This window comes from Streptomyces sp. NPDC051567, from assembly GCF_044454165.1.
Classification (GTDB): Bacteria; Actinomycetota; Actinomycetes; order Streptomycetales; family Streptomycetaceae; genus Streptomyces.
Window position 1 is genome coordinate 227,427 of record NZ_JBITDK010000006.1, and the last position, 57,671, is coordinate 285,097.

The 57,671-nt window shown below is 71.1% G+C and carries 50 protein-coding genes and 3 pseudogenes (2 of these 53 cut by a window edge); 26 read left to right on the forward strand and 27 right to left on the reverse strand.

From position 1 onward, the window contains the following. On the forward strand, positions 1–156 hold the end of the coding sequence (locus ACIA5F_RS10145) for a hypothetical protein (RefSeq protein WP_399351190.1). The gene continues 342 nt to the left of window position 1, outside the view; 156 of the gene's 498 nt are visible here — the last part of the coding sequence; its start codon lies beyond the left edge, outside the window; its stop codon occupies positions 154–156. Between the two features lie 752 nt (positions 157–908). Further along, entirely contained in the window at positions 909–1,403 is a 495-nt protein-coding gene (locus ACIA5F_RS10150; protein WP_399351192.1) for a phage terminase small subunit P27 family, read from the forward strand. 221 nt (positions 1,404–1,624) lie between these two features. Here ACIA5F_RS10150 and ACIA5F_RS10155 read toward each other — a convergent pair whose 3' ends face one another. The 3 genes from ACIA5F_RS10155 to ACIA5F_RS10165 form a co-directional block, all read right to left on the reverse strand. Further along, positions 1,625–2,791, reverse strand: coding sequence for a tetratricopeptide repeat protein (locus ACIA5F_RS10155; RefSeq protein WP_399351194.1), 1,167 nt, complete (start codon positions 2,789–2,791; stop codon positions 1,625–1,627). Positions 2,792–2,826: 35 nt separating this feature from the next. Then, complete coding sequence (locus ACIA5F_RS10160; RefSeq protein WP_399351196.1) at positions 2,827–3,753, reverse strand: hypothetical protein; 927 nt, start codon at positions 3,751–3,753, stop codon at positions 2,827–2,829. A 107-nt stretch (positions 3,754–3,860) separates the two neighbouring features. Further along, on the reverse strand, positions 3,861–4,016 hold the full coding sequence (locus tag ACIA5F_RS10165) for a hypothetical protein (protein ID WP_399351198.1): 156 nt from the start codon (positions 4,014–4,016) through the stop codon (positions 3,861–3,863). A 243-nt stretch (positions 4,017–4,259) separates the two neighbouring features. Between ACIA5F_RS10165 and ACIA5F_RS10170 the strand changes: the two genes are divergently transcribed. Beyond that, positions 4,260–5,615 carry a tetratricopeptide repeat protein gene (locus tag ACIA5F_RS10170; RefSeq protein ID WP_399351199.1) on the forward strand — a complete coding sequence of 452 codons (1,356 nt, stop codon included), beginning with the start codon at positions 4,260–4,262 and terminating at the stop codon, positions 5,613–5,615. 49 nt (positions 5,616–5,664) lie between these two features. On the opposite strand, the gene ACIA5F_RS10175 is transcribed toward ACIA5F_RS10170, so the two are convergent. Together ACIA5F_RS10175 and ACIA5F_RS10180 are read right to left on the reverse strand one after the other, a co-directional pair. After that, positions 5,665–5,931 carry a winged helix-turn-helix domain-containing protein gene (locus ACIA5F_RS10175; protein WP_399351201.1) on the reverse strand — a complete coding sequence of 89 codons (267 nt, stop codon included), beginning with the start codon at positions 5,929–5,931 and terminating at the stop codon, positions 5,665–5,667. 617 nt (positions 5,932–6,548) lie between these two features. After that, positions 6,549–6,929, reverse strand: coding sequence for a VOC family protein (locus ACIA5F_RS10180; RefSeq protein ID WP_399351203.1), 381 nt, complete (start codon positions 6,927–6,929; stop codon positions 6,549–6,551). 491 nt (positions 6,930–7,420) lie between these two features. Between ACIA5F_RS10180 and ACIA5F_RS10185 the strand changes: the two genes are divergently transcribed. Next, complete coding sequence (locus ACIA5F_RS10185; protein WP_399351205.1) at positions 7,421–8,038, forward strand: peptidase inhibitor family I36 protein; 618 nt, start codon at positions 7,421–7,423, stop codon at positions 8,036–8,038. A gap of 262 nt (positions 8,039–8,300) precedes the next feature. Here the strand turns inward: ACIA5F_RS10185 and ACIA5F_RS10190 are convergent, their stop codons facing one another. Further along, positions 8,301–8,729 (reverse strand): hypothetical protein, encoded by a 429-nt coding sequence (locus tag ACIA5F_RS10190; protein ID WP_399351207.1) that lies wholly within the window; start codon positions 8,727–8,729, stop codon positions 8,301–8,303. Positions 8,730–8,785: 56 nt separating this feature from the next. On the opposite strand from ACIA5F_RS10190, the gene ACIA5F_RS10195 reads away from it, so the two are divergent. Continuing rightward, entirely contained in the window at positions 8,786–9,556 is a 771-nt protein-coding gene (locus ACIA5F_RS10195; RefSeq protein WP_399351209.1) for an ATP-binding protein, read from the forward strand. Between the two features lie 108 nt (positions 9,557–9,664). Here the strand turns inward: ACIA5F_RS10195 and ACIA5F_RS10200 are convergent, their stop codons facing one another. Continuing rightward, positions 9,665–10,456: an aminotransferase class IV gene (locus ACIA5F_RS10200; RefSeq protein ID WP_399351211.1), complete on the reverse strand. Its 792-nt coding sequence runs from the start codon at positions 10,454–10,456 to the stop codon at positions 9,665–9,667. 122 nt (positions 10,457–10,578) lie between these two features. On the opposite strand from ACIA5F_RS10200, the gene ACIA5F_RS10205 reads away from it, so the two are divergent. Beyond that, a complete protein-coding gene (locus ACIA5F_RS10205; protein ID WP_399351213.1) occupies positions 10,579–11,367 on the forward strand; it encodes an alpha/beta fold hydrolase in 789 nt (262 codons plus the stop codon). A 350-nt stretch (positions 11,368–11,717) separates the two neighbouring features. Here ACIA5F_RS10205 and ACIA5F_RS10210 read toward each other — a convergent pair whose 3' ends face one another. Next, entirely contained in the window at positions 11,718–13,697 is a 1,980-nt protein-coding gene (locus ACIA5F_RS10210) for a hypothetical protein (RefSeq protein WP_399351215.1), read from the reverse strand. A 227-nt stretch (positions 13,698–13,924) separates the two neighbouring features. Here ACIA5F_RS10210 and ACIA5F_RS10215 point away from each other — a divergent pair, with 227 nt between their 5' ends. Then, positions 13,925–14,281, forward strand: coding sequence for a hypothetical protein (locus ACIA5F_RS10215; RefSeq protein ID WP_399351217.1), 357 nt, complete (start codon positions 13,925–13,927; stop codon positions 14,279–14,281). Positions 14,282–14,397: 116 nt separating this feature from the next. On the opposite strand, the gene ACIA5F_RS10220 is transcribed toward ACIA5F_RS10215, so the two are convergent. The 3 genes from ACIA5F_RS10220 to ACIA5F_RS10230 all read right to left on the reverse strand — a co-directional run bounded on the left by ACIA5F_RS10220 (position 14,398) and on the right by ACIA5F_RS10230 (position 17,274). After that, complete coding sequence (locus ACIA5F_RS10220; RefSeq protein WP_399351219.1) at positions 14,398–14,655, reverse strand: esterase-like activity of phytase family protein; 258 nt, start codon at positions 14,653–14,655, stop codon at positions 14,398–14,400. Between the two features lie 226 nt (positions 14,656–14,881). Further along, a complete protein-coding gene (locus ACIA5F_RS10225) occupies positions 14,882–15,715 on the reverse strand; it encodes a DUF1259 domain-containing protein (RefSeq protein WP_399351221.1) in 834 nt (277 codons plus the stop codon). Between the two features lie 368 nt (positions 15,716–16,083). Beyond that, positions 16,084–17,274, reverse strand: coding sequence for an agmatine deiminase family protein (locus ACIA5F_RS10230; RefSeq protein WP_399351223.1), 1,191 nt, complete (start codon positions 17,272–17,274; stop codon positions 16,084–16,086). A 420-nt stretch (positions 17,275–17,694) separates the two neighbouring features. On the opposite strand from ACIA5F_RS10230, the gene ACIA5F_RS10235 reads away from it, so the two are divergent. Then, positions 17,695–18,291, forward strand: coding sequence for a TetR/AcrR family transcriptional regulator (locus tag ACIA5F_RS10235; RefSeq protein WP_399351224.1), 597 nt, complete (start codon positions 17,695–17,697; stop codon positions 18,289–18,291). 356 nt (positions 18,292–18,647) lie between these two features. Here the strand turns inward: ACIA5F_RS10235 and ACIA5F_RS10240 are convergent, their stop codons facing one another. Continuing rightward, positions 18,648–18,959, reverse strand: a complete 312-nt coding sequence (locus tag ACIA5F_RS10240; protein ID WP_399351226.1) for a hypothetical protein — start codon at positions 18,957–18,959, stop codon at positions 18,648–18,650. On the opposite strand from ACIA5F_RS10240, the gene ACIA5F_RS10245 reads away from it, so the two are divergent. The 4 genes from ACIA5F_RS10245 (at position 18,928) to ACIA5F_RS10260 (ending at position 22,113) form a co-directional block, all read left to right on the forward strand. Continuing rightward, positions 18,928–19,389, forward strand: a complete 462-nt coding sequence (locus ACIA5F_RS10245) for a hypothetical protein (protein ID WP_399351228.1) — start codon at positions 18,928–18,930, stop codon at positions 19,387–19,389. The two genes, ACIA5F_RS10240 and ACIA5F_RS10245, sit on opposite strands and share 32 nt — an antisense overlap. Positions 19,390–19,684: 295 nt before the next feature. Further along, a complete protein-coding gene (locus ACIA5F_RS10250) occupies positions 19,685–20,632 on the forward strand; it encodes an ABC transporter ATP-binding protein (protein ID WP_399351230.1) in 948 nt (315 codons plus the stop codon). After that, positions 20,629–21,621, forward strand: coding sequence for an ABC transporter permease (locus ACIA5F_RS10255; protein WP_399351232.1), 993 nt, complete (start codon positions 20,629–20,631; stop codon positions 21,619–21,621). The genes ACIA5F_RS10250 and ACIA5F_RS10255 overlap by 4 nt, the downstream gene beginning before the upstream one ends. Positions 21,622–21,696: 75 nt before the next feature. After that, the gene (locus ACIA5F_RS10260; RefSeq protein ID WP_399351234.1) at positions 21,697–22,113 is read left to right on the forward strand and encodes a GntR family transcriptional regulator; all 417 of its coding nucleotides are present in this window, start codon (positions 21,697–21,699) and stop codon (positions 22,111–22,113) included. Positions 22,114–22,177: 64 nt separating this feature from the next. On the opposite strand, the gene ACIA5F_RS10265 is transcribed toward ACIA5F_RS10260, so the two are convergent. Continuing rightward, positions 22,178–22,576 carry a DUF3052 domain-containing protein gene (locus tag ACIA5F_RS10265; protein ID WP_399351236.1) on the reverse strand — a complete coding sequence of 133 codons (399 nt, stop codon included), beginning with the start codon at positions 22,574–22,576 and terminating at the stop codon, positions 22,178–22,180. Between the two features lie 569 nt (positions 22,577–23,145). Between ACIA5F_RS10265 and ACIA5F_RS10270 the strand changes: the two genes are divergently transcribed. Together ACIA5F_RS10270 and ACIA5F_RS10275 are read left to right on the forward strand one after the other, a co-directional pair. Next, entirely contained in the window at positions 23,146–24,492 is a 1,347-nt protein-coding gene (locus tag ACIA5F_RS10270) for an MFS transporter (protein WP_399351238.1), read from the forward strand. Positions 24,493–24,523: 31 nt separating this feature from the next. After that, positions 24,524–25,123 carry a hypothetical protein gene (locus ACIA5F_RS10275; protein ID WP_399351240.1) on the forward strand — a complete coding sequence of 200 codons (600 nt, stop codon included), beginning with the start codon at positions 24,524–24,526 and terminating at the stop codon, positions 25,121–25,123. 193 nt (positions 25,124–25,316) lie between these two features. Here the strand turns inward: ACIA5F_RS10275 and ACIA5F_RS10280 are convergent, their stop codons facing one another. The 6 genes and pseudogenes from ACIA5F_RS10280 to ACIA5F_RS10305 form a co-directional block, all read right to left on the reverse strand. Beyond that, positions 25,317–25,502, reverse strand: a complete 186-nt coding sequence (locus ACIA5F_RS10280; RefSeq protein WP_399351242.1) for a hypothetical protein — start codon at positions 25,500–25,502, stop codon at positions 25,317–25,319. 415 nt (positions 25,503–25,917) lie between these two features. After that, positions 25,918–26,376 (reverse strand): RICIN domain-containing protein, encoded by a 459-nt coding sequence (locus ACIA5F_RS10285; protein ID WP_399351244.1) that lies wholly within the window; start codon positions 26,374–26,376, stop codon positions 25,918–25,920. 573 nt (positions 26,377–26,949) lie between these two features. Continuing rightward, positions 26,950–28,710, reverse strand: a complete 1,761-nt coding sequence (locus tag ACIA5F_RS10290; RefSeq protein ID WP_399351246.1) for an SMI1/KNR4 family protein — start codon at positions 28,708–28,710, stop codon at positions 26,950–26,952. A 425-nt stretch (positions 28,711–29,135) separates the two neighbouring features. Beyond that, positions 29,136–30,320 carry an ALF repeat-containing protein gene (locus ACIA5F_RS10295; protein ID WP_399351248.1) on the reverse strand — a complete coding sequence of 395 codons (1,185 nt, stop codon included), beginning with the start codon at positions 30,318–30,320 and terminating at the stop codon, positions 29,136–29,138. A 406-nt stretch (positions 30,321–30,726) separates the two neighbouring features. Next, positions 30,727–31,458 (reverse strand): peptidase inhibitor family I36 protein, encoded by a 732-nt coding sequence (locus ACIA5F_RS10300; RefSeq protein ID WP_399351251.1) that lies wholly within the window; start codon positions 31,456–31,458, stop codon positions 30,727–30,729. Positions 31,459–31,814: 356 nt separating this feature from the next. Beyond that, positions 31,815–32,522, reverse strand: a pseudogene (locus tag ACIA5F_RS10305) (MarR family transcriptional regulator); the annotation flags it as partial. A 13-nt stretch (positions 32,523–32,535) separates the two neighbouring features. On the opposite strand from ACIA5F_RS10305, the pseudogene ACIA5F_RS10310 reads away from it, so the two are divergent. Then, positions 32,536–33,222: pseudogene (locus ACIA5F_RS10310) on the forward strand (alpha/beta fold hydrolase); the annotation flags it as partial. A gap of 173 nt (positions 33,223–33,395) precedes the next feature. Here the strand turns inward: ACIA5F_RS10310 and ACIA5F_RS10315 are convergent. From ACIA5F_RS10315 to ACIA5F_RS10325, 3 genes are all read right to left on the reverse strand, one after another. Further along, on the reverse strand, positions 33,396–34,067 hold the full coding sequence (locus tag ACIA5F_RS10315) for a VOC family protein (protein ID WP_399351252.1): 672 nt from the start codon (positions 34,065–34,067) through the stop codon (positions 33,396–33,398). Between the two features lie 137 nt (positions 34,068–34,204). Further along, positions 34,205–34,585 carry an FKBP-type peptidyl-prolyl cis-trans isomerase gene (locus tag ACIA5F_RS10320; RefSeq protein WP_399351254.1) on the reverse strand — a complete coding sequence of 127 codons (381 nt, stop codon included), beginning with the start codon at positions 34,583–34,585 and terminating at the stop codon, positions 34,205–34,207. Between the two features lie 272 nt (positions 34,586–34,857). Continuing rightward, positions 34,858–35,229 (reverse strand): hypothetical protein, encoded by a 372-nt coding sequence (locus ACIA5F_RS10325; RefSeq protein WP_399351256.1) that lies wholly within the window; start codon positions 35,227–35,229, stop codon positions 34,858–34,860. Positions 35,230–36,674: 1,445 nt separating this feature from the next. Between ACIA5F_RS10325 and ACIA5F_RS10330 the strand changes: the two genes are divergently transcribed. From ACIA5F_RS10330 to ACIA5F_RS10355, 6 genes are all read left to right on the forward strand, one after another. Next, positions 36,675–37,220, forward strand: coding sequence for a hypothetical protein (locus ACIA5F_RS10330; RefSeq protein WP_399351258.1), 546 nt, complete (start codon positions 36,675–36,677; stop codon positions 37,218–37,220). Positions 37,221–37,454: 234 nt separating this feature from the next. Then, the gene (locus tag ACIA5F_RS10335; protein WP_399351260.1) at positions 37,455–37,694 is read left to right on the forward strand and encodes a hypothetical protein; all 240 of its coding nucleotides are present in this window, start codon (positions 37,455–37,457) and stop codon (positions 37,692–37,694) included. Positions 37,695–37,907: 213 nt separating this feature from the next. Continuing rightward, positions 37,908–38,087 (forward strand): hypothetical protein, encoded by a 180-nt coding sequence (locus ACIA5F_RS10340; RefSeq protein ID WP_399351262.1) that lies wholly within the window; start codon positions 37,908–37,910, stop codon positions 38,085–38,087. Position 38,088: 1 nt separating this feature from the next. After that, positions 38,089–38,574, forward strand: coding sequence for an ATP-binding protein (locus ACIA5F_RS10345; protein WP_399351265.1), 486 nt, complete (start codon positions 38,089–38,091; stop codon positions 38,572–38,574). A gap of 109 nt (positions 38,575–38,683) precedes the next feature. Beyond that, positions 38,684–38,842, forward strand: coding sequence for a DUF6126 family protein (locus tag ACIA5F_RS10350; protein WP_399351267.1), 159 nt, complete (start codon positions 38,684–38,686; stop codon positions 38,840–38,842). Between the two features lie 222 nt (positions 38,843–39,064). Continuing rightward, a complete protein-coding gene (locus ACIA5F_RS10355; protein ID WP_399351269.1) occupies positions 39,065–39,913 on the forward strand; it encodes an alpha/beta fold hydrolase in 849 nt (282 codons plus the stop codon). 186 nt (positions 39,914–40,099) lie between these two features. Here ACIA5F_RS10355 and ACIA5F_RS10360 read toward each other — a convergent pair whose 3' ends face one another. The 3 genes and pseudogenes from ACIA5F_RS10360 to ACIA5F_RS10370 all read right to left on the reverse strand — a co-directional run. Continuing rightward, the gene (locus ACIA5F_RS10360; protein WP_399351322.1) at positions 40,100–40,438 is read right to left on the reverse strand and encodes an ArsR/SmtB family transcription factor; all 339 of its coding nucleotides are present in this window, start codon (positions 40,436–40,438) and stop codon (positions 40,100–40,102) included. Between the two features lie 214 nt (positions 40,439–40,652). Further along, on the reverse strand, positions 40,653–40,874 hold the full coding sequence (locus ACIA5F_RS10365) for an alkylphosphonate utilization protein (RefSeq protein WP_399351271.1): 222 nt from the start codon (positions 40,872–40,874) through the stop codon (positions 40,653–40,655). Between the two features lie 168 nt (positions 40,875–41,042). Next, positions 41,043–41,600, reverse strand: a pseudogene (locus ACIA5F_RS10370) (SulP family inorganic anion transporter); the annotation flags it as partial. Between the two features lie 1,489 nt (positions 41,601–43,089). On the opposite strand from ACIA5F_RS10370, the gene ACIA5F_RS10375 reads away from it, so the two are divergent. From ACIA5F_RS10375 to ACIA5F_RS10385, 3 genes are all read left to right on the forward strand, one after another. Further along, positions 43,090–43,458, forward strand: a complete 369-nt coding sequence (locus ACIA5F_RS10375) for a hypothetical protein (protein WP_399351273.1) — start codon at positions 43,090–43,092, stop codon at positions 43,456–43,458. Positions 43,459–43,726: 268 nt separating this feature from the next. Further along, positions 43,727–44,119 carry a hypothetical protein gene (locus tag ACIA5F_RS10380; protein WP_399351275.1) on the forward strand — a complete coding sequence of 131 codons (393 nt, stop codon included), beginning with the start codon at positions 43,727–43,729 and terminating at the stop codon, positions 44,117–44,119. 894 nt (positions 44,120–45,013) lie between these two features. Further along, a complete protein-coding gene (locus tag ACIA5F_RS10385; protein WP_399351277.1) occupies positions 45,014–46,048 on the forward strand; it encodes a helix-turn-helix transcriptional regulator in 1,035 nt (344 codons plus the stop codon). 34 nt (positions 46,049–46,082) lie between these two features. Here ACIA5F_RS10385 and ACIA5F_RS10390 read toward each other — a convergent pair whose 3' ends face one another. Continuing rightward, positions 46,083–47,060, reverse strand: a complete 978-nt coding sequence (locus ACIA5F_RS10390) for an SDR family oxidoreductase (RefSeq protein WP_399351279.1) — start codon at positions 47,058–47,060, stop codon at positions 46,083–46,085. Positions 47,061–48,025: 965 nt separating this feature from the next. Here ACIA5F_RS10390 and ACIA5F_RS10395 point away from each other — a divergent pair. Further along, positions 48,026–55,375, forward strand: coding sequence for a LamG-like jellyroll fold domain-containing protein (locus tag ACIA5F_RS10395; RefSeq protein ID WP_399351281.1), 7,350 nt, complete (start codon positions 48,026–48,028; stop codon positions 55,373–55,375). Between the two features lie 438 nt (positions 55,376–55,813). On the opposite strand, the gene ACIA5F_RS10400 is transcribed toward ACIA5F_RS10395, so the two are convergent. Then, positions 55,814–56,152, reverse strand: coding sequence for a hypothetical protein (locus ACIA5F_RS10400; RefSeq protein WP_399351284.1), 339 nt, complete (start codon positions 56,150–56,152; stop codon positions 55,814–55,816). Between the two features lie 865 nt (positions 56,153–57,017). Between ACIA5F_RS10400 and ACIA5F_RS10405 the strand changes: the two genes are divergently transcribed. Next, positions 57,018–57,671 carry the 5' end (the start) of a DUF4157 domain-containing protein gene (locus ACIA5F_RS10405; RefSeq protein ID WP_399351286.1) on the forward strand. Its footprint extends 993 nt past the window's final position, so only the first 654 of its 1,647 coding nucleotides appear in the window; the start codon lies at positions 57,018–57,020; its stop codon lies off the right edge, out of view.

Here is a 57,671-nt window from a genome sequence, read left to right on the forward strand (position 1 = left end):
GGCGAGGACCGCACTGTTCCTGACCAGCGCTGGTACGACCTGCCCATCGTTGACGACATGGCCAGGGCCGTCGATACGGCTGCCGGACTAATCGCTTCCGACTTTGCCGAACAGCTCGACGCCAACCGTCAGACGTACATAGAAGCGACGGACTGACATGGCCGTTGACGAACTCGACCCCGGGCCGGACGGGACCTATCCGCACTTTCCTCGGGACACGCAGGGTCGGCCCGTCTGGTCGGACACCCCAACTGGGATGCCAGTAGCCAACAGTGGGGCGCCGATGCCGCGCGGAGTCCAGCGGATGCGCGACCCGAGATCCGGTCGCGTGCTGATGGTGGACGTGACGCCGAGACAGCCGGACGGAACTCCGATCAATCCGCCGGCTATCCCGCCGAAGGGGCCCGATGCCGCGTAAGCCCCGCACCTCATGCCCGGTTCCCGGTTGCCCTGAACTGACAACTGGCGGGAGCTGTAAAGAACATGAGCGAGAAGCAACCAGGAACCGAGCCACGCCGGGCACCAGCGCGTACGGTCCGGGCTGGCCCCGTGCCCGCCGACCTACCTGTACGCGAACCCCTGGTGCGTGCTGTGCGGCCAGGCCGCCAAGGTGGCTGACCACTTCCCCAAGTCCCGCAAGCAACTCGCGGCCGAGGGAATCCCTAATCCGGACGCGCCGAAATATCTGCGGCCATTGTGTACGTCGTGCCATAACGGCGAAACAGCGAGGAATCAGCCGGGCGGATGGGCTGCGGCGAACGCAAAGCCAGTTCGACGCTGACCATGCCCAGGCGATGACTCCCTTTCCGGCGAGAGATTGCACGGCAGGGAGGCCAGAAACTCGCGCCGGGGCTGTGGTCATTCTTGGGCGCCCCGCGTGCCGTTACAGCGAGCAAGAAAGGAGACCGATGGCCGATCGGTATCGACCCAAGCCAGCGGCAATACGGGCCCGCGAGGGGAACCCGTCCAAGGCCGAGATCAGAGAGGGGGTGATTGTCCCTCGCGCTGTTCTCACCGAGCCCGATTGGCGAGACGTTTTCAAGGACTCGCCGGCCGCCGAGATCCAAGCAGCAAATATCCGCTGTCGGGAAATGGCTTCGAGTGAATGGCAGCGCGTTGTGCCGATTCTCGAAGTAGCTGCGGGGCTCGGCGAGGTAGACCACTCGACCGTCAAGGATCTGTGCGTCTGCGTGGCCCGCATCGACCAGGCGGAGCGCGACCTTTCCGAACGCGGACTCATGGTTACGGCCGAGCGCGGCACGGTGAAGAACGGCGCCGCCACCATCGCGGCACAGTACCGCTCCCAACTTGCGCGCTATATTCGAGAGTTGGGATTGTCGCCGAGTGCTCGCGTGGCCATCGCGCAGCCCGAACCGGACGACGACTCCGATATCTGGGATTGATCGCCCCAGCAATCCATGCGACTTGATCAATTGTCGGAATCGCAAGGGCCCCGTCCTGTCCCCTCTCTGCGGGGTCAGGGCGGGGCCTTTCTGCGTTTGGCGAATCGCGTCGCAGTCAGCGCGAAGCGCGGGTGCCCGCTGTGCTCAGTGCGGGGCCGCCGGGAGGTGAGCGGCTGAACGCTTGGCCGCATCACGGGCACGGAATCCGAAGCTGATGAGGGTCACGCGTTCTCCGGCGCCGAGAGGCGTCCTTCCGTGCGGGGTGATCGCACCATCGAACACGACGCATTCGCCCGCCGCGAGATCACATGCCGGTAGCCGTCGGCGCCGATGAAGACGGTAGCGCTCACAGTGGGAGCTGCGGCGGAACGCTCGTGCTTGAGACAGAGGATCAGGTTGGCTTCGCCGAACCCGAACTCGTCAACGTGGAAGTCGAGGAACTGCCCCTCCTCCAGATACCCGATATAGACGCCGTTGTGCGGCTGCTCGACTTCCAGCCCCGTGGACTCCGTGACGACTGCTGCGAGATCGACTTGCCCGGCGAACCGGTTCGCGGCGTCGCCCACGGCCGCGTTCCACTTGCCGTTGTGAAGGTAGCCGTTGGTGGTCAGGGCCTCCTCCGCCTCCTGCGCCATCGCGGTGATCAGCTCAGCCGGGAACGGCTGGTCGCGCAGGTGTCGCGGGTGGACTCGCTGATGCGCGGTCAGCCCGCGCACGGCGCCCCGGATGGCGGGGAAGTCCTCCGCCCACCGGTCCGGGCTGCGGGCGGTGGTGTGGGCCTGGAGCCACGCGGTCCACCGGCCGTTCCACTGGCGAGGCGCGGTGTCGTCCGATCCCGGTGCGGCGGCGCGGTCGATCAGCAGTTCCACCCGCGAGAGTGCTGCCTGTGTGGAGCCGATCAGCTCGGTGTCGCCCGTGGCGATCCGCAGCCGCAGCGCTTCCCGGAGATGAGCCTCAGCACCCGCGAGGTCACCGCGCTCCATCAGGTACTTACCGGTGTGCTGGAGCGCGAAGTCCACCAGCTCCGGGTTGTGGCTCCGCGCGGTCCCCAGGGCGCTGCGGTAGAGCGCGTCCGCTGCCCTCATGTCACCGGCGTAGCGGTGGGCGTCGCCGAGGTTGAGGCTGGTGGCGACGACCGCTCGGGTGTTGCCGCTCGCTGCGGCCAAGTCGAGCGACTGCCGCAGGAACGTAAGGGCCTCCTGATGGCGGCCCAAGCACATCTGCCCGATGCCGATCCACCTGGACAGGGTCCGGGTGCGAGCGGGGTCGGCTTCCTCGGGCAAAGCCCTTAGATCGTCCTGGAGTTGGCCAATCGCCGTGGTCAACTTGTCCCGGTCGGTCGGGATCATCCGCAGGCCGGCGTCTTGTGTGATGAGGTGCTGGAGCACCGGACCCTCCTCGTTCGGTTCTGCTCAGGGTGGCACTACAGGCGGTCGGTCTGCTGGCGCAGGTCGGCCAGCAGCTCCACCCCGTGCGGGGTGAAGTTCTCACTCAGGAGTTCGAGTTCGCGCATGAGGTAGCGGACGGCGGGCAGGCCCTCGTCATAAGCGGCCTGGAAGCACGCGCGCTCGTTGGCGGTCAGGTCGTTCCGGTCCAGCTCGGTGCGGCGGAACCTCAACAGCTGGTTGTAGACACAGGTCGCGTGGAAGGCCCGGTCCACCTCCCAGTACTGGTTGCGCGCGACGCCCTGCCCCGCTCGCCACCGGATCTCGATCTTCGGGGACTCCTTGGACGAGTACCCGTCCGCGAAGACCTGGTGCTGAAGGATGTGGAAGCTGATCGACTGGTGCGTCCCCTCGTGCAGCAGGTTCTCCGCCAGGAAGCGGGGAGACGGCTCCGGGCCGACTGTGTTCGGGGGGATGTGGTGCCGGGCCTTGTCGGAGAACACGACGACGTACGGGAGCGCCGGGTCACTGGAACTGGTCAGCGAAGAAGCGCGGACGCCGGGCGTGAGCCCGACCCACAGCAGGCCACGGACGAACTCGCGCACGCGGGCGAATCCCTCGGGGTGGACCAGCGACAGCCGGTCCAACGCCTCGGACAGTGCCTCGCGGCGTTCGTCGGTGTGCTCGGCGATCTCGTAGTTCGTCAGGCTGATCTCGTCGGCGATCTCGCCGGGAAGCTGGGCGTCGAACCAGCCGAAGGACACACCGGCCACGGTCACGTTCTCGCTGCGCAGGGAACGGGCGTGCTGCGCGTAGGGGGTGCCGGACTTGATGAGGCGTTCCATCAAGGCGAACGGCATGGCGCTTTCGGCGCCCTCCTCCCGCAGGCGGAGAAGCTCCGGGTCCTTCCGGCTGAGGTCGAAGAAGGAGCCTGCCGGGACGCTGGTGGCGATGGTGGTGTTCACTGCGGACTCTCCTTGCTCGGGACTGTGAGGCGATGCGGGCCGGCCCGGTGGCTTCCCGAGCCGACCCGCCATGCCGTCAACTACTCGGCATCAACTGCTAGTTGCTGTCAGACCTCGACGGCCACGGGCGCGAAGTCGCCGTCCGGGACCATGTGGTCCAGGTTCCGCGTCAGGGACGCGACGGCCACGGGCGCGAAGTCGCCGTCCGGCACCGAGTGGTCCAGACGGCGCGTCAGGTTGCTGACCTCGATCTTGGCGGGCATAGTCCTGCTCCTTCCATGGGAACTACTGCGGGTTGGTGCTCCCCTCCGAGGTTCGGGGAGGAGTCTGCGAACCGCTGGCGGGTCCACCGCACGGCTTGCGGCCGGTGTTGCCTTGCCGTACCGGCCGGGCGGGTGCCCCTGACCTGTCGGTGCAATCAGTGAACAGTCAGTCACGCTCCGGGGGTACGGTGGGAGCACACCGATCCCGTTCAACCCGTTCAAGATCGCAATTAGGGGCGACAGTTGACGGACACTAAGGCACCAAACGAGGCACTGACCCGTGTCATCGCCGAGGCCGGATGCACGTACCAAGCACTGGCGACGACAGTGCGCGCGGTCGCTTCCGAGGCGGGGGAGTACCTGGCAACGGCACCCTCGGCCGTCGCTCACTGGGTGGCCGGCGGAACCCCCACTGGCCGCACACCGCTGTACCTCGCCGAGGCCCTTACCCGGAAGACGCGCCGCAAGGTGACCGTGGCGGAGATCGGATTAGGGTCGGAAGCGATCGGGGAGGTTATGAGTGCCGACCCGCTGGCCACCGCCGCCGACCTCGGGAGAGCCGTGATGCAGTCCCGCCGTGACTTCCTCGCCAGTGTGTTCGCCACCGCAGCTGTGGCGCTGCCGCTGACTTACGACCACCAAGCGGTCGCCGCCACCTTGCGAGCGGGAAGGACCGGCGGCCGGGTGGGCGTCGGCGAGGTGGCCACCGTCCGGCACATCACCAGCGTGTTCACCGCCGCTGACGAGCGTCTTGGCGGTGGGCACGGGCTGAGTGCGGTGACCACCTACCTGACCGACACGGTGGTGCCGATGCTCCAGGCCGTGTACCCCTCCGAGGCGATTCGCCGGGACGCTTACGGCGTGGCGGCCGAACTGTCGTACCTCGCCGCCTGGAAGTACCACGACCTGGGCCGGGAGGGCGCCGCACAGCGGTACTACCTCCTCGGCTACCAACTCGCCTGCGAGAGCGATCCGACAGGACACGGAGCCTGGATGATGCGCGCTCTCGCCCATCAGGCTCTCAACCTCAAGCAGCCGGAGTTCTGCGTCGAACTGGCGGAGGAGTCCCTACGTCGAGCACGCGGGAAGGTGGACCCGCAGACCGAGGCCCTGTTGCTGATCACGAGCGCCAGGGCGTACGGAGCCGTGGGAAGCGGGAAGAGGGCTGCGGCGGCGCTTCTCGCAGCCGAGGACGCCATGCTCGACACCGCGACGCCGCCCGCGTCTTTCACGGCGGCTACCGGGCCGGTAGCGGCAACCGTCGCCTCTCACACCGCCAAGACGCTGGCCGAGCTGAAAGACCACCAGGCGGCCGAGCGCCACCACCGGGCCGCCCTCGCCGGTCGTGACCCCGAGGCGTTCCGGCGCATTCACGCCCTGACGCTCGGGAATCTGGCCCGGTCCGTCGCTGCCCAGCGGCGTCACGACGAAGCTGTGGGGATCTGGGGCCAGTCGCTGGATTTCATGGACGGAGTCGTCTCGGACCGGCACAAGAAGGACCTTCACAAAGTCCGTACCACAATGACGAGTTGGGCCCGTCGCGGAATCCCCGGCGCCGCAGACCTGGGGCAGCGCGCTGCCGAACTCGTCCGAGCCTGACCCGCACCCACCCGGCTCCGCCCTACCGGTCAAGTCCGGTGGGCGGGGTCTACTGGTCTCCGGCGGTCTGGCCGGTCCGGTCCGCCACGAATGTGCCGCGCTGCGGAAGGGTCCGGACCCACCCTTCGGAGCGCAGGTACTCGACCGCATGGCGGGTGGTGTTCCGGGCAACGCCGTATGCCTGGATCAACGTGCTCTCGGACGGCACGCGGGCCCCGACTCGCAGTTCCCCGGACTGAATGGCCCGGATGATGTCCGCCGCAATCTGCTGATACGGGTGCGCCTCGGCGTCCGGGTCGATCGGGGTTACGTCCATTCTCGGCCTTCCGGCACGCAGCCGATACCGCTCCGCAACCGGTTCCGCCCCTACTCCGATACCGATATCCGGGGCTGTTCGGCCCCACCTGCGCGGACCGTGGGACGAGTCGCACGAGCTGTACACGGGCACAGTGGTTCGCCCGTACATAGACCACGGTGCATGGCTCGCCGAGTTGGACGAGATGCAACGCGAGTACGACGAGAGGCAGCGCCAGTGGGAGCGGCGAGAAGCGCTCCGCGCGGTGGTGCTGGGCCTCCCCGACCCCGGATACACCTATCCCGGCGCACACGCTCTCGCTGGGCCGGTGGCGTGATGGCTCGGGTGTTCATCAGGCGGCTTCCGGACGGCACCTGCCGAGGCAACACGAGGGGCCTACGGCAGTGCGCGCGGGACGGGTGGCAGATCCTCGCCGGAGCCCGATATGCGGTCCGCTACGAGCCCCGCACGCCGAACGACTGCCGACCGTGGACAGACGGGGTTACCCGGTTCTGGTCGCGTGACTGCTGGGCGGTTCCGCACCACGACGTTCGCTCCTCCGGGTGAGTCCAGCCCGATAGCAAGATGCCCCGTTCGGCCAAGTGCCGGGCGGGGCTTCTTTGTTACCTGACCTGCGGCTATGCTGCACAGAACTGGTAGTCACGTGTGTTGGGGTCGGCCATGACCACCCAGCTCCGGCCGGGGCCCTGACGCACGTCCGCCCTGGTGGCGCCGAGGCCGAGCAGCCGGGTCACTTCCTCGTCCGTGCCGACGTCGATCGGGCTGACGTCGAGGTGGAGCCGGTTCTTCACGGCCCTGCCCTCGGGCACTCGGATGAACTGCGAGGTGGGCGGCATCTGGCGGGCCCGGACCTCCTCGACGGTCGGCTCCCAGGAGCCGATCTCGACCTTGCCCTCGCTCCGGTCGATCACCCTGAAGTCCAGCACCACGCACCAGAAGGCCGCGAGCCGCTCCGGATCGTGGCAGTCGACGGTCAACTCGGTGAACCTACCGGTCATCCGCCCCCCTGGCAGTACAGAACAAGACTCGATCTTCCTGACCACCGGCGGACGAACTCAAGAAGGGTGCTGCGGCTCGCAGGTGACCGACTGGCAGAGGAGATCCCATGCCCCCCTCCAGTACGGACGCCCGCGGAAAACCCTGCCCGGAGCGCGAGATACGAGTACGAGCGCGAGCGGGAGGGCGGGCTCGCAGGCCGCCGAGGTCTCCCGCATCTCCCGCCGGTCGTCGGCACGGCACGGCAGCCACCGGCACCGGCATACGCACCGGAATGGGCGCCGCCACGGCCCGCGGCCCACCGCCGTCCGGCCATGAGGGCGCCCCGCGGTACCTCGTTCCGGTGAAGGAGGCGTGGCCTTCGCCATGCGCAGGGCGCGGCCCTGCGAGCATCCCGCCAGAAACAGTCAAGGCGTCATCGGAAGGCATGTGCCGAGCAGGGGGCGGGCCTTCAGCCGCCTCCGGCGCGGGCAGGCCGGCAAGGAGTGGACTCATGACCAGTCGGACAGGCCGCAGGCTCGGGACGATCGCGCTCGGACTCGCCACGGTAGCGGGAACGGCCCTGGTGGCCGGAGCGTCCGCGGCAGCCGGGGACGCGTGCGAGACCGGGCAGTTCTGTATGTACGAGAACAGCGACGGTACGGGGCAGGATCAGCGGGTCGGCAATCAGTACGAGGGCAACTGCCTCCGGGCCACCATGATCCTGGCCGACCACTCCCTCCACCAGGCCAGGAAGATCTTCAACAACACACCGTGGCGGGCAGCCGCCTTCAAGAGCAACGACTGCTCGGGAACACCGGCCGGCATCTTGCCGTCCACCGCAACGGTCACCACAGACGGTGGGCCGCTGTCGTTCCGGCTCTTCGACTGCGAGGACGGCAAGGTCTGCTTCTGGGAGGGCGTGGGCTTCAGCGGGACGAAGAGCACCAAGGACTGGGCGCACTCCTGCGCGCCCACCGGGGTCGAAGCCAGGTCGGTGTGGAACCGCTCCAGCAAGGGGATCGGCATCTACGTCGGCTGGGCGTGCGTGGGCGCGGGCTGGAAGGGCGACGTGGCCCCAGGCGCGTACACGTTCCCGAACGAAGGCGTCTCCAAGTTCAGCCGCGTCTGACAGAAGGACCCCGCCCGTCGAGGACCGGGCTCGTCGGCGTCAGATCCCCGGGCCGGTCGTGAGCGGCACAACGGCCGGCCCGGGGGAGGGAAGGCGCGCCCGGGACACCCGCACGCACGGCGGGGCCCCGGGCGCTCCGTCGCGCGTCGGTTGTCGGCTGTCGCAGAGCGACCGCGCCCACAGCGCCGACCGGCTCCGTCCGGGAGAAGGCCACGGTCCGGGCCGTGGCCCCCGGGGAAGAGGGGGTGCCGGCTGCGAGGGGTCAGTGCCCGGGGCGGCCGGTTCCGGTCTTCCGCCCCAGGGAGGCGATCAAGAGCGAGAGGAGGGCGGTCACGACCAGGCTCCCGACCATGACCAGACCTACGCCGATCACGAAGAGTCCGCTCGCGTCGTCCGACCAGTCGTAGGCGGCGGCAACGGTCAGCCCGGTGGTGGTGCCGAGCACCGCAGCCGCGACGTACTTCCGGGAAGCCGCCCAGTACACCGGTGCCAGCAGGGTCAGCCCGAGCCCGATCACCTGCCACGCCTCGTAGGGGCCGGTCGTCGAACCGTCAGGGTGTGCGTCACGGTGCTGGTCCCAGCCCAGCCAGGCGGCCCACACCGTCATCGTCACCCCGGCCAGCACCAGGGCCGCCAACAGGTGGTGAACAGGTTTCCGCGGTCCTTCACGTTCCTCGTGTCCTTTGCTCATGGCTCCAGTGTTCCCGCCAACCAGGTGATGCGGGGCAGGACGAGGGGAGTTGGACCGTGAAACTGGTGCTCTCCCTCCTCGGTGATCCGACACTCGCCAGGGTCGGGCGCGGCCTTGACGACTTCCTGGCGCCGTTGTCCCTGGCGCCGTTGTCCCTGGCGCCGGAGGTCCGGTCCGCCGTCCACCTCGCGGTGCACGAGGCAGCCCTGAACGCGTTGCGGCACGCGGGTGGTGAAGGCGGGACCACCGCGACGCTGGAACTCGCGGTCGACGACGGCTGCATCGTGGCGACGGTCACCGACGACGGCCCCGGGTTCGATCCTGTGGCCGTTCCCGACCCCCGCACCACCGACCGTCTGCGCCGTCCCCATGGCCGGGGCATCTTCCTGATGCGCCACCTGATGGACCGCGTCGACTTCGACTTCCCCGTCGGCGGGGGCACCCGTGTCACCCTCCGCCGGTCCTTCACCCACGCGGCCCGGCACCGGGCGCGTCACTCCAGAGAACGGGAAACCACCATGTCCGTAACCTCGACGATCACTCCCGACGGCAGCAAACTCATCATCACGGTCAAGGGACGTTTCGACTTCAGCACCCACCAGGAGTTCCGCGAGTCGTACGAAAAGTTCCACGGGCAGCAGCCGGAGACGGTCGTCGTCGACCTGGCGGAGTCCACCTACATCGACTCCGCGGCGCTCGGCATGCTCCTGCTGCTCCGGGACCACATGGGTGGCGACGCATCCCGGATCAGCATCGTCAACAGCGGCCCGGACACCCGGAAGCTCCTCGCGATCGCCAACTTCGACAAGCTCTTCGACATCAGCTGACACGGGCCCGGCCGCGTCGCCACCCCGGCCGCGTCGCCACCCCGGCCGGGGGCCGCCCCCCGCCCGGCCCCCCGCCCCATACCCCCCGCCTCATGCTCGTTCCCGCCCCTACAGCCGTTCCGGTGCCACGCCCGCGTACGCCTCCCGCAGTGCGGTGACCACCGGGTCGTCGGTGCGGAAGGCGATCTCGTCCACCGAGCCCACCGACCGCACACCGATGGCCGTGTTCGTCGCGAACGCGGCCCGCATCGACCGCAGCAGGCCGTCCGTCACCGGCGCGCTGACCTGCCCGCCGGGGGCCGCCGAGCGGAGCAGCCGCATGGTGACCCCCGGCAGGACGTCGGCCTTGGGCCACACCACGGTCCCGGCCGCGTCCACGAAGCCGATGTTCCAGGTGCAGCCTTCCGAGACCAGCCCGTCGGCGCCGGTGAACAGCACGTCGTCGAACCCGGCGAGCCGGGCCGCGCGCCGCAGCCGCAACTGCCCGAAGAGCGCGACGTGCTTCACCGTCGGCGCGTCACGGTGGTAGGTGAGCCGCTGCACCCGCAGCGCGGGCAGCGGGCCCGCGCCGTCGCCCGCCGGCCGCGTCGTCACCAGTACACCGGGCCGGGCCGCCCGGTCGGGGGCCGCCAGCTCCAGCCCCGGGTCGAACACCGTGACGCGCACGGTGCGCCTCCCGGCGCGCCCGCCCACCTCCCGCCGGACACACTCCCGCACCCACTCGGGGTCCAGCTCCGCGCCGAACACCGTCCGGCAGTCACCGACCAGCCGGTCGAGGTGGAGCGCGAGCCCCCGTACCGCGCCGTCCTCCACGACCATGCTGGTGAAGTGCCCGTAGTTGGTGAGCGCGAGGGCCTGTAGGTCGGCGACAGCGACGGGCGATCCGTTCAAGGTGGTCATGTCCCCAGTCTGCCCCCAGTCCGCCCTCGGCCCGTCGCCACGGTCGACGGGGAAGGCACGAGGGGACGGACGGTGTGATATTCGTAAGGCGGTTCGAGCGCCCGCTGGGTAGGGTCTGCCGGATGACGCTCTCTCATGACGTGGCCGGAAACGGTCCCGCGCTGGTACTGCTGCATTCCGGGGTGTGCGACCGGCGGATGTGGGACGCACAGTGGCCGGCCCTGATCGATGCCGGTTACCAGGTGGTCCGCTGCGACTTCCGCGGCTTCGGCTCCACTCCGGCGGCGGACCGGCCGTACAGCGACGCCGAGGACGTACGGGAACTCCTGGACACCCTCGGCATCGCGCGGGCGGCGCTGGTGGGAGCCTCGTACGGCGGGCAGGTCGCCCTGGAGATCGCCGCGCGCCGGGCGGAGCGGGTGAGCGCCGTGGCGCTGCTCTGCTCCGCCCGGCCCGGGCACGAACCCTCCGGCGAGCTGCGTGCGCTCGGTGAGCGGGAGGAAGCGCTGATCGAGGCGGGTGACCTCACCGGGGCGGTGGAGCTGATGGTCGACACCTGGCTGGGCCCGGACGCCGCGGAGACCGCCCGGGAGGCGGTGCGCCGGATGCAGCGGCGCGCCTACGAGGTGCAGCTGGCCGCCGCGGGGGAGTTCGAGCCGATCGAGGCCGAGCCCGACCTGGGCGCGGTCCGGGCCCCCTGCCTCGTGGTGTCGGGCGGGCACGACCTGGCGGACTTCCGGGAGATCGCCGCCCAGCTGCCGGCCCTGCTCACGACCACGACCGCCCACCACGTCGACCTGCCCTGGGCAGGCCACCTCCCCAACCTGGAACGGCCTTCCGCCGTCACCGGTCTCCTGGTCGGCTTTCTGCGCGAGAAGGTCCTCGCCCAGAGCCCCGGTGAACGCCGCTGAGCGCATCCGGCGCGTTCCGTCCAGGGGGCCGGGCACCCCCTGGGGCGGGGGCCGGCCCCCTGGTCGCGCGGTCGGCCGCTCGGCAGCGTGGGCGTCATGAACACCCCTGCGAAGAAGGCCCGGCCGAGGGCGGCCGTCACCGCCAGCGGCAAGACCGCCACCCCGCCCAGTTGATGCGGGCGGAGCGCGCCGTCCAGCGGCTCGTGGAGCGCACCCTGTGCGGCTGAGCCGCAGGTCAGCCACGGTCACCGTCTTCCGGCACGAGGAAGTGCCGGAAGACGGCTGCCAGGGCGGACATTCCTGTCGGGCCGGGTGGCGGCGGGGTGCCCGGGGCTCGCCCCGTCCGGCGGTCAGGTGGTCCGGTAGGCGATGTGGAGGGTGTCGCCCGTGCCGCCCGCGAGGGCCGGTTCCGACATCGTGGACGCGCCGGGGACCTGCTGGTGGAAGCCGCTCCAGGCGGTGCCGTTGAACGAGTTGAGGTAGATCGTGGAGTCCAGAGCGCGTACCGCGCAGTACAGGACGCCGCCCCGGACGGTCAGGGCCGGGGCGCTGTCGGTCCTGCCGCCGAGGTTCGCCGCCGCGGACCAGGAGCTTCCGTCGTGGCTCAGGACGTACGTCGCGCCGTCGAAGCCGACGCAGGCCAGGTAGAGCTTGGTGTCCAAGGTGGTGAGCGCGGGGGCGTGGAAGGTCTGCAAGGAGCCCACCTTGGTGAAGCCGCCCCAGGTGGAACCGCTCAGCCAGGAGAGGTAGACGTGCGCGTCGGTCGCCCAGCCCCGCACGGCGCAGTGGAGCGTACCGCCCCGGCCGGCGAGGGCCGCGCCCGCGGAGCTGCTCCCGGGGAGCCTGGCGGGCGCGCCCCAGGTGGTTCCGTCGAGGCGCGAGACGTACAGCTCCCCCTTCTCCCCGCCGCTGGACACGTACAGGGAACCCGCGTTCACCGCCAGCGCGGGCGGGGTCCAGCTGGTGAGGCCGGGAACGTACCCGTAGCCCTGCCACGCGCCGCCGCTGACCCTGCCGATGTGGACGCCGCCGTTGAGCCCGCGCGAGGCGACGTGGAGATCACCGTTGTGGACGGCCAGCGAGGGACCCCGGTCGGTGTGCCCGGGAAGCCGGAGGGTCGTACCCCACTGGCTGTTCGCGGGGGAGACCAGCTTGATGTCGCCGGGCGCGTCGGCGGGGGGCGGGCTGCCGATCCACTTGAGCTGGAGGCGGTGGCGGCCCTCGGCGTCGCCGCCGTTGAAGACCCAGCCGGTCGACCCGGCGCCGCCGCTGGTCACCAGCTGGCGCAGCGCGGACTGGGTGAAGACGAGCGTGCGTTCCTGGACGAGGTCGTCGTTGTTGCGGAACAGGTCGATCAGCCAGGCGATGATGCGGGCGACGATCGCGGTGATCTGCACGTAGTCGAGGAAGTCGCCGTACTGGGGCGCCAGGTAGCCGTAGATCTCCATGGTGTCGACGAACTTCTGCAGCTCGACGCTGATGGCCCTCAGCTTGTCCCGGAGCTGGTTGCGCCACGGCTCGCCGCCGTCGTCCTCCTCCCAGCAGGAGATGTTGCACACCAGCGTGGTGTCCACGCGGCCGTTGTAGAGCGTGGTGTTCGCCCCGAAGTCGTGCCACTCGCCCTTGTCGACGTTGGTGAACACCCGGCTGAGGAGTTCCTGGCGGGAGCTGAACGCGCCCACCGAACTCGCTCCCCAGTAGATCTCGTCGGACGCGGACCATTCGTTGGACTCGTCCTCGCACAGGAACGAGTACATGTCCACCCGCGCCACGAACGAGGCGTTCACACCGGGCTCCGGCGCGGGCGGCGGCGCGGACGCGGTCACCAGCGTCGCCCCGTAGCCGTAGGCGGCCTGGCCGGTGATGAACTCCGCGGTGTCGAAGGTGTCGCCCTCCTGGGGGGAGGTGCTCAGGTCGACGACGCTGACGTTGGCCTGGGCGAGGATCTCCTCCCGCAGCGAGGGAAGGTCCTTGACCAGGTCCTCCATCGAGTAACCGTCGTCCACGGTACGGCGGGTGAGCACCTCCGGCAGCACCGCGGCCGTCGTGCGCGCCGTGCTCTCCTCCCGGTACAGGCGCCCGAAGCCGTGCACCTCCTCCTCGGGCAGGAGCAGCCGCAGCGGAGCGACCATCCGCGCCTCCAGGTCCGTCAGCTCCAGCCCGGCCTCCAGCCGGGCCGCCGCGTGCAGCATCACCCCGAGCAGCAGGTTCGACCCGGGCGACGGCTGGGTGCGCTGGGCGGCGCGCGGGCCCACCGGCCTGCCCCGCAACTGCCCCCGCAGCCGCTCCAACCGTTCCGCCGCCGTCGTCCCGAACTCGACTGACGTCATGAGCGACTCCCCCAGATACGACGACCACGGCCCGGACGACCGCGTGCGCCGATCCTCGCACCGCCATCACCCAGGGCGACAGGTTGTTTGCGGCCAGTAAAAGCCCTCTCCGTCGGGCGATGCGGCCGGGTGGTCCAGCCGGGTGATTCAGCTGGATGGTCCATCCGGACGGTTCCCGCCGGGGCAGGGGAGCGTTACCCTTCCCGGCCCCGGCCGTTGAGCCGACCATGATGACCCGACGCATGACCGCCGCCCTGGGCGTCTTCGCCACGGCCGCCCTGCTCGCACTCTCCGTACCCACCACCGCCCATGCCGCCGAGTGCGGGGTCCGCTCCGACGGCCGCCTGTACTGCGGCAACACCGTCGGGGCGAAGGGGTACGCGGACCGCTCCTACCGTTCGGCGACCCGCGGCACCCTCACCACCGGCTTCAACTGGTTCGTGTGCTGGGGCCACGGCGACCCCCACCAGGGCCAGAACGACATCTGGTACTGGACCCAGCTCGACAACGGTCAGTGGGGCAACGTCCCCGCCGTCTCCCTCCACACCGGCCAGGACCCGGCCCCCGGCCTGCGCCAGTGCTGAACCCGTAGCGGCCCCTGTTCCCGGGAACAGGACCCGGGAACAGGACCCGGGAACAGGGAACAGGCGCCACGCCCGGCCCTCGTGGCCGGCCGTGGCGCCCGGCTCGTCACCCCAGGTCATGCCCTCGGTGCTGCCGACCGTGGACAGGCCCAGGTCGTGGAAGTCCGCCACCAACTGCTTGCGCATCGGTACCGGCAGCTCCACGGGTCCACCCGTAGCTCCTCCGGGTCCACGGCCTTGCCGTCACCGGTGCTCGGCGGCGGGTAGGCCGAGCCGTCCGGTTGCAGGAACGGGTGGGTGCCGGTGAAGTCGACGGAGTGCACCCCGGCGCCGTCCACCGTGATCCTGGCGGTGTAGAAGCGGGCGGGCTGCAAGGGCCGAGCGGTCGTCGCCGATCATGACGTACTCGCCCGTGCACGGGTCCCGGTCGATCCCGGACAGCCCGCCGACCGTGGTGTTCCGGAAGGACAGCCGGTGCGGGACGGTCTTCTCGCCCAGCAGCCGGGCCGAACCGGTGAACCGCTGAACCGGTCGTGGCGGTGGGCTCGTTCAGGTGCTCAGGTGCTCAGGTGCTCAGGTGCTCAGGTGCTCAGGTCGCCGTCAGGTGGCGGGTCCGACGTTGGTGGCGGCCACCGCGGGGCGAAGTGCCCGGGCGAGGGTGACGGCGTCGCCCACGGCCCAGAGGTGGACGAAGAACAGGCGGGGTTCGTCCGTCAGGCCGTGGTTGTGCAGCTCGACGAGATCGATCCCGCCGCGCCGCAGCGCCGTGAGGGCCTCCTGGACCTCGCCCGCGACCATGGCGAGGTCGCCGTTGAGCGCGGCCCGGCCGCGTCCCAGCGGCTGGAAGTTGAAGGCGGTGGTCGCCCCCAGCCCCGGGGGCAGGATGTGCCCCTCGTCGACGACGGTCTCGCGGCGGACGAAGACGGAGGTGTAGACATCGCCGTTGTTCGTTCCCCTGACGCCCAGCGCGGCGTCGATCCCGGCGGTGTCCAGATCGAGGGGCCGGAGCGGGACCGGCGGTGCCGGGGGCGGGGTGGCGGTGTGATCGAGCGCCACGCGCAGACGGCGGGCGAGCGCCACCGCGTCGTGGCCGTGTGCGCAGATGTGGGTCCACCAGACGTCAGGGGTCTGTGAGAGCAGGTGCTTGTGCAGGGCGGTCTGCGGGATTGCCTGGGCCTGCAGGGCATCGGTCACCCGCTGCAACTCGGTTTCGGCGACCACCAGGTCGCCCATCAGCAGGTTGCTGCCGTTGTCGTACCGGACGAAGGAGACGTGCGAGCCCAGCGAGAGCCCCGGTGTGACGGTGACACCGCGGGTGACCACGCGCAGGTCCCCACGGGGGAAAGCGGTGTGATAGTGCGTCCCGCGGATCAGGTTGCCCGGCCGGCCCAGCGCCTGCGCGACCCCCTTCCAGTCCGCCTCCGTGGTGGGCACCGGCCTGCCCGGTTCCCCACCATTCGTCTCACCCCTCTCACCCCTCTCAGCTGCTCCGCCTGTTCCACTCGTTCCGCCGGCCGGGGCCGGCTCGGCGTGAGCGATGGATGCTCCCGTCCCGGCCAGTACCGGCGTCAGCGCGGCCGAGGCCAGCAGCTGCCGTCGCGGAACACCGGCTCGCGCCCGCACACCCTGACGATGGTCTTCGCTCATCGCGTGCACACCTTCATGAAAGGGATGCAAACACACGAATACCCTCTTCCCCCGCCGCCACAGCGAAGCGGCGCGCACCGATGATCCATCGAACGGGTGGGTGGTGCGCGACGGTGCGGTGTGTGCGGTGTGCGAGGCGTGCGCGGGGCGTGCGGTCAGGCGGCGGGTTTGCCGGGCTGGTCGTGGGTCGCGCAGTGGATGCCGCCGCCGCCCGAGGCGATCGTGTCGATCTCGACCGGCACGATGTCCCGCCGGGGGAAGTGCTCCCGCAGGATGGAGCGGGCGCGGTCGTCGGCCTTGCCGTCGCCGAACCTGGGCATGAAGACGGCGCCGTTGGCGATGTAGAAGTTGGCGTACGTCGAGACGAAGTCGTCGCCCTCGCCGGTGATCCGGTTCAGGTCGGGCTGGGGCAGGTCGATGACCTGGAAGCGCCGGCCACGGGCGTCCGTCGCCTTCGACAGGACGGACTTCGCCTGGTCGGCCGAGCGCGACCAGGAGTCCTGCGGGGTGCCGGGGTGCGCGCGGTCCAGCAGGACCACCCCGGGCGCGGTGAAGCGTACGAGGCTGTCCACGTGGGCGTCGGTGATGTCCTGCCCGCGCACACCCGCCAGCCAGACCACCTTCTCGACGCCCAGGGTCTGCTTCAGCTCCGCCTCGATCGTGTCCCGGCTCTTGCCCGGGTTGCGGTTGTCGTTGACGATCGAGCTCTCCGTGATCAGCAGGGTGCCCTCACCGTCGGGTTCGAAGGAGCCGCCCTCCGAGACCAGCGGGGCCTGGACCCGGGGAATGCCGTACTTCCGCAGCAGGGTGCGGCCGACCAGGGCGTCGTTCGCGTGCTCCTGCTTCTTGCCCCAGCCGTCGAAGTTGAAGTCGACGCCCACCACCTGGTGGCCCTCCTCGACGAACACGGGGACGGTGTCACGCGCCCACAGGTCGTCGACGGCCAGCGGGATGACCTCGACCTGGGAGCCGCAGGCCCGCTGGGCCGCGCTCACCTGGGCGGGCCGGGCCATCATGACGACCGCCTCGTACTCGCCGACGGCCCGCGCGATCCGCGCGATGTCCTCGCGTACGTAGGGCAGGTCCCCCTCCCACACCGAGGACAGCGCCGGCCAGGACATGAACGTACGGGTGTGGCTCTCCCACTCGGCGCCGAGGCGGCGCCCCGGGCCCGTCGAGGTCTGCGGGGAGGAGCCGACGGGGGTGCTGGGCCGTGGAGCGGTGCCGGGCGCGCTCGGCCCGGGGGCGGTGCCGGAGGTGCCGCAGGCCGAGGCGCCGAAGGCTGCGGCGCCGAGCGCGGCGAGGGTGCGCAGGGTGGTCCGGCGCGTGGGCGAAGGGTTCGGCACGGGGAACTCCGATCGTGGGGCTTGCGGAACGAGCGCATCCGGACAGGGCGGGGCGGGCGCGCGGGGCACGGCACGAGCCGCGACGGCCCGGACCCCTGGGCACCCGGACTCCTGAGGTGCCCGGGGCCCGGGGCCCGGGACCCTGAGACCTGGGGGCGTCCGAGCCCTTGGGGCAAGGGTGCGCGCTCGACCCGCGAAGGGCCGGTGCGCAGGAGGAAAGAGGACGGCCACGTGTCGCCACTCTGACACTGACTGAAATTTCAGTCAAACCGTCGGCAGGTCGACGGGTGGGCCCGGGCCCACCCCCCACCAGGGCGGTCAGTCGCTGGTCAGCCGCTGGTCAGCCGCTGGTCAGCGGCCTGCGCGTCCGCTGAAGGGCCGCATCCGACCGCCCCGGAACACCCCGGTAAGGTGTGGGCCATGGCACCTCGCAGCACCCAGATCCTCGAAGCCGCCGCACGGGTGATCGCCCGGCGCGGGGTCCGAGGGCTGCGCGTGGAGGAACTCGCGGCCGAGGCCGGCGTCTCCACCGCGCTGATCTACTACCACTTCAAGGACCGCACGGGCGTCCTGCGCCAGACCCTCGAATTCATCAGCGACCGTGCCGGGCGCTACACCGCCGACCGCGATCCGGACGACCCGCCGCTCACCCCCCGGCAGGAGCTGGAGGAGTCCCTCCTGCTGGAACTCCAGGACATCGTGGAGGTACGGGAGAACAGCTCGGCCTGGGGCGAGCTGCGGGCCAGCGCCGTCTTCGACGAGGTGCTGCGCGAGGACCTCGCCAGGGCCACCCGGGTCTGGGTGCGGGAGGTCGCCGCGCTGCTGGGCGAGGTCCGGCCGACGGCGTCGGCCCTGTCCCTCACCGCCGCCGCCGAACGGCTCACCGCCCTGCTGGAGGGGCTCAGCATGCGCTGGCTCAGCGGTGGCATCGAGATCCTTCACGCGCGGGAACTGATGCGCGGCGCCATCGACGCCGAACTCGCCGGACTCACCGGGGCCGGACTCCGGCAGGACTGACCGGCGACAGCGGGCGGGGCCCGTCCCGGCTCGCCGGGAGACGTGCCCGGGGCAATCCCGTCCGCGGCCCGTCTCGCGGGGGCGCCGTTCCGCGTGGGGGACGTGCGGCGGGGGAGCGTTCAGTCGGTGTGGACGAGCGCCACGACCGTGACCGTCAGCACCCCCCCGCGAAACCCAGTAGTCGGTGAGCACCCCGGCGAGGACCACCCGGCGCTTGTCCCGCCCGGTCACCGGGTTGCCGTGACCGTAGGGGTCCTGGGCGACCCTGCCGATCTCCCGGCCGAAGTCGACGCGGCGCCGGGAAGCCATCTTCTTGAGCGAGTCGAGGGCCTGGTCGGTGTACTGCACCCGGTAGGTCACGCGCTCTCCGCGGCCGGGCCGAAGAACGCGGCGACCTCTTCGGCGGACACGGTCCCGGTGAAATCGCCCCGCTCGATCCGTGCGAACGCGGCTTCCTTGTCCGCGATCAGGTCCGGCCGGGTCCGCTCCGCCCAGGTGGCGAGCAGCTCGAACAGCTCCTCGGCGCCCGCGTTCTCCACCGCCTCGCCGAAGGCCCGCCGCTGGTCGGCGGGAAGGGCCTCCCTGATGCCCTTGACGGTCGCCGGAAGGACGACCAGGTCCCCTCCGCTCAGGTAGGTGCTGAAGGTCTTCCCGGCGGTCTCGGACACCGTTGCCCTCTTTCCTCGTCACCACCACCACCAGCGGCCGGGCAGCCATGCTAGTGGCGGCGCTCCGGCCGCAGGTGAGGTCGACAACGCCGCGAGACAGCGCGTCGACGCATCGGGGGAGCGTACCCATGGCCCCCGCGCTCCCCACCTGGCGGACGTACCGCGCCGGTGTTACGCGGCGCCGGACCGGCGGGAGGCGCTGCGACAGCTCGCCGAGGCCGTCCAGGTGCTGCGGCCCCACCTGCGGGACGAGGATCTGCCGGTCGTCGACGCGGGCATCGGCGTCCTGGAGAGCGGGGAGCCGGGGCGGTGGCGTCAGGCGCCGGCAGGCATCGCGGGTGTCGCGGGTGTCGCGATGGTGATCGGTGACGTCGGGGTCCCTGTGGTGCAGGCGGTACGCGCAGTACGGAACACCCTGGGTGTTCAGTGACGGCCCCGAAACCGTCGGGGCACTGACCGGAGACGTCCGCCGGGCAGGGCGGGCCGCGCCCGGAGCGGGAGCGAGTGCTCCCGCTCCGGGTCCCGGTGAGCGACCGGCCCGGCAGTCGATCCGGCCGGAGGAGGGCGGGACGACGCTCGGGCGGAGCCGCTCGCCCTCGCACGGGTGGGCAGGGGTTCCCGGGCAGGTTTGGCGGAGCGGGTTTGACAGAGCAGGTTTGACAGGGCTTCAGCATGAGTCCATCATTCCATTAGTCATCTAGTGGATTAAGGGAAGGGGGCGAGCTGTGCGAGGCACGAATACTTCCGGCGCGGCCGATGTCCGGTGGGCCGTCGAGGCGCGTGGACTGGGGAAGAAGTACCGGCGGCGCTGGGCGTTGGAGAACTGCTCCTTCCGGATACCCGCGGGCCGCATCGCCGCCCTGGTGGGACCCAACGGCGCGGGCAAGAGCACCCTGCTGAGCCTGGCCACCCGCCTGACCGAGCCCACGGCCGGCGAACTGGACATCTTCGGCGCCCCCGTCTCCGCGCCCGGCGAAATGGCCCGCTGGGCCTACATCGCCCAGGACAAGCCGCTGTTCAAGCGGTTCACCGTGGCGCAGACCCTGCGGATGGGGCAGGAACTCAACCCGTCCTGGGACCAGGCGGCGGCCGAGCGGATCGTGCGCGCCGGGCAGGTGCCGATGGACGCCCGGGTCGCGACCCTGTCGGGCGGGCAGCGGACCCGCGTGGCCTTCGCGCTCGCCTTCGGGACGCGGCCCGAACTCCTCCTGCTGGACGAGCCGATGGCCGACCTCGACCCGCTGGCCCGGGACGAGATGAGCGCGCTGCTGCTGTCCGAGGCCGCCGAGCGCGGAACCACCGTGCTGATGTCCTCCCACCTGCTGAGCGAGATCGAGCACATGTGTGACTACGTGGTCGTGCTCTCCGAGGGCCGGGTCCGGATGGCCGGCGAGGCCGACGAACTGGTGCCCATGCACACCCTGGTCACCGGCGTGACCGGGGAGCAGGGTGTGCTGCCGCAGGAGCTGGACTCCCACACCGTGGTGGAAGTACGCACCTCCGGGCGCCACTTCACGGCCATGGTCCGGCGCCAGGGACCGCTGAACGGCGCGTGGCAGCTGGCCGACCCGAGCATGGAGGAGGTGCTGATGGCCTACCTCCGCTCACCCGGGGCTCCCCCGCTGCTCTCCCCGACCGCCGTCCCCGACCACCGAGAGGAGCCCGCCGCATGAGCGCGCTCACCCGGGATGCCTCCGCCTCCCCCAAGGACCTCGCCCCCGCCCGCCCCCGCCGGGTCCGCGGACTCCTCTGGCTGGTGCTGAACCAGCACCGTACGGCCCTCATCGTCTGCGCCGCGGTGGTCGTCCTCGGCGCGGCCTGGATCGTCTACCAGCGTGCGGCGATGCTGGACACCCTGCACGCGGCCGGCTGGCCGGCCAAGCCGGTCGACTCCCTCGGCGGCAACATCGCCAACGACGTCTCCAACAACCTCGACGCCTTCGGCAACCTCCTGACCGGGCTCCCCGTGCTGCTCGGCGTCTTCCTCGGCGCTCCGCTCATCGCCGCCGACCAAGAGAACGGGACGGCGCGCCTGGCCATGACCCAGTCCGTCTCCCGGGGCCGCTGGCTGGCCTGGAAACTGGGCTTCGCCCTGGTGACGGCGGTGGTGACGACGCAGATCCTGAGCCTCTTCTTCGCCTGGTGGTGGCGCTCGGCGGGGTCCGTCGCACGGACCGACTGGCTGGACGGTCCCCATTTCGACGCGATGGGCCCCGTCCCGGTGGCGACTGCCCTGTTCGCCACCTCGCTCGGCATCGTGATCGGCGCCCTGACGCGCCGGACCGTGGGCTCCATGCTGGTCACCTTCCTGATCGTGTACGCCGTCACGGCCGTGGCCGAGCAGTACCGGAGCCTGCTGGGCACGCCGCGGCGGCTGAGCTACCCGCTCGGCGGCGAGGAGCCCGCCGTGCTCGACAACACGGTCCGGCTGGACGACTGGGTCGGCACCGAGTCCGGTCGGGTCTACGGCTGGAGCACCTGCGTCAAGGAATCCGCTCCGGAGGCATGCCGGGCCCAGCTCGGTATCGTCAACTCGGTCCGGGACTACCTCGGCCCCGACCAGCTGCCGGGCATGCAGTGGGCCGCCACGGGCGTGTACGCGGCGCTGGCCGCCGCCCTGGTCACCGGCCTGCTGTGGTGGTCCCGTCGGCGGGCCCTGTAGGACCGGGCGCGTGCCCGAAGACGCTCCCCGGGCTGGTACCCCCAGCCGTTCACCAGAGATCAAGGAGGCGGCACCGTGGTCGTGTTCCGCATCGAACGCCGCGGCGGCCTGCCCGCCTACCTCCAGATCGTCGCCCAGGTGGAGCAGGCTCTGCGGATGGGCGCCCTGGAGGAGGGGGACAAGCTGCCCACGGCGGCGCAGGTCGCCGCCAGCACCAAGGTCAACCCCAACACCACGCTCAAGGCGTACCGGGAGCTGGAGCGGTCGGGCCTGGTCGAGGTACGGCAGGGTTCCGGCACCTTCATCACCCGCTCGCTCGTCACCCCGCAGACCGCACCGGAGTCCCCGCTGCGGACCCGGCTCGGCGAGTGGATGGGCGAGGCCCACGCCCAGGGCCTGACCGCCCTGGAGGTCACCACGCTGTTCGACGCGGTCCTCGGCGAGAACTACCCGGGCACCACGGCCGGCCCCGCCCACGTCCCGGTGGACTGACCCCCGGCGTCCCACCCGGTGCGCGGGGGGCGGGTGGGACGCCGGGGGGCCGGGGCCGGGTGGGTCAGCGGGACGCGGCGGACTCCAGGCGGGTCGCCGTCCAATCGGGGGAGGCGCTCAGCGAGGCGGTGACCGTCAGGCCGGAGGCCTTCGCCGCGTCGGCGATGTCGCCCGCCTCCACACTTCCCGCACGCCCGGCCTTCGGCGTGAGCAGCGCGACCCCGCCCCCGTGCTGCAGGCCGGGCAGCACATCGATGAGGGCGTCGAGGAGGTCGCCGTCGCCGTCGCGCCACCACAGCAGGGCGACGTCCGCCGTGTCTTCGTAGTCGGCATCGACGAGTTCGTTACCGGTGGTCTCCGCGATGGCTTCGCGCAGCTCCTCGTCGCAGTCGTCGTCGTAGCCGGCCTCCTGGACCACCTGGCCCGCCACGATTCCCAGCTGCTGCACCGCACTTGCCGACATTCAGGTCTCCTCACATGGAAGTTCCGCTGGTAGCTCCGCACACGGGTGTGCTCGGCGCAGCCTCGCCGACCGCCCTACCAAGATCATCAGATCGCCGCCCGGTTCACTCGAACGAGTGAACCGGGCGGCGTCGGTGAGCGGGTTGGACGGTGATTCCACGGGGAGCCCGGCCCACGGCTTCCGGTGGCCGAGCCGCCCGACACCGGCGGGACCGAGGCGGGCCCCGAAGAAGTCGACCCGTTCCGCCCGCCCTCCAGCCGCCCGCCCTCCAGCGGCAGCCGTACGCGCGCGAACGCCTCGTCCGGTCCGTCGGCGAACGGGGCGACGGAGCCGGGGCCCACCGCCTCCCGTACGGGGGGGTGCCGACGAGGGCACGACCGGCCTCGCGAGGCGGCCCACCACGGCCCACCACGGCGGCCCCGGTCGCCCGGCCTCCGCGCACGATCCGTCCGCGGCGCTCCGGCACCACCTGTCGGGCCCCCTCGTGTGGCAGGACTCCTCCACCTACAGCATGGTTACGAAATGTAATAATGTTGTCACAGAAAGTGGAGTCCGATATGCGCTCCGGCATGAGCGACGCCAACCGGTCGGTCGTCATCAGCCTCGCTGGTACCACGCTGATCTGGTACGACTTCTTCCTGTACGTCAACGCCTCGGTCCTGGTCTTCAAGCACCAGTTCTTCCCCTACCTCACCCCCTTCGCGGCGACGCTCACCGGGATCGGCCTCTACGGTGTCGCGCTGGTGGCCCGGCCGGTCGGCGGCGCTCTCTTCGGTCACCTCGGCGACCGCTACGGCCGGCGCCCCGTCCTGGTGGCCACGCTGCTGCTGACCGGAGCCTCCACCGGCCTCGTCGGCCTGCTGCCCGGCTACGGCCAGATCGGTCTCGCCGCACCCCTGCTGCTGGTGGCGCTGCGCCTGCTCCAGGGGCTGGGAATGGGCGGCGCCTGGGGAGCCGCCACCGTCGTCGCCTACGAATGCGCCGAACCCCGGCGCCGCGGGCTGGTGTCGAGCTGGGCGCAGATCGGCGCACCGGCCGGGAACCTGCTGGCGTTCGGCGCGATCTCCGGCGTGTCCGTGCTGCTGACGCCCGCACAGTTCATGATCTGGGGCTGGCGGCTGCCCTTCCTCTTCTCCGCCGTCCTGGTGGTGGTGGGGCTGTGGGTCCGGGCGCGGATCGGGGAGACCACGGAGTTCAGCGCCCTGGCCCACGCCCGGGCCCGCGCCAAGCGCCCGTTCGTCGAACTGGTGACCAAGTACCGGGGCAAGCTGCTGCTCGCCGTCGCCGTGACGGCGGGGGCGGACGTCGTCCTGTTCACGTTCTCCTTCGGCTACGTCCTCACGCTCCTGCGGGTCGCCGGCCTGCCCCTGACCGCGCTGATGACGCTCTCGGTCGCCGCCCCGCTGGCGCTGATCGCGATGATCCCCCTGTTCGGGGCCGTGTCGGACCGCTACGGCCGCCGCCGGGTCTGCATCGCGGGCACCCTCGTCACGGGTCTGTGGGCCGCCGCGTTCGTCCCGCTGTTCGACCTCGCGTCGCCACCGGTCCTGGTCGCCGCCTACCTGCTGGCACTGGTGGGCTTCGCCGCCATGTACGCCCCGCAGGCAGCCCTCATCGCCGAACTCTTCCCGACCCGCGTACGCCTCAGCGGCACCGCCACCGGGTACCAGCTGGGCGGACTCCTCGGCGGCACCCTCGCCACCTTCCTGACCGCGTGGGGTGCCGACTGGTTGAAGTCCCCCGCGGTCACCCCCCTCTACGTCCTCGCCGTGGTGACGGTCAGCGGGGTGGCGCTTCTCGCCGCTCCCCGCCACCGCGCAGGAGACAGTCCCTCAGCGGCCCAGCCCCTGCCAGACACCGGGGACACCGGCGCCCTGAGCCGTCCCACGGCATCCGCCGCCGGACTCCACCCGTGACCCTCGCGCCACCTGAAAGGCAGAACAGCAGATGAGACGCTCCTCGCGTATCGCGGCCATCGCCACGTCCGCCGCCCTGATCAGCGGCCTCTACATCTACGACGTCTCCGCCGTCGGAGTTCCCCAGGTCATCACCTGTGAAGACAAGTTCACGATGACGTTCGACCGCGGCCTGACCCTCTCGCCCCAGAACGACATCACCGCCACCCTCACCGACGCCAAGCTGCTGGGCTGCAGCGGCGACGCCCCCGTCACCCAGGCCGACTACATCGGCACCGGCATCGGGAGCGCCGTGACCTGCGCCACCGGCGGCTACAAGGACAAGCCCGGAACGGACCAGCGCGCCTCCTGGCAGACGGCGGCCGGCCAGCCCCCCACCGACGGCCAGCCCACCACGAGCTTCACCTGGGACATGCAGCCGATCCAGGACCTGCTCAAGTCCAACAACCCGCTCAGCGGCGGCATCACCGAGGGCCGCTACAAGGGCGCCACCTGGACGGTGGTCCTCGACCCGGTCAAGTCCAAGATCGACCTCACGGCCTGCGCCACCCCCGCCGGGCTCAAATCCATGGTCCTCGACGGCACCCTCACCATCACCCTCCCCCCTGGCGTTCCCGCCCTCCCCGCGTAGCCGCGGTCGTGGGGGGGGGGGGGGGGGGGGGGCCCCCCCCCCCCCCCCCCCCCCCCCCCCCCCCCCCCCCCCCCCCCCCCCCCCCGGCACGACCCGGCACGACGGACCCACCTGGAGAACCGAGGACCGGCTTCACCGAAGTCCCGGGGGTCACCACGCGCGTGCCGGCGCCGGGTACGGGCCTGGCGGGCCGCTACCGCGACCCGGCCGTGTACGACGGGTCGTGGAGCGAACGGGCCATGCCCTCGCGGTTGCCGGTGGTGAACGGGCGAAGCCGTCGCCCGCGCGGCGGGTCGTTCGGCATCGAGAGGGCCGAGCCGGCGAAGGCGGCGGGGGCGACGGGGCGATCGAGAGGGCGCCGCCCGGTGAATCCCTCCAAGGCACGCTCCTTCCGGCTCCGGAGCAGATCCTGGCCATCGTGCGGACGCACTTCGCCGGACACGGCCCCGAGACGGCCGGGACCACGCCGACAGGGAAGATCGACGGCCCCCACCCATCCCCCCACCCCCACACACCTGCGCGCGGATACGGGCCGACGCGGGGGAGGAGCGGCGCCGGGCGGCTCAGCAGGGGGCGGAGTGCCCGGTGCGCACGCGGCGCGGGCAGAACTTCACCGACCGGCGGGGGCGGAGGACCATCGCGCGTACGGGTCCTGGACGGCCGGGGACCGTTCCGTGCCGGTCTTCACCCTCGACGGAGGGTGAAGACCGGCACGGGGTGGGGGTTCGGTCCTCGGTGAGCGGCATCAGGAGCAGGAGGGATTCAACCGGTTCCGGAGCAGCGCTCGCCCGATGTCAGCGCCACTGCTGGTAGGCGCCGCCGTTGCCGGGAAGGGTGTAGACGTTGCGGGCGGCGTTGCTGTCGAGGAAGTAGCCGGTGGCCGCGTTCTGGAGTCGGTAGGCCCCGCCGCTCCTGGAGATGTTCCAGCGCTGGTAGGAGCCGCCGTTGCAGCCCAGGGTGTACACCGACCGGGCGGCGTTGCTGTCCAGGCACTTGCCGGTCGCCTGGTTCTGGACGGTGTAACCACCGGCGGCGGCGGCCCGTACGTTCCAGTTCTGGTAGGCACCGCCGTTGGCGGGAAGGGTGTAGACGTTGCCGGACGCGTTGCTGTCGAGGACGAAGCCGGTGGCGACGTTCTGGAACTGCTCGGTGCCGGGAACCGCCGCTTGGGCGGGGGTGGTCAGGGCCAGCAGAGTGGCACCCGCAACCCCGACAGAGGCGAGTGCGGAGACGATGGCGGAACGTCGGAACATGCTTGTTCCTTTCGATGGGTATCGGCTGCTGCCTCGGGATACCTTTCCATCGAACTTGTTTCTGATCAACGGGATTCGCGAGGTGCGGAGAGCGATCTTTATCGAATTCGCCAAAGTTGTCGATCATATGGATCGCGGCAGTCGATCCTGATAAGAGAGTGACTCTTCGTGGTTTTTTCGTGGGGTCGATCACTCCTTGCCGTCAACGTAGATCACAGGCAACCGCTCGCGTGCCACCAAAGTTGACCAACGCGACATAACGGCTCCCCCTCGGTGCGGATTCAACCATTTCGAGCCGCGTCCGATTGACGGGAATTCACTTTCTCCCTTGGCCTGAGCGGGATGTGCGCGTACTTCGGGAATGGTGACCGAGTGGGTCAATCGAAAGAGAAAATTCTCGCCGGATACGGGTCAGATTCTTGCCGAACAGGATGCGTAATGACCATTCTCTGCTGCGGTCCGACGGAAAACCACCTCTGACGGGTAAGGAAGTCGAGGCATCGGGTGGGAAGATCAGCGAATGAGGATCACCGTTGTCGGCCAAGCTGTCCGGCAAGATCCGAAAGCGACGGTCTACCCGGCCAGGTCCGTCGCAAGGTCGTCACGCCAGCGGACGGACAGGCGCCTGCTCAGGACCGTCGCTGCCGCAGCCGGCAGGGGCAGCAGCAGGAACTCGCGCAGCGCCCCGGCCGCCGAGTCCCGTAGGGCCCACGCGGCGAGGTCGGCCGCGGGGACGGGTGCCGGGTCCGGTTGGTGCCGGGCCGCGTCCAGCAGTCCCCGCGCCGCCCGGGCCTCCGCCGAGAGGGTCCTCATCCGCAGGTCGAGGGCCCCGTCGGCCGGGAGGTCCACCGGCTCCTCGCGGTAGATCTGCTCCAGCGCCTGCGCGATCTCCGGGTAGGTGTCGATGCCGGTCTCGGAGGCCAGCCGGGCGAGCTGCGCCGTCATCGCGGAGCGCAACCGCTCCGGCGGGGTCCGGTCGACGAGCCCGCCGAGGTCGAAGTCACGTACCGAGGAGACCGGGTGTCGCACCGGCAGCACGTCGTCGAGGACCGGCAGCAGCAGCGCGCTCGCCAGCGGCCCGCCGCCGTCGCCCTCCGGGTCCCAGGTGATGCCGTACCCCGTGGCCAGGCCGGCCAGCAGCCGGGCGTACGCGGCCGTCGAGCCGGGCCAGGGATCGACGCCGATCCTCTGCCACTCCTGCCCGTCGGGTCCGGTCACGCGGTCCTCGCGGGGCGAATCGACCCGGTGGGCCGCCTCGGGCCGCTCCGCGCCGTCCTCGACGACGGTGAGGTGCACCTCGGGCCCCTGCTTCGCCAGCCTCACGACCCGGGTCCCACGGGACAGCCGACGCAGCACCTCCGGACGGCCGAACTGGGCGTCACCGCCCTCCTGGGTGGCGTAGGACCACCCGTCACCGCACCACCCGGCCCGGGCCATCGGACGGTACGCCGCCCAGGGTGCGGCGGCGGACAGCCGCGCCTGCTCCCGGCTGCGCGATCCGGCGGTTGCGGGCACGGAGCCCAGCCTGTCCAGCAGTTCCTCGGGCGGGATGCCCGCCACGAACACGACATCCGGCTGTACGGGCGGTACCTGCGCGGCCGGGGCTCCGAAGGAGAGGACGGCGTAATGCCCGTCGGGCCGCGGGAGGGGCGGGACCGGCTCGGCCGCAGGAGGGACCAACGGCTCGGCGGCCTCGGCGGCGAGGCCGAGGGGGGAGAGCGGAGCAGGGACGGTCGTCCTGTCGTCGTCCCAGATCAGCTGGCCCTCGAAGGCGAGCGGCGTCCGACCGTTGAACGGTGTGCCGTTCTCCAGAGCCGTGGCGAAGTCGGCGAGGACGTGCCGCAGTCCCGGCCACGGGGTGAACGACGGGCTGTCCTCGTCGAAGTACCGGCCGACATGCCCGTGGTGCGGGCCGGGGCGGGAGACCAGGAAGAGTCCGTCGGAGGACTGCCAGCCGATGCCCAGGGTGATCAGCAGCCGTTCGTGCGGCCAGTACGCGTACTGGCCGCGTTCCGCCTCGTCGAGATCGGCCTCGTCCTCCGCGAGGTCCGCGCCGACGCCCCGCAGGAGCTCGGTGCTCCCGACGATGTCCTCGACGCCGGACAGCGGTCCGTAGTAGCCCAGCGTCGGTGTTCCCTCCTGGAGCTGTACGCCGTCGTGACGCAGCAGCGACTCCTTCAGGTCGGGCGGGAACGTCACCCCGAGACGGAGTTGGGCCGCCGCGATGTCCTCCGGGAGGGCCGGCGGCCGGAGCAGCCCGTGGCTGACGGCAGCGTGCTGTGCGAGCCAGGCCTCGATGCGGACCCAGGATTGCTCGACGGTGAACGTGGTCATGTCGCCACCCTAGGCGCGGGCACTGACAGTCCCGTGAGGCCGACCGTGCGAAGGCCGAGCGCACGCGAGCCCCGGCAACGTGCCGAGGCACGGCACCGTACGGAGCGGCCCGACCGGCAAGACCCGAAAGAGACGACCTGGTCCACGCCGCGGTCGACCTGTACGTCGCCCCGTACGTCCCGTGCCGCGCCCGCCCAGTAACTCGCTCGGGAGGTCGACAACGCCTGGCGAGCCGCGTGTCGGACCGTGTGTCGGCCAGCGCCTCCACCGTCGTGGCCGTAACGCGGGACGTCGGCCGGCCGACATGAGCGGTATGCGGCACGTGTTGCGCGTTACGCGGACACGGGGCCCGGTCCTGTCACGCCACGCGGCGGGGTCGGCCGCGGAGACCGCGGCCGACCCCTGACGACTGGTGCGCGGCCGGGTCAGTTCGCGGCGGCGGCGGCGCGACGCATCCGCGCGGCGAGCAGGAGGCCTGCGCCGGCGACGAGGGCGGTGCCCGCACCGCCCGCGATCAGAGCCGAGTCACCCGCGCCGGTGGAGGCGAGGGGGGAACCGCTCCCGCCCTGGGGGGTGACGGTGGTGTTACCGGTGCCGGTGCCAGCACCGGAGCCCGTGCCCGTGCCGGGGTTGGTCCCCGTGCCGGTGCCGGGGTTGTTCCGGTCCTGCTGGTCCTTGTCCTTGTCGTTGTTCTTGTCGTTCTCCTGCTGGGTCTTCTTGTCCTTGGCGCGTGCCTCGTGCTGTCCCGTCTTCAGGAACTCGCCGCGGTCGGCGGCAGTGCCCGCCAGCGCGGCGCGGCCGGCCTTGACGAGTTCCGGCCCCCCACCGTCGATGATCCTCGCGATCGCGACACGGTTGTCCTGGTCGCGCAGCTCGTACTGGGTCACCTCAAGGAAATGCCGCAGCTCGGCCGGGGTCGGGGAACCGTCGAAGAGCTTGCCGATCGCCTCGCTCAGGATGGGGCCGTCCCAGCCCTCGTCGATGCGGGCGAGCTCGACCCGGTCGTCGGAGGCCTGCGCGAGGTACCGTCCCGTCGCCAGGAAGGCGATGCGGTCGGCGGGAGTGCCCTTGAGGGCCTTCTCGCCCGCTTCCCTCACTCCGGAGCCTCCGGTGCCGATCAGCCTGGCGATGTCGACCCTGTTGTCGCCGTCGCGCAGCTCGTGCTGAGTGACCTCGTAGAAATGGCGCAGCTGCTCCAGACGATTCACCTGGTCGCTCTGGAGGAGCTCCTTGATGCCTTGCTTCAGGCCGCGGCCGGCACTGTGCAGGAGACGGGTGATCAGCACCCGGTAGTCGTCGATGCGGATGTCGTGCTGGTCGGTCTCGATGAACTTGCGCATGGCCGCGGGGCCGTCGGCTATGGCCTTGTGGCCGGCTTCCTTCATGTACTCGCTGGCCATCGGGTCGGTGATGATCACGAGGATGGTCTTGCGGTCCTGCTCCGCCTGGTCCGTGTCGCTCTGGTCGGCCGCCCGGTCGGGTGCGGTCGGAGCCGTCGGACGGGTGGACGTGGCGGCCTCCTGGCCGGCGGCGAAGGCCGGTGACGAGATGAGGACGGCCGGAGCCAGAGCAGCAGTGGTGACCGCCGCGGCGATCCGGGACAACTTCACAGACAAAACCTCCTGAAGAATGTTCTTTCGCGGCATAAGACTCACCAGCCGCGCCGATGGTTGTACGACGCATCGAAGCATCGGGGAAGGGGAGCAGGAGCGAGTCGGCGAGGGACGTGACCGGCCGGAGAGGGAGCCCGCCGCCCCCACACGGCGTCAGGGCACGCCGGCCCCGCACGCCGCCGCCCGTAACCCGCGCGTCAGGTCGGTCCGTCGGGCTTCTCGCCGAACCCCTGGCCCGGAAGGCGTCGTCCGGCCGCTCACGACCGGTCGCGCCCGCCTGCCCGTCGAACCGCGCACCCGGTCCACCACCGCCGGGAACGGGCCGAGCCTCCGGCTACTGCTGCCGTCGGCAGCAGCCGGCAACACGCGGAGACCGGGGCCCCGTTGCTCTGTTCTCCGCCTGTCAGCAGATGGGGTATCCGTCCGGTTCGAAGCCGGTGGAGGCACGGAGGGAGCTGGCATTGTCATCCGAGTACGAGCCGGACATGTTCGGGTGCTTGCCGTGTGCGGACATCGAGTAAGAGATTCCGCCCTGGTCGTTGTCAACGAAGAAGCACATGACGTTGTCGGTGTTGTTCACATAGGACGACATGGTGTCCGAGAAGCCGAACCACTCGAACTTGTCCACCTGCGGCCTGCCGGAGATCTCCAGGCCACCGCCCTTGTAGTAGGGGTCGCGGTAGAGGCAGAGCTTGTCGGCGGGGCACTCGGTACGGTCCGCCGGAATATCGACGACCGACCTCAGGTCACCCTTCTCGAACCAGCGGTTCCCGAACTGGAAGAACCGCAGCGCCGTCCCGCTGCCGCCCTGGGCCCAGCCCGTGGACTTCCCGTCCTCCGAGGTGTACCGCCCGAAGTAGCCGCCATGCGACTCGGAGGACGGGAAGCCGCACACCCCACCCCAGGTTCCGTCCTCGATGAACCACCGCGCATTGCTCCAGGTCGCTCCCAGCCCGTACTTCTGGCTGCTCGGGGCGATCTGCCACTGCCCCACCGGACACACCTCCTCCGCCGCCGTCCGAAGCACCGGCTCCGCCCGCACAGAGGCAGCAGGGGCCGCTCCGGCCGACGCGGTCAGCCCAGTACCGATCAGTAGCGCGGTCAGGCCGGCGGCCAGCGGGAATCGCACACGCATGACGTCCTCGTTCCTCCACGCCCCACCCCCTGTGGGGACCAGTGAACGAGCATCTCGAACCCACAGGTCCACCGGCTGGGAAACACCTTGGAAGTCATCCGTACGGGCTCGACGACCGGCCGCGCGGAAGAGGAACCCGGTTCGCCGCAGCCACCCGGGCAGGCAGGCAGACAGACAGACAGACCGGATCGATCGGAGAACGGGCACGGACGCTCTTCCCCACATGCTGCTGACGCACCCGGACCGGTCCGCATCGTCGCCACTTGCGCGACGGCCAAGGAGGCGGGCGGCAGCCGCCGAAGGCCGCTCCGCCCCTTGGCCGTCCTGGTCCGCCCCCTTGGCCGTGAGCGTCCGGGTCAGGTGGTGGGGGTGGCTGGTGGCGTGTCCACGGCGTTGTCCGAGGTCGTCCCGGTCTTGGTGCAGAGGATCTCGCGGGCCTGTTCCGCGGCGCGGGTGATGCTTTCGCTGACGAAGTCGACGAAGCGGGCGATGTTTTCGAGGCGGGCGGCGGCGGGGGTGTGGGGGCCGAGGACGTCGACGCCCTGCCGTGCGGTCTCGACGAGCTGGGCGTTGGCGCGGACGGCGGCGAGCATCGACTGGTAGAAGACGTCGTCGTCGACGATGTAGTGCTCACGGCGGCGTTCGTCACGTTCCCTGCGGACGAGGCCCTGGCTCCCCAGGAACGTGATCGCCTTGGAGACGGATGCCGGGCTGACCTGGAGGCGCTGGACGAGTTCGGACGCGGTGAGGCTGCCCGCGTCGGTGGTGTAGAGGGAAACCAGCACCCGGGACGCCATCTTGGGCAGGCCCGAGGCCATGAAGACGGTGGTGAACACCTCCTCGTACTCGCGTACGGCCTCGGGGTCGCGTCCGTGGGCCTGCCCGGGCGGCTGCGGTCCTCGGGGTGTGGCCTGCCTGCGCCGGTGGGCCCGGTGTCCGGTGGCGCGGTGGGCCAGGTCGGCGCGGTAGGCGGTGGGCCCGCCGTTGCGCATCACCTCACGCGTGATCGTCGAGGTCGGACGGTCGAGGCGTCTGCCGATCTCCGCGTAGGCGAGGCCGTCGGCCGGTTCCTACGCCGACCAGTCGCACTGGCGGCGCGTCATCACCGACCTCGGCGGCGACTACCGGCACATCACCTACGACGAGCGCGCCCGCGGCAGATCGCGGCGCGCCGCGGACTACTCGTTCGCGGCGTGCCTCCGCGACCTCGACGCCGTCCTCACCGCCAGGGGCGTGCACCGGCCGATCCTGGTGGGCTGGTCCTACGGGGCCATGCTCGCCGTGCACTGGGCGGCCCGGAACCCGGACCGCGCCCTGGGGGCGGTGGCCGTGGACGGCGCCATGCCGCACGAGTGGCTCGACGACGCCACCCGGGAACAGGTCCGCAAGCTGTTCCGCCGGCTGAGCCCGCTGTTCCCGATCGCCCGCCCGCTCGGCCTGGCCGCGCGGATGAGCGCCGCGCAGCACGCCGAGATCAACATCGAGATCAACGAACTCTGCGCGCCCGCCGCCCTGAACCCGGTCTTCGACCGTGTGACCGTACCGGCCCGGTACGTGCTCGCCACCGGCGGCAACCTGGGCGGTGACCCGAAGCTGATGGAGCAGATCCGCGCCAACCTCGACCCGGTGCTCGCCCGCAACCCGAACATCCGGGTCAGCGCGAAGGTGGCGAGCAACCACTCCAAGATCCTGCGCAAGGACTTCCGAGCCGTCGCCGACGCGGTACGCGAGGTCGCCGCCGTCCGCGACCACCAGGCCGCCTGAGCCAACCGCACCGGCCCGGTGGTCCGGTGGCCCGGTGGTCCGCAACCGCCCGGCCGGCACCTGCTGACCCTTCGCCCACCCGCATTCCCAGCAGCGTCACGACCGGGGTCAGAGCCACGACCGGGGTCGGGGTCGGGTTCGGGGCCAGGGGGCCGCCACGGTCAGGGTCAGGGTCAGAAGGTGTCCTGTCCGGCGGGGGCGCGTCGGATCACGATCTCCTGACCGTCGGCGGTGTGCACCGCGACCGCGTGCAGCCCCGGTTCGCCGGGCACGAAACGCAGCGGCAGCCGGTCGAAGGTCTCCGCCCCGATGTACGCGCGGAACTGCTCCCGGTCGCCGGCCACCTCCAGCCAGGCCACCCCGGCGGCGGTCCGGTCGCCGGTCACCTCGCGGCGGGCGGGGTTCTTGGCCGGGTCGTCCCGGTAGTACCAGTTCGGCAGGCCCTGCCGCCGGGCCCGTGCCGCCACCTCCCCGGCCGGCGCGCTGGTGACCACGCGCTGGGTGCCGTCGGGTTCCCTGCGCCCCGGGACGACCTGGACCTGGCTGCCCAGCCGCGAAGCGACCTGCTCCAGCTCCTCACGGGTGTCCGCGCGCAGGCACCAGAACATCCAGCGCTCCGTCCCGTCGCCGGTGGCCCGCTGGAACCACGGCGCCGGGCCGCCGGTCGCCCCGGTGGCGCTCTCCACCTCCAGGTAGACGTCCCCGCCCAGCGGAAAGATCCAGTTGCGCATGCCGCCGGGGAACACCCCACCCTCATAACTGCCCAACCCGGTCTGCCCGGCGAGCCCGCGCACACCGTCGTCGAGATCCGCCACCCCGAGCGCCATGTGGTCCAGGTGAAACACCGTCGTGACACCTCCAGTTCAGATGACCCCCTCGGCCGACCGTAGCACCGGCCGCTCCCTCGGGCACCGGACCACGGCCGCCCGGCCGAGACCGGCCCCTTGCCCCGCCCGGCTCGGGCAAGGGCCCGGGCGGTCGGCTACTTCACCGCGAGCAGGTCCACGACGAAGACGAGGGTCTCGCCGGGCCTGATGGCGGCACCGGCACCGCGGTTGCCGTAGCCGAGGTGCGGGGGGATGACGAGCCGGCGGCGACCGCCGACCTTCATGCCCTCGACGCCCATGTCCCAGCCCTTGATGACGTGGCCGGCTCCGAGGGAGAAGGAGAACGCCTCGCCCCGGTTCCAGCTGGCGTCGAACTCGTCCCCCGTGGAGTAGGCGACCCCGACGTAATGGACCTCGACCTGATGACCCTTCACCGCCTCGTCTCCGTCTCCCACCCAGAGGTCGGTGAGGTCCAGCGTCTCGGGGGGCGGGCCCTCGGGGAACTCGATCTCGGGCCGTACCAGTTCCGTACTCATCGCGGTCTCTCTCCATCCGTGTTCCGCCCGGGGCCCGGGTGATCCGGCCGGGCGGTGGGGCGGGGCGGGGTGCCCGCCCGTATCTCAAGATCAATTATCGCTCACCGGGGTGCTGCCGGACAGACCGTTCACCGGCGCCGGGAGCCGTACGGACTCCTCGGACACAGCCGCTGACCGTACCGGCCGGTGAAGACCGCCGTCCGGTCCGCCGCTCACGGCATGGAACCGACACCACGCGCGGGAGCGCTGGAGCACCCCGGCCGCCGCCTCGTCTACGCCTTCCGCAGAACCGACTCGGTCCAGAAAGGGGTCACGAACTGCTGGGAGGCGAGCCCCAGATGGAAGCCGGCCTCCCCGGGAAGCACGAGGCTGTCACCGCATCGGATCTGCCATTCGGCACGCCCGTCGACCACCACGACCTCCTCCTCCAGCTCCGGCGTGAACGTCATCTGCAACGCGGCAGCCGAATCCCGTCCCCGGTAGGTCAGGAGACAGCGGGCCGGAGGTGTGCCGCCCAGGTCCACGCGCAGGGTATGGGTTGTGCCCTGGGCGAACCGGGCCACGGCCCCCGGGGCGAGTTCCTGACCGTCGAGGAACATCTTCACGGACGGAACGGGCATGGCGGAGAAGGGATCGAACTCCACGGAGGACTCCTGGATACGGCGCCCCGCCGGATGCCCGGCGGAGCGAAGGTGTTAACAGCCGATGATCCGGGAATTGTAGAGCCGGAAACCGTCACCAAGATCACTAACAGCGGGACGGGGAAGGATCGGCGGGATTCCAGGCCGCACAAGGACACCGGCCGCACATGGACATCACCCGCCCCCGGTTCCCGGGCCGCCGCCAGCGGGGGCCCGGGAACCGCTGGCCATCGCCGCGGCCATCGCCGTACAGAACCTGGTCGAGCCCCGCCCTGAAACGATCGTGAAGGGAGCGGCCTCCGAAGCCTGGACGCCGACCTGCCCGCCGCGCGTGAACGATCGTGGAGAGCGCCACAGGGCCTGCCGGCCAGGCGGCGCGGAGGGAGCGCGGCGCGGCGCGGCGCGGGGCCGATGCGGAACAGGCCGATCGGGCGGAAGATGACCGGCGATGCGCGGGATGTTCACTCGTACGGGTGATTTCGAGAGGGGATCGGCCCTGCGTCCGTGCGGGGGTGCGGAGAGTGTGCGGTGTCCGTTTCCCGCAGGAGAAGAAGGGACTGACTCCCATGAGTGCCCAGGACGCCATCGACGACATCATCGCGATCGCGCGGCAACTCCTGCATCGCTCCTCAGTCGAGGAGCGATGACACGGCAGGCCGGGCTCACCACGGCCGGGTGCCCGGTCGGCGGGTGACATCCCCGGGTTCTCTCAGCGGGGCTCCCGTCGCCCCGGGGAGAGGCGGACGGAAACACGGCCCCACCCGGCACATCGCACGTATATCGCCTATCGCCTATCGCCGCGGTCCCGTGACCGTGGTCATCCCTCCGAAGAAGGGCAGTCCCCTCATGACCACCAGCAACTGGGTTGACGACCTGATCCGCATCATCGATGCCCTCGGTCTCCTCATCGGCCCCATCGTCACTGCTGCCCGGTGACGGGCGGGCGTTCGGGCGGACGGGTCTACGGGTGTACGGACCGGCCGTGGTCGGGAGCCTGCGGCAGCAACCGGACGTTCACCCGGTCGTCGTGACACAACATCAGCACCAGCCGTCCGTCGGCAGCGGCGGTGACCGCCACCGGCGGCCTTGTCCGCGACTGCCGCGGTAAAGGCGGCGGCGGACAGACGAAGAACGCGGCCCGGCGTGCCGCGCGTGCTCCCGCCAGGGAGGCAGAACGCCCCGCCGCCGGGCCCCGCACCACTGCCGACGGCGGTGGAACCCACCGCCCGCGCACCACGCTGATCGCCCCGGCGCGCGAGGTGGATCGTCCAGTGGCCGACCGGCAGAGCCGGTCATCTCCCGGGTGGGTGTTCCCGCCCAGTCGGGGGGAGTCGGTCGTCGTGCGGGCTCCGGGGCGCGGCCCAGCAGCACCCAGTTGGCACCCTGGTCGGTTCTAGGTGACCAGTGCCTCGATGGTGCATGGTCGACGGTGCGGGAAGGACCGCATCGTGCTGACGTATCCGCACGACGACGACGCGGTTCTCCACCAGTTCGAGCGGATCGTCGCGAAGCACGGCTACGGCTGGCTGGAGAAGCTGCTGGAGCAGAATCCGCTGTGGGTACGGGGCACGGCGACACCACTGGCGGTGATCGGCTCGGGCGAGCGGGCGGCGACGTTCACCTCGTTCTACTACCTCAGCCCGCCCGAGGGTGACCCGATGCGGTTCATCCTGCCGAAGGAGGACTTCTTCCAGGCGTGGTACCAGACCGGGGCGATCCTCAAGGACGCCCCGCACCCCGCCGCCGCGAAGCTCTACATGAGCTCCCGGCTCTCCCGGCAGGCCCAGCAGGCGTCGGCCCAGTGGCCGGCCCGCCGGGACGTGCAGATCCCCGGCTGGAAACCTATCGACCAGTACCCCAACACCGACCCGAACGGCTTCCGCGCGTTCATGCTCGACCGCGCCCGCGTAGAACGCCTCCGCGGGATCATGGAGGACTTCATCGGCCCCGTCCAGGGCGACAACCCCACCGGAATCGACCGGTCCTGGCACTGACCGGGAGAGGACCGGCCCCCGGTACCGTCGTTCCCCGGAACGGGGCAGGGCCCGGGGCACCGGGGCCCGCCCCGCAAGACGGGCCCGTACCGGCCAGGAGTACCGAACGGAAACGGAAGCGAGCAGTGCGCAGATGACGAGTTCCTCCGGTGACGTCCCGGCCCGGATGCCCGCCTCGCCGGCCGTCTGCGCGCCCTGCGCGAGGACGGGGTTCTCGTCCTCGGCTGGGGCAATGTGGTGCACAACCTGTACAACCTGCACACCTACGCCTGGGGCCGTCATCCGGTCGAGCCGTACGACTGGGCCGTCCGCTTCCACACCCGGGTCCGGGAACTGATCACGGCGGGCCGGTACGACGACCTCGCGGCGTACGACCAGGGCGGCCCCGACGCCACCCTCGCCGTCCCCAACCCCCGAGCACTACCTGCCCCTGCTGTACGTCCTGGCCTCCCGCACCCACGACCGACCCCGTGACCTTCCCGGTCGACGGATTCGACGGCGGGTCCATCTCCATGCTCAGCGTCCGCCTCGGCTGACCCCGTCCCCGTCCCCGCCCCTGACCCCGCCGCACGACAGCACCGGGCGGCAGCGGCACGACCCGGGCATGGCTTCCGGTGGACCCGCACCCGTTAGACTTGCAGAGTTATGCAATTTACCAGTTATGGATTCAGTGGACGGGGGTTACGTGTGGCCGGGTTCACGGAAGCGGCGCTGGAACGGGTCCGGGTGGCGCGGGCCCGTCTCGTGGCCGCGCGGGAGGCTGATGACGCCGTCGAGGAGGCACAGGCGGCCGACGAACTGGAGGACGCGCTGCGCGTGGCCCGCGATCACGGCGTGGCCACCGGCGACGAGCCGGACAACCGATGAGGTGGACGACGGCGCACCACGAGCCGGGAACACGGTGACGGTCCGGCACCCCGGCGGGCAGCCTCCGGCCGCGGCGCGCAGGCACGAGTGGACGGTGCCGCTGGTGCCGGGCGCGGTGCGGGCCGCACGTGAGCGCACGGAGCGGTCGCTGGAGCTGTGCGGACTGGAGAGTTCCTCGTCGCTGTCCGGGGCCGTGCTGCTGGTGGTCAGCGAGCTGGTCGCCAACGCCGCCCGCCATGCCCGGCGGTCACCGGACGCCGAGGTCACCGTGGAGATGACCGAGCACCTGCTGGTGGTCGGCGTGGCGGACACGGACCCTCGCCCCGTGGCCCTGGCCGACGCCGGACGTACGTCGTCGGGGCGGGGGTTGAGCACGGTGGCCGACCTGGCCCGCGTGTTCGGGGGCGATGTCCGGGTCGAACCCGCCACCGGCGGACGCGGCAAGACGGTCGTCGTCCGCTTCGTCCTGCCGGAGGGAACACCATGACCAGCCGCGACGGGCCGGAAACCCGGCTCCACCCGTCTACCCGGTCACCTGCCTGGGCACCCCGCACCCACCGGCACGAGGCGCCCGGTCACGGAGAAGGAGAGCAGTCATGAGGGACGAGGAGCACGAGCAGAGCGCGGCGGCGAAGCACGAGAGGTGGATGGGGAAAGGCGTCGCGCTGCGCGCCTTCTTCTACATCGCCGGCACGCACCTGTTCGCCGGGTTCGTGTGGCTGCTGTTCCACCTCGGCCAGCACGCCCAGAAGTAGGGAGCGGCCGTCTCCCGGCGTCGGAAACGCGGTGAACCCCACGCTCACGGGAGACGGCCACCGGTCCTGGTGAGCGAGGCGTGACGTCTTCGCTCAGCGGCTCTTACACGTCGGGGGCGGGGGAGCTGATTTCCCGGCGATCGATGAGTTTCCGCGCCGGCCGGAGTCTGACTCACGTCAGCGCGATCAGGCGCGTGACCACCGACGGAAGGACGACCGGCCATGGCCATCACCCCTACGCGTACCCACACCCTCGACGTCTCGGGCGCACGCCTGTACTACGAGGTGCGCGGCACGGGCCCGCTGCTCCTGCTCATGGGCTCCCCGATGGACGCGGCGGCTTTCGCACCGCTGGCCGACACCCTCGCCGCCGACCGCACCGTCGTCACGCTCGACCCCCGGGGCATCTCGGGCAGTGTCCTCGACGACCCCGAGCAGGAGTCCACCCCCGACCTGCGGGCGGACGATGTCGCCGCCCTCCTGGACGCCCTCGGCGCCGAGCGCGCCGACGTGTTCGGCAGCAGCGGCGGCGCGGTGACGGGCCTCGCCCTGGTCGCGCGCCATCCCGGCCGGGTACGGACACTCGTCGCGCACGAGCCGCCCCTGCTGGAACTGCTCCCCGACGCCGCCGCGCACCGCGCCGACACCGAGGACATCATCGAGACCTTCCACCGCGACGGGGTGGGGGCGGCATGGGCCGTGTTCATGGCGAACGCCGGACTGGACCACGACGGCGACGGCGCCCCCACCGCGCCGCCGCAGGAGCCGTCGTCGCAGGAGCCGTCGGCGCGGGACCTGGCCAACAGCGCCCGTTTCTTCGCCCACGAACTGCGGGGCACCACCCGCTATCTGCCCGACCTCCCCGCGCTGATGTCCGGCGCGACCCGCGTGGTCATCGGCATCGGCGTCGAGTCGGGTGGCCTGCTCACCTACCGGACCTCCGTAGCCCTGGCCGAACTCCTCGACGCCCCGCCGGTCCACTTCCCCGGCGACCACGGCGGCTTCGTCGGCCGCCCCGAAGAGTTCGCCGACACCCTGCGCAAGATCCTGACGCAGGACGCGGCGCACTGAGCCGGCCGAAGAAACCGGCCGAAAGGAGCGGCCGGGCTGCTCGCCCGGCTGCCCATCTGTCCCAACTGCCCCGGCCGCCGCCGCCGGACAAGCGCCGGACCCGTCCTCGCCCGCGACCCCTCCGGTGATCGGCCACCGGCCGGATCACCAGGCCGGCGCACCCCGGACCCGCCCCTCCCGAGGCCGTTACCGCTGCGGGCTGGTGGCGCGCAGGTCGGCCAGCAGTTCGGCCTGACCCTGGAGGACGCCGGAGAGGATGGAGCGGGCGACCCGCAGCAGTTCGGCGACCTCGTCGCTGGTGAGCCGGTAGTACACGTTGACGCCCTCGCGGCGGGTGATCACCAGGTTGGCCTTGCGCAGGACCGCGAGCTGCTGGGACAGGCTGGCGGCTTCCACACCGACCTCGGGCAGCAGTTCGGCGACCGCGTGCTCGCGCACGCTGAGCAGCTCCAGGACGCGGATGCGGACCGGGTGGCCGAGCGTCTTGAAGAACTCGGCCTTGAGCTGGTAGAGCGGGGTGCTCACCTGGGTACCGCTGCCGGCCCCGGTCGTCCTGCCCGCGCGTGTACTTGGCACCTCATCCACCCAACGCTCATTGCCGTGGGGACATCCTCGCGTCCCCACCACCTGTGTGACCTCCACCCTTGCAGATCCCCGCAATGTCCGGGCACCGGTATCCCCGGTCGGGAACGACCGGACCGACGGCCGGGGACCTGTGCCCCCCGGGGTCAGGGTTTGGTCATGCCTTCTTCAGGAACTCCGTCCTCAGGACCAGGCCCTTGACCTTCTTGGTGTTGCACTCGACCTCGCCGGGCCGGGAGGTCAGACGGATGTTCTTGACCAGGGTGCCGCGCTTGAGGGTCTCGGAGGTCCCCTTGACCTTCAGGTCCTTGATCAGGGTGACGGAGTCGCCATCCTCAAGGACGGTCCCGTTGCTGTCCTTCACCACGACATCGCTCATGCGTCTTTCCTCGCTGCTCGGTGGATTCCGGTACTGCTGGTGGGGTCGTGTGCGCTCACCTCAGGCCCGGGGCTGCCGTGCCCAGTGCCCGAACGGAGCGGGCCGGTAGGGGTGGCGGTCGTGGACGGCGGAGGCGGACGCACCTGGCCCCCGCGCGTACGCCGACGGTCATGGTGCGGCCTTCCGGATGCGGTGCGGGAGCGGCCGGTGCGCGGGCGGCAGCAGCCCGGCCCGCTCCAGCTGCTTCCGGGCCCCGGCAATGGCCTCGGGCGTGGTGGCGTACTCCCGGCCCTCGTGGCGCAGCAGGTCCAGGGCGCCGACGGCGTCCAGGGCCTGGCGCCGGTCCGGGCGGACGCCGGACGTCATCACCGCGATGCCACGCCGGTTCAGCTTCTGGACCGCGTCCTTCAGCGCGAGCGCACCGGCGACGACGAGGCCGATGACGAGGGCGTACACGAGGTCGAGGACCAGGGTGGCGGCGGCCGTCAGGACGAGTACGACCGCGTCCGGGCGGGTGGCCTTCGCCATCGCCCGCAGGGAGCCGATCTCGACCATGCGGATCGCGGTCGCCAGCAGTACGCCGGCCAGCGCGGCGAGCGGAATCCTGGAGACCAGCGGGGCGGCGGCGAACACGATGACCGCCAGCACGGCGGCGTGGGTGAGGGCGCCGAGGCGGGAGGAGACACCGAAGCCGAGGGCCAGGGGCAGGGCGACGACCGCGATGGTCAGCCCGGCCAGCAGATCCCGGCGGGGACTACGTCCCATCGCCCTGAGATCGGCCCCGGCGGGCAGCACGGCGCGGACCCGTCCGGCCATGGTGCTCAGGAACGGGTTCACGGCGCGGGGACCTCGGTCGACGCCAACAGCTCACGCACCGGTCCCGGCCCGCCCCGCAGCAGTTCGGGCACACGGACACGCACGGGGTGCCTGGGCATCCGGAAGACTCGGCCCTGGCCTGATACAGCGGAACACAGCGGAACCGGCACACCCCTCCACCCTTCTGATCACCCCAGCCGCAAGGGAGACGCTGAGGGCCTCGCCCGCGGCTCCCCACGGACACAATCGACCCAAGGATGTATGAAATTGCAGACTTCTGCAATTCTCGGATTCCGAAGACCTCATACATCACCAGCTGTACCGTCATGGCAGGGCCAGCCGACGGCCCCCACTGTCGCTGCACCGCGGCCATCCCACCGTCGCCCTTCAACAGCGGCTGGCGCTCGCCGAAGAGCGCCTCAAACCGGGCCGCCCTGTCCGGATGCGGCCTTCTGATCGCGATGGCGCCGTCCCCTGCTCTCGCGAACCCGAACTTTCCCCTCGATCATCCCCCGAGCCCGTCTCCGGTCCCACCTCCGCCTCCACGCCTGTCTCCGGTCCTGTGCCGGTGGAGGCGGCCGGAGCGACGGAGCAGTAGAAGAAGTGTGTGCTCCTGGTGCCCGGCTGTTCCTGGGCGGGGCGGGAGCCGCGCGGGGCCGGGTTGTCGTCGGGCCCCCGGGTTGCCCCCTGGCCCGGATTCAGGAAGGCCCGGTACGGCCGCCTCGCCCGGACTGGGTCCTGGCCGTCCGGGGTCCGTTCCGGTCTGGTGTTCACCACGGTGTCGCCGCCGGACTCCGGGGCAGGGGCGTGCGTAGGTGATCGGCCTACGCACCCACGGTGGCAAGCCGGGGCGGTGTCCAGGCACTGGCAGATCGTGCGGACAGGGGCCTGGTGTTGTCAGAGGTTCCATGCCTGGGCGTGGACGATTCCGGGTGTGAGTGGTTGAGGTACAGGAAAGCCCGGTGAGAACGATCACGGCCTTGTCGGGGCCCGGTCAGGACGGGCCAAGCTCAAGGCCGGGATCGTTGAGCCGCTGGGTGATGACGCGTTCAGGATGCTCCGGCAAGACGACCGGCGAGGTGCTGTAGCTGCTGACCGGGCAGGCGCAGGGTGAACGGAGGGCGGTCCAGCGCGGCGGCCGTGGCCGACCACGGTCAATGGGGTGAATCTGCGTTCGTCCAGATGCCCGCGCCCGCACGGAGCTGTTGACGGACGGCGTCCCTCCAGCGTGGTGATGCCGCAGCAGGGGGCGGAGGCAGGGCCGTTGCGTGAGTTCCCCGTTGGGGTGAACCGCCGTTTCCTGTGTACTCCGGCGATCGTGGGAGGCTCCCCGGCAGTCGCGGTGGACGGGCCCGCACCGGTCGGCGCCGCGCTCTTGCCCTCGATCCGAAGGGCTGACATGCGACGGCTTCTCACTCCCGTCATCACCGCCCTCCTGCTCGCCGGTGCTGCCGTACCGGCCGCCGAGGCGGACGATCTCGAATCCCCCTACACCCAGGCAGCTGCCGTGGTCGGCCCCGACGGCGTGCCCACCGAGAGGAAGATGATCGTCAACTCGTGGCGTGTGACCGCCGGCCAGTACTGCATCGAGATCGACCCGCTGGTCGACGTGGCCGAGGCCACCGTCCTGGTGAATTCCCTCCAGAACGGGTCTGCGACCTCCCGCAAGAACCCCGGCACGTGCAACCGGCCGAACTCCGTCGGTGTGTATGTGTTTGCCGCCGACGGCGCCTACGCCGACCACGGCTACACCATCGCCGTCCTGTAGCCACCCCGCGGACCCCGCGGCCGTCCTTCCGGCCGGGGTCCACGCCACGTCACCACCTGTGGAAGGCCCTGGTCCACACCGTTCGGCCCGGGCACCGGCCCGCCGACCACCTGGTTGCCGGACCTCTCTCCCCTCGGCACCCCTTCCGCGTCGCGGTGACCAGCAGCATGAACCGGGTGGCCGGTCGACGCCGGGTTCCACGTCGCCCTCCACCGACCCCGCTCCCCCCACCCGCCACCCTGGCGGGTCCAGATCAACAGGCGGAAACATGTTCAAGAAGAAGTCCACCCGAGTCGCCGCCCTGGGCGCGGCAGCCCTCGTGCTCATGGCCGCCGGCGCGACCGTCGCCACGGCCGTCGACGACAACCTCTTCGCCCCGTACGCACGGGCCGCGGCCACGGTCAACGACGACGGGTCGATCCTGATCGCCAAGCGCGTGGACAGCGTGACCCGGGTGAGTAACGGCAGGTACTGCGTCAAGTTCAAGATCCCGGCCGTCAAAACCGTCCACACGACCTCCTCCAACCGGTACCGGCTGTTCGTCGTCAGCGAGATCCCTCCGAGCGTGGACTGCGGGAACGACCCCAACTCGATCAGGGTGACCACGACCGACGAGAACGGAAACTTCAAGGACGGACGCTTCTCACTCGTCATCCACTGACACCCCCCGCGTGCGGCGACAACCGGCTGATACTCCCCGAAGCGGCCCGTCAGTACCGGGTCGGCCCGGACGAGGCCCTCGCACGGGCCACGGCGCCGCACGACGCCCTTGTCACAAGGCTGCAAACGCTGGGCGACCAGGTGGCACGCACCGCGAGCCCGGCGCTGACCGCCTACCTGGGGATGCGGCGCACCCATGTGCGGTCCTGCCTGGAGTGGTACCGGCGCACAGGCCGCTACCGCGCGGGAAGCAGCAGGTCACTGTTCCCGTTCAGGGCACCCACCACACCGGGCGGATGGGCCCCAGCGCTCGCGGCCAGGACACGGGCGGGGCGGGGCTGACCCACGGGGCTGGCCCAAGGGGCTTGACCCACGGGGCCGCGCCCCTCCGACGACACCCGGGCCGCCGAGTACCTCGCCCCGTTCGTCTGCGCCCCGTTCGTCTGCGGTCCGTATCCAGCGGGGCGCGTCGTCGTCCGAGCCCCGAGCCCCGACCCGGCCTGGTCAGCGGGTGAACCCTTCGGTCAGGCGCACGCGGTAGCCGTCCTCCTCCCCCCAGCACGACGGCGACGCCGAACGGGTCGGGGTGGTCCGGCTCGACGGGGGTGACGGCGGAGTTCACCGCGGCCGGGACGGGCGGTGCCGGTTCGCCGCCGGGCCGTGGCGCGGGGGCCAGCCGCCGGGCCGGGGCGGGGGAGCGCCGACCGGCTGCCGGAGGGAGCCACCGTCCGGGCGATTGTCGCCGAGCGGGGCCGCAGCCCTTCGACGGTCGGCCGGGAGATCCAGCGCAACCGGCCCCCGGCTTTCGGCCCCGGCCCCCGGCTTTCGCCCCCGGTGACCGCACGGCCTCCGGGGCCTGCGGTCACCGGGGCACCGGGTCCGCGATCCTTGAGCCATGCGCGCCGCCCGCCTGATCCGTATGGCCCTCCTCGTCCAGTCGAGTCCCGGCCTGACCGCTGCCGCCCTCGCCCGTGAGCTGGGCGTCTCCGAACGCACCGTGATCCGTGACGCGCGGGCCCTGCAGGAGGCGGGTGTTCCCGTCCGGTCCGAGCGCGGACGTACGGGCGGCTACCACCTGGCGCCGGGCTACCGGACCCGCCTCACCACGCTCCGTCCCACCGAGGCGGAGACGCTCTACCTCTCCGGTCTGCCCACGGCCCTGCGTGATCTCGGGCTGTCGGACGCGGCGGACATGGCCCGGCTGAAGCTGGCGGCCACCCTGCTCCCGTCCCTGCGCGCGGCGGCCGAGTCGTCGGCGCGCCGCTTCCACCTCGACGCCCCGGCCTGGTTCCGCGAGCCGTCGGTACCGGAACTGCTGCCGGAACTGGCCCGCGCCGTGTGGGGCGACCGCACCGTCGAGCTGGCCTACGCGCGGCCGGGCCGGGACGACGCCCCGCCCCGCACCGTGACCCGCCTCCTGGAGCCGTACGGGCTCGTCCTGAAAGCGGGGGTCTGGTACGTCGTGGGCCGTGTCCCGGGGGAACGGACGGACCGTGACACGGCCTGGCGCACCTACCGCGCCGACCGCGTCACGGCACTCTCCCCCGCTCCCGGCGCCGGTGACGCCTTCGTCCGCGACCCGTCCTTCGACCTCGCCGCGCACTGGCGGGCCCACGCCGCCGGGTTCGCCCGGGCCTTGCTGCGCACGACCGTCACCGTGCGTCTGACCGGGCGCGGCCTGCGCGCCCTGCCCGCCGTGGCGGACCCGGCCGGCGTCGGCGAGGCGCTGGCCTCCGCGACCGCACCGGACGCCACCGGGCGCGTCACGCTCGACCTGCCGGTGGAGTCGCTGGACGTCGCCTTCGGCCAGCTGACCGGGCTGGGCGCGGACGTGGAGGTACTGGCCCCGGAGGCCCTGCGAGCCCGCGTGCGCGAACACGCGCGGGCCCTCGCCGCCCTGTACGACGCGGAGCCGCAGGACCAGCGGTAGCCGTCGGCGGGATCAACGCCAGTCGTCGGCCGGGTCAGCGGTAGTCGTCGGCCGAGCCGTCCTTCCCCCCGTACCTGACCTCCTCGAAGTACGCCCAGGCGTCCGGTCGGCTGCCGTCCACGTCCCGTACGCCGTAGAACCTGGCGAGTTCCCCGCTGGAGGTGGACCTCCCGTTCCAGCGGGCGGCCCGGTCGGGGTCGGCGGCGAGCGCGGCGACCGCGCGGGCCAGGTAGTAGGGGGACTCGGCGACGGCGAAGTCCGGTTCCTGGGCGACGGCGTCGCGCCAGTTCTCCTCGGTCACACCGAAGTGGGCGAGCATCTGCTCCGAGCGCAGGAAGCCCGGGGTGACGGCGACCGCCGTGCCCCCGTACTCCGCCAGCTCCTCGCCCAGCCCGAAGGCGATCCGGATCGGGGCGTTCTTGGCGAGGTCGTAGTAGAGGTTCTCGCGGTAGCGGCGGTTGAAGACCGCCGTACCGTCGGTGACCTCCACGTGCAGCGGTGCGTCCGAGCGGACCAGCAGCGGGAGCGCGAGTGCCGCGGTGATCACGTGCGAGCGCACCCCGAGGTCCAGGATGCGCAGGCCGTCGGCGAGCGGGGTCTCCCAGCTCTTCTTGCCGAAGACGGAGGCGGCGAGCAGGTGCTCGCCGCCCCAGAGGTCGTTGACGAGGATGTCGAGCCGCCCCTGTTCGCGGTCGATCCGCCCGACGAGGGCGCGTACCCGGTCCTCGTCGAGGTGGTCGGTGGGGACGGCGATGCCGGTACCACCGGCCGCTGTGACCAGCTCCGCGGTCCCCTCGATGGTCTCCGTGGCCCGGCCGACCTCGCTGACGTGATCGCGGGTGGTGCGTCCGGTGACGTAGACGGTGGCCCCCGCGCGACCGAGTTCGACGGCGAGGGCGCGTCCGGCGCCACGGGTGGCCCCGGCGACGAGCGCGATCCGGCCGGTGAGCGGGGCCCCCTCGCCGGTGTGCCGGGTGTCCGTGTCCGTGTTCTTGTCCGTGTTCTTGTCCATGCCACCACGGTGCACGCTAAAGAAGACAGTTCACGTCACCTTTTTCCACGGACCACGGACCACGGACCACGGACCACGGACCACGGACCACGGACCACGGACCACGGACCACGGACCACGGACCACGGACCACGGACCGCGGCAGCCCGGAGCCTGACGGCCGGCCCCGCAGGCCCGCAACCTTCACCGAGGCCCCAGGTGTTCCCGGGGCTGGTGGTGCAGGCCGGGGCGCCGTGGCGCGAGGTGCTGCGGCGCCTGCCGTCAGGCCGGTCCGGTTGGCTTCTTCCCCCTCTTGACCAACCCTTGACCGGCCCTGGGTGGTCCCCGCCGGGCTGGACGTGTTACGCCGCTGCGGGTGCCTGGGTGGTGGCTCGTGGACCACCCGCCGCCGCCGTGGACCGCAGGTGAGCGCCGTGCCGGTCCGCCCACGCGCGCATGCGTCCCGCCTGGGTGTCCCCCCACGGGGGACCGGGTGCCCGATCTGCCCGACCCGCGCCTTCGCCCGAGTGGGGGAGTGGGGGATCGGCCGGTCCGCTCCTTTCCGGCCCGGTGAGGACACCGCTCGTCAGAGGAGGACACCGCTGCCGTGCGGGGCTCCGGGACGTGCCGCCCGGCGCGGGTTCCCGTTTCAGCAGCCTGTGCCGGTCCGGCCCTCGGGCCGGGGACGGGAGGACGGCTGCGGGGTGCTGCGGGATGCTGTGGGTCTGCGGCACTTCTCGGCCAATTACCGTACCGGGGTGCCGACCGGTCGGATTCGCGTCGTTTCCGGAACGGGGTATGTGTTCGATATACGGCGTGCCTTAGAACATGCTCGAATGACAGCCGTACATCCCCTTCTCCTTCCCCTTCCCTTCCCCGCTCACCAGGCTGCCGTGGCCCGGCGGCCGATTCGTCATGCGCCACTGCCAGGCCCCCGACCGACCCGGCACACCCGCCGACGGCGTGGGACGACAGGACGGACATTCGTGAAGTCTGATCAGGGCACACTCAAGCTCTACAGCGACCGCACCTACACCCGCACCACGATGGTGCGCCATCAGGGCACCGCGCTCGCGTTCGCCATGGACGACCGGCGGCGGATCGTGTACACGGTCCTCGATCTCTCCACCTATGACGCCGGGCGGGGTGAGCTGGACGCCGCGTACTGGTCGGAGAGCCCCCAGGAAGTTCCCTTCCCCGATGAGCTCGTGACGGTCGGGTACTCGGTGGTGGGCGCGACGGCGATGCCGGTGGTGAAGAAAGGCGGCCGGACCGAGGCGGGCGCCGGTGAGGAGCTGACACCGGAGGAGACGGACCGGTTCCTGTCCACCACCGCGCGGCTGTCGGCCGACACCCCGTTCCAGGTGATCTCGGACGGCACCCATGTGGTGCTCCTGCGCCAGGCGATCGGCGCGAGTGACGCGGACGCGCTGTTCAAGCTGACGAACGGCGCCGCCTCCGGGAACACCGCCCGGACCGACTTCCAGACAGCGGGGACGGCGAGGATACCGGTGGTGGCGGACACGCTGCTGTGCGACCGGTTCCTGCTGGTCGGCAATGTGCTGAAGCCGGTGTCGGAGGTGCGGTTCAAGCGGAGCCGGCACAAGACCCGCCCGGCGTCGGCGAAGGACAGCCTGGGCGCCACCGACATGGACGGCAAGCCGTTCCACGAGCCGACCCAGCAACTGGAGTTCATCCGGAACATGACCCAGGGCCGGTTCACGGCCGTCCTGACGCCGACAGCGGTGCAGGGGCAGCAGCGGTGGCAGTTCTTCGCCCACAACAGCGCCACGGGCCGGATCGACTCCTTCAACGTCGAGCAGGCCGCCGACGGGCTCTTCAACACCCAGGGCAGCCGCTACTGGACCAGCCCCGACGCGCGCTACCGGGGCTCGGTGTACGAGCGTGCGCCCGGGATCTGCCCGTTCACCAACCTTCCGCTGGTTCCCCTCACCCCTGACATCCCGCACCCCGAGACCGCGCTCCAGTTCAACGGCACCAACACCTCTCTGAACGTGGGGGCCGCGCCCGCGCTGAAGTTCCAGGGCCGCGCCTACGCGGTGGAGGCATGGGTCAAGCCGCGGGCGGCGGGCGGCCCGGTGCTCGCCCGCTGGTCCGGCACCGCGAGCCAGGGCGGCTTCCAGCTGCGCGTCACCAGCGCCGGCCAGGTGGCACTCGACCACAGCGGCGGCACCCTCACCTCCCTCCAGAACATCCCGGCGGACACCTGGGCGCACATCGCCGCCTCCTTCGACGGCACCACCGCGACCCTCTACGTCAACGGCGCCTTCAGCGGTGACAAGGCCCTCCCGAGCTCCGGCGACGGCACAGCGCTCCTGTACATCGGGGCCAAGGCGGACGGTCCGTTCTACAGCGGCGTCATCGACGAGGTACGGATCTGGAACCGGTCACGCGGCCAGAGCGAGATCGCCGACAGCAGTCACTACCGGCTGATCGGCAACGAGCCCGGCCTGGCCGCCTACTACCGCTTCGACGAGGGCAGCGGCACCACCGCCTACGACCAGACCGACACCGCCGCCCACGCCACCTTGAACAACAGCCCGCAGTGGGTGACCTCCCAGGCCCCCGTCGGCGAACACCCCGGAGTGCGCCGCGACAGCTTCACCCTCAACGGCCGCGACATCGTCTCCGGACTCACCTCCACGCTCTACTACCAGCAGGAAGACGTGGTCTCCGGCTACCAGGACACCCCCAAGCCCGCCAAACGCAACGCCAGGGTCCTGCTGGCCTGCGCCACCCGCCCCACCGGCAGCGCCACGGCCGACGCCCACATCGCCACCGTCGACTTCGGCGTCGGCATCGACGGACGCCTCGCCGACATCCCCGACGTCGTCACCCTCACCGAACTCGGCCGCCCCGTCGAGCAGACCAGCGATCTCGTCAGCGCCCAGCAGCAGATCCTCAACGGCATCGAACAGCAGGCCGCCGCCATCGAGACCGAGATCAACTCCCTGACGGCGGAGAAGGCGACGCTGGAACAGGCGATAGCGGCATCCAACACCGCCGCGGCCAACGATCCGGCGCGCTGGATCGTCCAGCTCTCGGCCTTCGGATGCCTCCTGGGTCCCGTGGGCGGAGGTCTGACACAGGCGACCCTGGTGGGACTGGTGGACAGGAATGCCCAGAACACCCGATGGCGGCTCGTGCGGTCCGGGGCGGCCTCCCGGTACGGCAACCCGACCTACGCACTGGTGAACGACGGCGCACCGGGCATGAGCGTACAAACGATCTATCGTTCCTTCCACGGGGCCGAGCTTCAACCCTTCAGCACCGACGCACTCCCGTGGTTCGTGCGCGGCACCTGGAACACCAGTGTGCAGTTCCAGAACGTCGGCCAGGACGTATGGATGGGCCTGTTCGCCTCCCTGCAACTCCGTGACGAGAAAACCGCGGTCAGCTTCACGGTCGAGAAGGTCGCGGTCATCCCGGACCCGACCATCCTGGTCAAGGCCGCCCGGCTCGTCGTGGTCGTGGCGCTCCTCGTCCAGCGCAACCGCGACCTCATCGCCAAGAGGGCCGAGATCGCGCCCGCCCGTGAGGAGCTGATCCGCCGCAGCGCCGCGCTGCTGGGCGAGGCCGATCTGGTCCTGCCCGTTCCCCACATCGGCATCGACGTGCGCGGGCTGAGCAGTGCGGGCGCGCTGCTGAAGTTCGCCCGGACCGCCGCCACCCCCTATCTGATGGACAGTGCGGCGGGCCGGGTCACGCTCTACTTCCAGGGCGCCAACACCCAGTTCTTCGCCGCCTACCTGGACACCGCGGCGCAGCGGGGCAGCCAGCAGCTGACCGGCGGCGGGCTGACCGCCCTGTTCACGGCGCGCGACCCGGGTATCGGCCTGTCGGGGACCCAGATCAGGATCACCGACTGCACCGTGAACGGCGCGTCGGCCGCGGGCCTGTGCGATCTGACGATCACCCGCGGCGCCGACACCGAGACCTTCGCCCGACTGCCGCGCCGCGCTCAGGACCTGGCCGCCGCCGTCAACGGCGTCACCGACGAACCGGTCCCGCTCGGTACGGCCGCGAGCACGACGGGGGACCAGCTCACCCTCGCCCGGGCACTGCCCGTCCCCGTTCCGGCCCATTCCCACCTGGTGATCGGGCAGAGCACCCATCTCGTCACCACCGCCGCCGAGACCGGCGGCACGACCCTGCGCGTCTCACCGGCCCCGCCCGCCTCTCTCGCACCGGGCACGGCGGTGTCCCTGATCCGCTACGACACGGCCCGGGCCACCTCCTCCCGCCCCGGCACCTCGCTCGCCCAGGGCTCACGCTGGATCACCGTCAGCGCGGACAGGACCGACATCCTCGTGCCCAACGGCACGGCCACCGCTCTGCTCGCCGGTCACGGCAGCCGCTGGCGCGGCGACGCCCCCGGACGAGCCGTCTCCCTCAACGGCACCAGCAACTACCTCGTGAAGGCCGGCGAGCCGGACAAGGCCGCCGTCACCGGCGACCTGACCGCCGAGGCGTGGATCAACCCGCGCCGTGTTCCCGCGCCCCGGTCCCGGATCTTTCATGTGCGAACCGGCGACACCAAAGCCTCGCTCGCCCTGAGCCCCGAACCCACCACCGGCGGTCTGGTCCTCAACGGCAGCGACGTCGCCATGGCGATCCCCGGCGCCGACCCCACCGGAGGCGACTTCACCATCGAGTGCTGGCTCAAGCGCGCCCCCGGACGCACGGGCCCGGACACCATCGTCACGATCGGCGCCAACGGCCTGAACATCGGCTTCACCTCCACCGGCGCGTTCACCTTCGGCTTCACCGGCCAGACCCTCACCACCACCGCCACCTACACGGACGGGGAATGGCACCACTGGGCCGTCACCTTCGACCGCACCACCCGTGCCCAGGTCATCCTCCGTGACGGAGCCGAGGTCGCCCGCCGCACCGCCGGCGGCGTTCCGAGCGGGACCGCCCAGCTCATCGTCGGCCGCACCGACGCCGGCACCATCTCGTTCTTCTCCGGCCGGCTGGCCGAGCTGCGGACCTGGAACGTGGCCCGCTCGGCCACCGACACCGCCGCCGACCTGAACCGGCGCGTCGCCCCGAACGAACCCCGTCTCACCGGCGCCTGGATCTACGACGGCAGCCGCCCCCAGCTCAGCCAGTTCCCCGACATCAGCGGTCAGGGCCGCCACGGCGGTGTCTGGGGCAACGCCGCGGCGAGCGAATCCGCGGTCAAGGGCTACAAGATCCTGGCCGCGGTCGGCGACAAGCACCGCACCAGTCGCGAGACCTATCTGTGCGGGGAGTGGGCCCATGTGGCGGCGGTGCACCAGCAGTCGTGGGCACTGCGCTTCAACGGCTCGGCCTGGGCGGACACCCCCGACGCGGATGCCCTCGACCTCACCGAGGATCTGACCATCGAGGTCTTCGCCCACATCGACGCCATCGGATCACGCCAGGGACTGGTCTCCAAGGGCCGTCTCGGGGACGGCACGGGGAGCACGGTCCCCTACCAGCTGTCGGTACTGGTGGACGGGAAACTGGAGTTCGCCTTCGAGGAACCCGGCCCCAGGACCGTCCGCTACACCTCCGACTCCGCCATCACCGCGGGCTTCCACCGGATCGCCGTCGTGCGCAAGGCCGGCAGCTCCAGCGAACAGATCAAGGGCTTCAGGGACTTGGTCTTCAAGGACCAGGACGGCACCACCCAGACGAAGTCCGTCGAGACCGTCGACCACGTCGACGTCAAGTCCTGGGACGACATCCGCTTCGTCGTCGACGGCGCCCAGACCGGCGCCGGCCGCTACACCGGCACCGGCGCGCGCGGCAACGACGGCGCCCTGGAGATCGGCCGCGCCGGGGACGGCAGCGCCGTCCACCCGCTCAAGGGCACGATCGGCGAGGTCCGGATCTGGGGCAAGGCCCGCGAGACCAACCAGCTCGGGGGCCCGCTCCAGCCCCGCGACGAGGGACTGATCGCCCGCTGGACCTTCGAGGAGAACACCGGCAACACCTCCGCCGACCTGGCCGGCGGATACGACCTGCGGCTGCACGGCGCGAAGTGGGCGGCCGACCCCAACCCGGCCGCCAGCTCCTTCACGATCCACCGCAACGGCCGCTCCATCCCCTGCGACACCCCCACCACCAACCCCCTCGCCAACTGGGGCGACGAACTCCTCACCCTCGGCGCCTACCGGAACTCGCTGCAGTTCGCCGAGTTCTTCGACGGCACCCTGGACGAAGTCCGCTACTGGCGGACCGCCCGCACCCCCGAGCAGATCCTCGACAACCTCTTCACCCGCGTCAAGGGCGACAAGCAGGACCTGATCGGCTACTGGACCTTCGACTCCACCGAGAACGAGACCAGCGATGTCGTATCCGACCAGGGCCTGCGCGGCAACCACCTCTACCACAGCAGCAGCAGGGTCCCGTCGACCGCGCCGATCGCCACCGACACCGCCGCCGTCCGCTCCGCACTGGCCGGCATCCGCACCCCCTTCCACCAGAACATCTCCACCCCACCGGCCGCCACCGAGTACGCCGACCTCCAGTACACCGCCACCGGAGAGGCCCAGGGCGTCCTGAAACGCTGCTACACCCACACCGCCGACGGCGCCTGGCACCTCACCACCGGATACAAGGTCGGCGACCTGGTCAGCGAATGGGTCAGCCAGGTCCAGTTCGACCCCCAGCTCATCGGCTACATCGAAGGCGCGCCCCCGGTCCCCTCCGAGAACCTCACCGGACAGATCGACCCCGCCGGATCGTCCAGCGTCACCTTCAAACAGGCCGACGAGGTCACCTCCACCCTCTCCTCCACGCACGAACGCAGCGTCGACGCGAGCTTCAGCATGGCCGCCGGTGCGGAGGTCGACGAGAAGATCCTCATGATCACCGCCCCGCTCGGCATCGGCACCGCGCAACCGCTCGCCTCCATCACCGTCAAGGCACACGTCGGCGGCACCATGGAGTTCTCCAACGCCTGGACGGACGAGACCTCGGTGGGACAGGGCACCAGCACCACCCACGACACCAGCGCCACCCTCACCGGCACCTGGGAGGACCCCACCCGGATACTCAACACCACCGTCGGCCGCCGCTACCTCCCCGCCAACAAGGGCTACGCGCTGGTCCAGTCCGAGACCGCCGACGTGTACGCGCTGCGCCTGGCGCACTCGGGGACGCTGGTGGCGTACCGGATCCTGCCGAATCCGGACATCCCCAAGGACTGGAACATCATCACGTTCCCCATCAACCCGCAGTACACCAAGCAGGGCACCCTGGACGGCGCCGTCGGCTTCAACGACCAGGGCAAAGTCCTGGACCCCGCCTACCCCAACGCCTTCCAGCGCGGCGAGTACAGCTACTTCAAACCCCGCGAGGCATACGCCGTCAAACGCCGCATCCTGCGCGAACGCCAGGAACTGGAGACCTACTACAGCACCGTCTCCACCGAGACCAGCGACTCCGACCCCACCGCGGAGCGCGCGGCGAAGGTGCTGGCGCCGATCGTCGGCACCAAGGACGCCGCCGAGAAGGCACAGCCGGTCGGGTCGGCCGGCTCGTTCGCCAACCGCAACATCGCCAACACCTACGTCTGGACCGCCGACGGCGGCTTCTTCGCCGAGACCACCGGCACCGTCGACGTGGTCACCGAGACCACCGGCGGCTCCTACAGCCTCTCCGGCGCCGTCACCGGCTCCCTGGAAGTCGGCTTCGACGTCGCCGGCGTCGGCGTCGGCCTCCAGTTCGACGCCTCCCTCGGCGGCGGCATGACCACCACCCGCCACCGCTCCAGGGAAGCCACCCGCTCCCACAGCCTCGACGTCACCTGCAACCCCAGCGGCGACCTCCAGCGGTACGACAGCGCCGGGAAAGCCGAGTACACGACAGCGGGCCTGCCCGTCCTGGTGCCCGGCAAGGTCGACGCCTACCGCTTCATGACCTTCTACCTCGGCCAGGACACCAGCCACTTCAACGACTTCTACAACAAGGTCGCCGACCCCATCTGGCTCGAAACCAGCAACGACCCCAACGCCGCCGCCCTGCGCGAGGCCCGCCACAGCGACCGCACACCCCCCTGCTGGCGCGTCCTGCACCGCGTCACCTTCGTCTCGCGCATCCTCCCCCCGGTGCCCCCCACCACGGCACCCCCGCTCGAACAGAAGATGCGCACCATCGACATCGCCAGCAACTACGAACTCATCCGCCGCCTCGACCCCTACGTCTCGACCGCCACCAGCTCACAGGCCCGGCTCGCCGACGCCACCCGCACCGCCCTCACCGAGCACCTTCCCCAACTCCTCCCGTACGCACTGGAGATCACCCTCCTCCTCGCCGAGTACTACGACGTCAGCGAGTAGCCGCCAGACCACCACGGCATGTGCCCGGTGCCCGGTGTACGGCCACCCGCCGTACACCGGGCACCGCCCGGCCAGAAAGCCACCCGCGGGCCGCTGCCCGTGCCGCCGCCGACCGCCCCGCCCGCACGGCCGGGCGATGCGCCGGACCGGCCCGGCGAGCCCGGCGGCGTGCTCGGACACCACCGCCCGGTCCGCCGCCGACCGGCTCCCGGCGTCCTGGGCCAGCAGGTTTCCGCAGTGAGCGGGGTACCGGTGGTGACCAGCTCCGCAGGGTCCTCCCGACGTGGCCGACCTGTTGATCGTCCTGTGGAACCCCTTGCCGACCGCCAGGACGCCGAAGCGACGGCGACGTTCCGGGGACCCCGGCGAGGGCTGAAGCGGCCAAGGGGCTCCGACAGAACGGTGCGGGGGCACAGGGCACAGCCGCTCGTTGCGGTGCTACAGAACGGCGATGGTGAAATCGCCGTTCACGGGGTGGCCGTCCTTCAGCGTGACGACCGTGATGGCGTCCCGACGGTTGTCGCACGCCAGGGTGGGCTTCCCGATGGTGGAGACGCTGGTGGTACTGGGCCCGCCGTTGGCGAGGATCAGTGCGTTGGAGAGGTTGATGCCGGCGCCCGGGTCGACGATGACGCAGTACAAGCCCTGGGAGACCTGGTGGCTGCCGGTCACGTTCTTCTGCCTCTCCAGAGCACCATGGGAGCTGACTTCGGCGGCGGCCCTGGCGTTCGGGGCGATGATCTCGGCAGGCGCGGCGACGGCCTGGGGGATGAACACGGCATACAGGACAGCAGTTCCCGCAAGAACAGCGGAGATTCGACGCATGAGCTCACTCCCGGCAATGTTCCATAGCGCTGGCGCGCTCTACGAAGGTGATTATTCGTCAGTGAAGTAACCGGCACCTTGGCGCAGGAAACCGTTTACATATTCGCGAGATCACTCGATCGGTATCGTGCCGCAGGGGCACCGGAGGCTCCCACCCTCGCCGTTGACGCGCGAGGACACCCTGCTCGGCACGATTACCGTGGCTGAACCCGATTCACCGTCGCTGCGAGGCCGCTTCGCCCTCCCCGTCTCACCCGGGACCACGTCCTCAGCGCCGGCGAAGCCGTGCCGGGCGGACGGCCGGATCTCGAAAGCCGGGGTGGACATCATCCGGTCCAGACGTCGTTGCGGCGCGGAGAAGACGAAGCGCGCGGCCGGGACGGCGGGCACCTCTTGGGCCCTGTCGGGCTCTGGGCGGCTCGCGCGCCTGCCGATCGCCTCGTCGGCGAGGACCTTCTCGCGGGCCACCGGGCTTCCGGGTGCTGCTCCTGGGGGTTGCTCCCGGGCCGATACGCGGGCAACCAGGGAGGCCCGTTCGGATGCCCGTGGGGGTGCGGGGCTGCCCCGAGGTGTGCCCTGCCGCTCCTTCCGGTGGGGTGGAGGGGCAGTTACAACGGCGGGAGAAACCTCAGGGCCCGGCCCCGGACTGTCGGTGCGCCGGGTTGCGTAGGGCGGTAGCGAGCAGGGGAGCGGCGGGCGGATGCGGTCGTACGAGGAGTCGCGGGACGGGAAGACGGGCAAAGGGGAGCGGGTTCCGCGCCGGCCGGAGCCGGCTGCGCGGGTTCCGCAGCGGCGGCCGGTGACGCGGCAGGAAGCGATGACGCTGCAACGTTTGGCGGGCAACCGTGCCGTCGAGCGGTTGCTGACAGAGGACCGGCACAGTCACGGGCCCGGCTGCGGTCACGGCAAGTCCGGAGGCGAGCACGACACCGGCCGCGAGGGCGCACAGGACACCGGGGGACTGGAGGCGGGGGGCCGCAGCGGTCCGGCCGTCCAACGGGATCTGCTGGACCGGGCGATGGCCTCCCCGGGCCGCCCTCTGCCGGACACGGTCCGTACGCGGGCGGAGTCGTTCTACCACAACGACTTCTCCTCCGCCGTCCTGCACGAGGGGCCGGTGGCCCAGCGGGCCACGGAGGCGATGGGGGCCCAGGCCATGACGGTGGGAACCCATGTCTTCCTGCCCTCCGGGAAGGCCCAGGACGCCGAGCTCATCGGGCACGAGCTCAGCCATGTCGACAAGAACCTCCGGGGCGAGCGGGAGACGGGTACCGGCAACGGCGGCGGAGTCACCGTCACCGACCCCGGCCAGCCCTCCGAGCGGGCGGCGGGCAGTGACGGCGCGGCCTTCGCCGCGGGCGCCGCGACCGCCCCCTCCGTCACCGCCCAGGGACTGCACCACGAGGCCCCGCACCCGGACGGCGCCACCACCGCGCAGCGCTCTGTGGCCGGCCCCGCTTCCGGGCCGGTT

Bases quoted from the DNA above. Each gene is read 5' to 3' on its own strand.
- ACIA5F_RS10380 (WP_399351275.1), top strand. From the start codon at position 43,727: ATGTTCAAGAAGAAGTCCACCCGAGTCGCCGCCCTGGGCGCGGCAGCC.
- ACIA5F_RS10190 (WP_399351207.1), bottom strand. From the start codon at position 8,729: ATGAGCAAAGGACACGAGGAACGTGAAGGACCGCGGAAACCTGTTCAC.
- ACIA5F_RS10350 (WP_399351267.1), top strand. From the start codon at position 38,684: ATGAGGGACGAGGAGCACGAGCAGAGCGCGGCGGCGAAGCACGAGAGG.
- ACIA5F_RS10200 (WP_399351211.1), bottom strand. From the start codon at position 10,456: ATGACCACCTTGAACGGATCGCCCGTCGCTGTCGCCGACCTACAGGCC.
- ACIA5F_RS10215 (WP_399351217.1), top strand. From the start codon at position 13,925: ATGATGACCCGACGCATGACCGCCGCCCTGGGCGTCTTCGCCACGGCC.
- ACIA5F_RS10285 (WP_399351244.1), bottom strand. From the start codon at position 26,376: ATGTTCCGACGTTCCGCCATCGTCTCCGCACTCGCCTCTGTCGGGGTT.
- ACIA5F_RS10390 (WP_399351279.1), bottom strand. From the start codon at position 47,060: ATGGACAAGAACACGGACAAGAACACGGACACGGACACCCGGCACACC.
- ACIA5F_RS10270 (WP_399351238.1), top strand. From the start codon at position 23,146: ATGAGCGACGCCAACCGGTCGGTCGTCATCAGCCTCGCTGGTACCACG.
- ACIA5F_RS10320 (WP_399351254.1), bottom strand. From the start codon at position 34,585: ATGAGTACGGAACTGGTACGGCCCGAGATCGAGTTCCCCGAGGGCCCG.
- ACIA5F_RS10180 (WP_399351203.1), bottom strand. From the start codon at position 6,929: ATGACCGGTAGGTTCACCGAGTTGACCGTCGACTGCCACGATCCGGAG.
- ACIA5F_RS10265 (WP_399351236.1), bottom strand. From the start codon at position 22,576: ATGTCGGCAAGTGCGGTGCAGCAGCTGGGAATCGTGGCGGGCCAGGTG.
- ACIA5F_RS10165 (WP_399351198.1), bottom strand. From the start codon at position 4,016: ATGCCCGCCAAGATCGAGGTCAGCAACCTGACGCGCCGTCTGGACCAC.
- ACIA5F_RS10275 (WP_399351240.1), top strand. From the start codon at position 24,524: ATGAGACGCTCCTCGCGTATCGCGGCCATCGCCACGTCCGCCGCCCTG.
- ACIA5F_RS10355 (WP_399351269.1), top strand. From the start codon at position 39,065: ATGGCCATCACCCCTACGCGTACCCACACCCTCGACGTCTCGGGCGCA.
- ACIA5F_RS10175 (WP_399351201.1), bottom strand. From the start codon at position 5,931: ATGGACGTAACCCCGATCGACCCGGACGCCGAGGCGCACCCGTATCAG.
- ACIA5F_RS10205 (WP_399351213.1), top strand. From the start codon at position 10,579: ATGACGCTCTCTCATGACGTGGCCGGAAACGGTCCCGCGCTGGTACTG.
- ACIA5F_RS10385 (WP_399351277.1), top strand. From the start codon at position 45,014: ATGCGCGCCGCCCGCCTGATCCGTATGGCCCTCCTCGTCCAGTCGAGT.
- ACIA5F_RS10300 (WP_399351251.1), bottom strand. From the start codon at position 31,458: ATGCGTGTGCGATTCCCGCTGGCCGCCGGCCTGACCGCGCTACTGATC.
- ACIA5F_RS10290 (WP_399351246.1), bottom strand. From the start codon at position 28,710: ATGACCACGTTCACCGTCGAGCAATCCTGGGTCCGCATCGAGGCCTGG.
- ACIA5F_RS10185 (WP_399351205.1), top strand. From the start codon at position 7,421: ATGACCAGTCGGACAGGCCGCAGGCTCGGGACGATCGCGCTCGGACTC.
- ACIA5F_RS10150 (WP_399351192.1), top strand. From the start codon at position 909: ATGGCCGATCGGTATCGACCCAAGCCAGCGGCAATACGGGCCCGCGAG.
- ACIA5F_RS10235 (WP_399351224.1), top strand. From the start codon at position 17,695: ATGGCACCTCGCAGCACCCAGATCCTCGAAGCCGCCGCACGGGTGATC.
- ACIA5F_RS10375 (WP_399351273.1), top strand. From the start codon at position 43,090: ATGCGACGGCTTCTCACTCCCGTCATCACCGCCCTCCTGCTCGCCGGT.
- ACIA5F_RS10255 (WP_399351232.1), top strand. From the start codon at position 20,629: ATGAGCGCGCTCACCCGGGATGCCTCCGCCTCCCCCAAGGACCTCGCC.
- ACIA5F_RS10365 (WP_399351271.1), bottom strand. From the start codon at position 40,874: ATGAGCGATGTCGTGGTGAAGGACAGCAACGGGACCGTCCTTGAGGAT.
- ACIA5F_RS10210 (WP_399351215.1), bottom strand. From the start codon at position 13,697: ATGACGTCAGTCGAGTTCGGGACGACGGCGGCGGAACGGTTGGAGCGG.